Annotated in this window: 53 protein-coding genes and 4 pseudogenes (1 of these 57 only partly in view); 16 read left to right on the top strand and 41 right to left on the bottom strand. The window is 61.6% G+C overall.

Annotation, left to right across the window (positions count from 1 at the left end):
• Window positions 1-89, top strand: the final stretch of a protein-coding gene (gene phoB / locus ACW4E8_RS15765; RefSeq protein WP_456805491.1) for a phosphate regulon transcriptional regulator PhoB. The gene continues 667 nt to the left of window position 1, outside the view; only the last 89 of its 756 coding nucleotides appear in the window; its start codon lies beyond the left edge, outside the window; the stop codon is at window positions 87-89.
• Window positions 90-110: 21 nt separating this feature from the next.
• Here the strand turns inward: phoB and ACW4E8_RS15760 are convergent.
• From ACW4E8_RS15760 to ACW4E8_RS15750, 3 genes and pseudogenes are all read right to left on the bottom strand, one after another.
• A pseudogene (locus ACW4E8_RS15760) lies at window positions 111-1170 on the bottom strand (ArsO family NAD(P)H-dependent flavin-containing monooxygenase).
• Between the two features lie 21 nt (window positions 1171-1191).
• The gene (locus tag ACW4E8_RS15755) at window positions 1192-2265 is read right to left on the bottom strand and encodes a flavin-containing monooxygenase (protein WP_456805349.1); all 1074 of its coding nucleotides are present in this window, start codon (window positions 2263-2265) and stop codon (window positions 1192-1194) included.
• 33 nt (window positions 2266-2298) lie between these two features.
• Window positions 2299-2655, bottom strand: coding sequence for an ArsR/SmtB family transcription factor (locus tag ACW4E8_RS15750; RefSeq protein WP_456805348.1), 357 nt, complete (start codon window positions 2653-2655; stop codon window positions 2299-2301).
• Window positions 2656-2823: 168 nt separating this feature from the next.
• On the opposite strand from ACW4E8_RS15750, the gene ACW4E8_RS15745 reads away from it, so the two are divergent.
• The 3 genes from ACW4E8_RS15745 (at window position 2824) to ACW4E8_RS15735 (ending at window position 8549) form a co-directional block, all read left to right on the top strand.
• On the top strand, window positions 2824-3489 hold the full coding sequence (locus ACW4E8_RS15745; RefSeq protein WP_456805347.1) for a hypothetical protein: 666 nt from the start codon (window positions 2824-2826) through the stop codon (window positions 3487-3489).
• Window positions 3490-3500: 11 nt separating this feature from the next.
• Complete coding sequence (locus ACW4E8_RS15740) at window positions 3501-3809, top strand: hypothetical protein (RefSeq protein ID WP_456805346.1); 309 nt, start codon at window positions 3501-3503, stop codon at window positions 3807-3809.
• Between the two features lie 213 nt (window positions 3810-4022).
• The gene (locus ACW4E8_RS15735) at window positions 4023-8549 is read left to right on the top strand and encodes an H-NS family nucleoid-associated regulatory protein (RefSeq protein ID WP_456805345.1); all 4527 of its coding nucleotides are present in this window, start codon (window positions 4023-4025) and stop codon (window positions 8547-8549) included.
• A 248-nt stretch (window positions 8550-8797) separates the two neighbouring features.
• Here the strand turns inward: ACW4E8_RS15735 and ligD are convergent, their stop codons facing one another.
• The 4 genes from ligD to ACW4E8_RS15715 all read right to left on the bottom strand — a co-directional run bounded on the left by ligD (window position 8798) and on the right by ACW4E8_RS15715 (window position 13310).
• A complete protein-coding gene (gene ligD, locus ACW4E8_RS15730; protein WP_456805344.1) occupies window positions 8798-11278 on the bottom strand; it encodes a DNA ligase D in 2481 nt (826 codons plus the stop codon).
• Between the two features lie 17 nt (window positions 11279-11295).
• Window positions 11296-12099, bottom strand: a complete 804-nt coding sequence (locus ACW4E8_RS15725) for a tetratricopeptide repeat protein (protein WP_456805343.1) — start codon at window positions 12097-12099, stop codon at window positions 11296-11298.
• Window positions 12096-13001 (bottom strand): non-homologous end joining protein Ku, encoded by a 906-nt coding sequence (ku, locus tag ACW4E8_RS15720; protein WP_456805342.1) that lies wholly within the window; start codon window positions 12999-13001, stop codon window positions 12096-12098. The genes ACW4E8_RS15725 and ku overlap by 4 nt, the downstream gene beginning before the upstream one ends.
• 123 nt (window positions 13002-13124) lie before the next feature.
• Window positions 13125-13310 carry a DUF2188 domain-containing protein gene (locus ACW4E8_RS15715; RefSeq protein WP_456805341.1) on the bottom strand — a complete coding sequence of 62 codons (186 nt, stop codon included), beginning with the start codon at window positions 13308-13310 and terminating at the stop codon, window positions 13125-13127.
• Between the two features lie 201 nt (window positions 13311-13511).
• Between ACW4E8_RS15715 and ACW4E8_RS15710 the strand changes: the two genes are divergently transcribed.
• Together ACW4E8_RS15710 and ACW4E8_RS15705 are read left to right on the top strand one after the other, a co-directional pair.
• Complete coding sequence (locus ACW4E8_RS15710) at window positions 13512-13802, top strand: DUF2471 family protein (RefSeq protein WP_456805340.1); 291 nt, start codon at window positions 13512-13514, stop codon at window positions 13800-13802.
• Window positions 13803-13962: 160 nt separating this feature from the next.
• Window positions 13963-14547, top strand: coding sequence for a glyoxalase superfamily protein (locus tag ACW4E8_RS15705; protein WP_456805339.1), 585 nt, complete (start codon window positions 13963-13965; stop codon window positions 14545-14547).
• 14 nt (window positions 14548-14561) lie between these two features.
• Here the strand turns inward: ACW4E8_RS15705 and ACW4E8_RS15700 are convergent, their stop codons facing one another.
• Both ACW4E8_RS15700 and ACW4E8_RS15695 read right to left on the bottom strand, forming a co-directional pair.
• A complete protein-coding gene (locus ACW4E8_RS15700; protein ID WP_456805338.1) occupies window positions 14562-14897 on the bottom strand; it encodes a hypothetical protein in 336 nt (111 codons plus the stop codon).
• Between the two features lie 95 nt (window positions 14898-14992).
• A pseudogene (locus ACW4E8_RS15695) lies at window positions 14993-15136 on the bottom strand (H-NS family nucleoid-associated regulatory protein); the annotation flags it as partial.
• 186 nt (window positions 15137-15322) lie between these two features.
• Between ACW4E8_RS15695 and ACW4E8_RS15690 the strand changes: the two are divergent.
• The 3 genes from ACW4E8_RS15690 to ACW4E8_RS15680 all read left to right on the top strand — a co-directional run bounded on the left by ACW4E8_RS15690 (window position 15323) and on the right by ACW4E8_RS15680 (window position 16835).
• The gene (locus tag ACW4E8_RS15690; protein ID WP_456805337.1) at window positions 15323-15586 is read left to right on the top strand and encodes a hypothetical protein; all 264 of its coding nucleotides are present in this window, start codon (window positions 15323-15325) and stop codon (window positions 15584-15586) included.
• Window positions 15587-15630: 44 nt separating this feature from the next.
• A complete protein-coding gene (locus ACW4E8_RS15685; RefSeq protein WP_456805336.1) occupies window positions 15631-15936 on the top strand; it encodes a hypothetical protein in 306 nt (101 codons plus the stop codon).
• A 203-nt stretch (window positions 15937-16139) separates the two neighbouring features.
• The gene (locus ACW4E8_RS15680; protein WP_456805335.1) at window positions 16140-16835 is read left to right on the top strand and encodes a DUF7673 family protein; all 696 of its coding nucleotides are present in this window, start codon (window positions 16140-16142) and stop codon (window positions 16833-16835) included.
• 344 nt (window positions 16836-17179) lie between these two features.
• Here ACW4E8_RS15680 and ACW4E8_RS15675 read toward each other — a convergent pair.
• The 9 genes and pseudogenes from ACW4E8_RS15675 to ACW4E8_RS15635 all read right to left on the bottom strand — a co-directional run.
• Window positions 17180-17266 (bottom strand): annotated as a pseudogene (locus tag ACW4E8_RS15675) (HU family DNA-binding protein); the annotation flags it as partial.
• 305 nt (window positions 17267-17571) lie between these two features.
• Window positions 17572-17964, bottom strand: a complete 393-nt coding sequence (locus ACW4E8_RS15670) for a hypothetical protein (RefSeq protein ID WP_456805334.1) — start codon at window positions 17962-17964, stop codon at window positions 17572-17574.
• 241 nt (window positions 17965-18205) lie between these two features.
• Window positions 18206-18436, bottom strand: coding sequence for a hypothetical protein (locus ACW4E8_RS15665; RefSeq protein ID WP_456805333.1), 231 nt, complete (start codon window positions 18434-18436; stop codon window positions 18206-18208).
• An 11-nt stretch (window positions 18437-18447) separates the two neighbouring features.
• Window positions 18448-19107: a gamma-mobile-trio protein GmtX gene (gene gmtX / locus ACW4E8_RS15660; RefSeq protein WP_456805332.1), complete on the bottom strand. Its 660-nt coding sequence runs from the start codon at window positions 19105-19107 to the stop codon at window positions 18448-18450.
• Window positions 19104-19385, bottom strand: a complete 282-nt coding sequence (locus ACW4E8_RS15655) for a hypothetical protein (RefSeq protein ID WP_456805331.1) — start codon at window positions 19383-19385, stop codon at window positions 19104-19106. The genes gmtX and ACW4E8_RS15655 overlap by 4 nt, the downstream gene beginning before the upstream one ends.
• Complete coding sequence (gene gmtZ / locus ACW4E8_RS15650) at window positions 19331-21703, bottom strand: gamma-mobile-trio integrase GmtZ (protein WP_456805330.1); 2373 nt, start codon at window positions 21701-21703, stop codon at window positions 19331-19333. The genes ACW4E8_RS15655 and gmtZ overlap by 55 nt, the downstream gene beginning before the upstream one ends.
• A 10-nt stretch (window positions 21704-21713) precedes the next feature.
• Window positions 21714-23114, bottom strand: coding sequence for a gamma-mobile-trio recombinase GmtY (gene gmtY, locus ACW4E8_RS15645; RefSeq protein ID WP_456805329.1), 1401 nt, complete (start codon window positions 23112-23114; stop codon window positions 21714-21716).
• Window positions 23115-23122: 8 nt separating this feature from the next.
• Window positions 23123-23413: a hypothetical protein gene (locus ACW4E8_RS15640; protein WP_456805328.1), complete on the bottom strand. Its 291-nt coding sequence runs from the start codon at window positions 23411-23413 to the stop codon at window positions 23123-23125.
• Window positions 23414-23565: 152 nt separating this feature from the next.
• Window positions 23566-24015, bottom strand: a complete 450-nt coding sequence (locus tag ACW4E8_RS15635) for an HU family DNA-binding protein (protein WP_456805327.1) — start codon at window positions 24013-24015, stop codon at window positions 23566-23568.
• A 184-nt stretch (window positions 24016-24199) separates the two neighbouring features.
• Here ACW4E8_RS15635 and ACW4E8_RS15630 point away from each other — a divergent pair, with 184 nt between their 5' ends.
• Entirely contained in the window at window positions 24200-25213 is a 1014-nt protein-coding gene (locus ACW4E8_RS15630) for a tyrosine-type recombinase/integrase (RefSeq protein ID WP_456805326.1), read from the top strand.
• A gap of 554 nt (window positions 25214-25767) precedes the next feature.
• On the opposite strand, the gene ACW4E8_RS15625 is transcribed toward ACW4E8_RS15630, so the two are convergent.
• The 6 genes from ACW4E8_RS15625 to ACW4E8_RS15600 all read right to left on the bottom strand — a co-directional run bounded on the left by ACW4E8_RS15625 (window position 25768) and on the right by ACW4E8_RS15600 (window position 30615).
• Window positions 25768-26499: a hypothetical protein gene (locus ACW4E8_RS15625; RefSeq protein WP_456805325.1), complete on the bottom strand. Its 732-nt coding sequence runs from the start codon at window positions 26497-26499 to the stop codon at window positions 25768-25770.
• Entirely contained in the window at window positions 26496-27269 is a 774-nt protein-coding gene (locus ACW4E8_RS15620; protein WP_456805324.1) for a DNA/RNA non-specific endonuclease, read from the bottom strand. Before ACW4E8_RS15620 ends, ACW4E8_RS15625 begins: the two co-directional genes overlap by 4 nt.
• A 51-nt stretch (window positions 27270-27320) precedes the next feature.
• Window positions 27321-28124, bottom strand: coding sequence for an N-6 DNA methylase (locus tag ACW4E8_RS15615; protein ID WP_456805323.1), 804 nt, complete (start codon window positions 28122-28124; stop codon window positions 27321-27323).
• A 496-nt stretch (window positions 28125-28620) separates the two neighbouring features.
• Window positions 28621-29571 carry a DNA cytosine methyltransferase gene (locus tag ACW4E8_RS15610; RefSeq protein ID WP_456805322.1) on the bottom strand — a complete coding sequence of 317 codons (951 nt, stop codon included), beginning with the start codon at window positions 29569-29571 and terminating at the stop codon, window positions 28621-28623.
• A gap of 91 nt (window positions 29572-29662) precedes the next feature.
• Window positions 29663-30070, bottom strand: coding sequence for a hypothetical protein (locus ACW4E8_RS15605; protein ID WP_456805321.1), 408 nt, complete (start codon window positions 30068-30070; stop codon window positions 29663-29665).
• A gap of 41 nt (window positions 30071-30111) precedes the next feature.
• Window positions 30112-30615, bottom strand: coding sequence for an endonuclease domain-containing protein (locus tag ACW4E8_RS15600; protein WP_456805320.1), 504 nt, complete (start codon window positions 30613-30615; stop codon window positions 30112-30114).
• Window positions 30616-30761: 146 nt separating this feature from the next.
• Between ACW4E8_RS15600 and ACW4E8_RS15595 the strand changes: the two genes are divergently transcribed.
• A complete protein-coding gene (locus ACW4E8_RS15595) occupies window positions 30762-31403 on the top strand; it encodes a DUF6988 family protein (protein WP_456805319.1) in 642 nt (213 codons plus the stop codon).
• Between the two features lie 35 nt (window positions 31404-31438).
• Here ACW4E8_RS15595 and ACW4E8_RS15590 read toward each other — a convergent pair whose 3' ends face one another.
• Both ACW4E8_RS15590 and ACW4E8_RS15585 read right to left on the bottom strand, forming a co-directional pair.
• Complete coding sequence (locus tag ACW4E8_RS15590; RefSeq protein WP_456805318.1) at window positions 31439-31780, bottom strand: hypothetical protein; 342 nt, start codon at window positions 31778-31780, stop codon at window positions 31439-31441.
• Between the two features lie 128 nt (window positions 31781-31908).
• A pseudogene (locus ACW4E8_RS15585) lies at window positions 31909-32997 on the bottom strand (DUF3387 domain-containing protein); the annotation flags it as partial.
• Window positions 32998-33338: 341 nt separating this feature from the next.
• Here ACW4E8_RS15585 and ACW4E8_RS15580 point away from each other — a divergent pair.
• On the top strand, window positions 33339-33872 hold the full coding sequence (locus ACW4E8_RS15580) for a hypothetical protein (RefSeq protein ID WP_456805317.1): 534 nt from the start codon (window positions 33339-33341) through the stop codon (window positions 33870-33872).
• A gap of 422 nt (window positions 33873-34294) precedes the next feature.
• Here the strand turns inward: ACW4E8_RS15580 and ACW4E8_RS15575 are convergent, their stop codons facing one another.
• The 10 genes from ACW4E8_RS15575 to ACW4E8_RS15530 form a co-directional block, all read right to left on the bottom strand.
• Complete coding sequence (locus tag ACW4E8_RS15575) at window positions 34295-34993, bottom strand: hypothetical protein (protein ID WP_456805316.1); 699 nt, start codon at window positions 34991-34993, stop codon at window positions 34295-34297.
• Window positions 34994-34997: 4 nt separating this feature from the next.
• Window positions 34998-35786, bottom strand: coding sequence for a hypothetical protein (locus tag ACW4E8_RS15570; RefSeq protein WP_456805315.1), 789 nt, complete (start codon window positions 35784-35786; stop codon window positions 34998-35000).
• Window position 35787: 1 nt separating this feature from the next.
• Window positions 35788-36312 carry a tetratricopeptide repeat protein gene (locus ACW4E8_RS15565; protein ID WP_456805314.1) on the bottom strand — a complete coding sequence of 175 codons (525 nt, stop codon included), beginning with the start codon at window positions 36310-36312 and terminating at the stop codon, window positions 35788-35790.
• Window positions 36313-36370: 58 nt separating this feature from the next.
• Window positions 36371-37513, bottom strand: a complete 1143-nt coding sequence (locus ACW4E8_RS15560) for a hypothetical protein (protein ID WP_456805313.1) — start codon at window positions 37511-37513, stop codon at window positions 36371-36373.
• 28 nt (window positions 37514-37541) lie between these two features.
• The gene (locus ACW4E8_RS15555; RefSeq protein ID WP_456805312.1) at window positions 37542-37862 is read right to left on the bottom strand and encodes a hypothetical protein; all 321 of its coding nucleotides are present in this window, start codon (window positions 37860-37862) and stop codon (window positions 37542-37544) included.
• 43 nt (window positions 37863-37905) lie between these two features.
• Window positions 37906-38793 (bottom strand): putative quorum-sensing-regulated virulence factor, encoded by an 888-nt coding sequence (locus tag ACW4E8_RS15550; protein ID WP_456805311.1) that lies wholly within the window; start codon window positions 38791-38793, stop codon window positions 37906-37908.
• The gene (locus ACW4E8_RS15545) at window positions 38790-39968 is read right to left on the bottom strand and encodes a hypothetical protein (RefSeq protein ID WP_456805310.1); all 1179 of its coding nucleotides are present in this window, start codon (window positions 39966-39968) and stop codon (window positions 38790-38792) included. Before ACW4E8_RS15545 ends, ACW4E8_RS15550 begins: the two co-directional genes overlap by 4 nt.
• Window positions 39961-40575: a metal-dependent phosphohydrolase gene (locus tag ACW4E8_RS15540; protein WP_456805309.1), complete on the bottom strand. Its 615-nt coding sequence runs from the start codon at window positions 40573-40575 to the stop codon at window positions 39961-39963. Before ACW4E8_RS15540 ends, ACW4E8_RS15545 begins: the two co-directional genes overlap by 8 nt.
• A gap of 113 nt (window positions 40576-40688) precedes the next feature.
• The gene (locus ACW4E8_RS15535) at window positions 40689-41027 is read right to left on the bottom strand and encodes a hypothetical protein (RefSeq protein ID WP_456805308.1); all 339 of its coding nucleotides are present in this window, start codon (window positions 41025-41027) and stop codon (window positions 40689-40691) included.
• 1245 nt (window positions 41028-42272) lie between these two features.
• Window positions 42273-43268, bottom strand: a complete 996-nt coding sequence (locus tag ACW4E8_RS15530) for a hypothetical protein (protein WP_456805307.1) — start codon at window positions 43266-43268, stop codon at window positions 42273-42275.
• A gap of 891 nt (window positions 43269-44159) precedes the next feature.
• Between ACW4E8_RS15530 and imuA the strand changes: the two genes are divergently transcribed.
• The 4 genes from imuA (at window position 44160) to ACW4E8_RS15510 (ending at window position 49959) form a co-directional block, all read left to right on the top strand.
• A complete protein-coding gene (gene imuA / locus ACW4E8_RS15525) occupies window positions 44160-44864 on the top strand; it encodes a translesion DNA synthesis-associated protein ImuA (RefSeq protein WP_456805306.1) in 705 nt (234 codons plus the stop codon).
• Entirely contained in the window at window positions 44791-46254 is a 1464-nt protein-coding gene (locus ACW4E8_RS15520) for a Y-family DNA polymerase (RefSeq protein ID WP_456805305.1), read from the top strand. Before imuA ends, ACW4E8_RS15520 begins: the two co-directional genes overlap by 74 nt.
• A 9-nt stretch (window positions 46255-46263) precedes the next feature.
• Window positions 46264-49419, top strand: a complete 3156-nt coding sequence (locus tag ACW4E8_RS15515) for an error-prone DNA polymerase (RefSeq protein WP_456805304.1) — start codon at window positions 46264-46266, stop codon at window positions 49417-49419.
• 216 nt (window positions 49420-49635) lie between these two features.
• Window positions 49636-49959, top strand: coding sequence for a hypothetical protein (locus ACW4E8_RS15510; RefSeq protein ID WP_456805303.1), 324 nt, complete (start codon window positions 49636-49638; stop codon window positions 49957-49959).
• Window positions 49960-49995: 36 nt separating this feature from the next.
• Here the strand turns inward: ACW4E8_RS15510 and ACW4E8_RS15505 are convergent, their stop codons facing one another.
• From ACW4E8_RS15505 to ACW4E8_RS15485, 5 genes are all read right to left on the bottom strand, one after another.
• The gene (locus ACW4E8_RS15505; protein ID WP_456805490.1) at window positions 49996-50595 is read right to left on the bottom strand and encodes an IS5 family transposase; all 600 of its coding nucleotides are present in this window, start codon (window positions 50593-50595) and stop codon (window positions 49996-49998) included.
• 126 nt (window positions 50596-50721) lie between these two features.
• On the bottom strand, window positions 50722-51072 hold the full coding sequence (locus ACW4E8_RS15500) for a hypothetical protein (RefSeq protein WP_231881534.1): 351 nt from the start codon (window positions 51070-51072) through the stop codon (window positions 50722-50724).
• An 8-nt stretch (window positions 51073-51080) separates the two neighbouring features.
• Window positions 51081-52961, bottom strand: a complete 1881-nt coding sequence (locus ACW4E8_RS15495) for an integrase (RefSeq protein ID WP_456805302.1) — start codon at window positions 52959-52961, stop codon at window positions 51081-51083.
• Window positions 52958-54838, bottom strand: a complete 1881-nt coding sequence (locus tag ACW4E8_RS15490) for an integrase (RefSeq protein WP_456805301.1) — start codon at window positions 54836-54838, stop codon at window positions 52958-52960. Before ACW4E8_RS15490 ends, ACW4E8_RS15495 begins: the two co-directional genes overlap by 4 nt.
• Window positions 54835-56283 carry a site-specific integrase gene (locus ACW4E8_RS15485; protein ID WP_456805300.1) on the bottom strand — a complete coding sequence of 483 codons (1449 nt, stop codon included), beginning with the start codon at window positions 56281-56283 and terminating at the stop codon, window positions 54835-54837. Before ACW4E8_RS15485 ends, ACW4E8_RS15490 begins: the two co-directional genes overlap by 4 nt.
• Window positions 56284-56385: the final 102 nt, after the last annotated feature.

Raw genomic sequence — 56385 nt, 5'->3', positions numbered from 1 at the left:
TGCGCGGCGCGGGATATCGGCTAACCGCCGAGGGTCTGCAGGACCATAGCGCGCCGCGCAAAACGTCCGGGACTGAGGCCAGGGTGTAGTCACCTGTTCCCGAAACGTCGCTATGCTGACAGTTCGTTGGCGAGCGATTGCGCCGTCGCCTTTGCCGAGCGCATCACGCCGATCAGCGTGGCAGAGGCAAAGCCCGTCCATTCGCCGTAGCCGACTAGCCACAGGCGTGGCTCCGCCAGCGACCGTGTTTCATTGACTTCGACGCGGCCATCCGGGCCGATGACCCCAAGGCTTTCAAGATGACCGAGCGCAGGCCGAAAGCCGGTACACCACACGATGCCTTCGAACGTCTCGACGCGCCCGTCCCCCCAGACAGCGCCGGTCTCGGTGAAGCGTTGCGGCATGCGCACGGATGTCAGCACGCCGCGTTCGCGGGCGTCCTTGACGGAGGGGATCATCACCACATCGCCCAGGCCGCCCGGAAGGTTCTCGACCTCGCGGCCATCCACCTTGGCCTTCCAGCGCTCGGTGGCGCGCTCGAACAAGACCCGGCCGTCGACGTCGTCAGGTAGGAACAGGGGCGGAGACTCATAGTTGCCCAGGTCGTCTCGGCCACCAGGGAAACTTCCGCCAGAATCTGGGCCCCCGAGTTGCCACCGCCAACGACAAGCACCCGCTTGCCGGCGAAGTCCGCCGGGCCCCGGTACTGAGCCGAGTGCAACTGTGCTCCACGGAATGTGTCCGCGCCGGGATAATGAGGCCAGAATGGGTGCCGCCACGTTCCTGTAGCACTGACAACCGCACTGGCAGAAAGCGCTCCGGAATCAGTTTGGACCAGTAGGGGCGGTCGGCTACCCGCTCTACGGCGTGGACAATTACCGGGCGCCTGACGGGAAGGGCATACCGTTGCTCGTAGGCGGCAAGGTAGTCGACGACATGAGCCTTTGACGGATACAGACCATCCTCGGCGCGGGGCATCGGCCATCCGGGTAGGGAACTCCATTGTGCCGGCGAGAAAAGGCGCAATGAATCCCAGGCGTGCTGCCAGGCGCCGCCGGGGTGGGGTCCACTGTCGAGCACCAGGAAAGAGAGACCCGTCCGGCGAAGAAAGTAGCTTACGGCGAGGCCGGACTGACCGGCACCAATGACGACAACATCAAGCATTTCCATACGAGGAAGGCATCTAGCGGATCAGTTGCCGACCATATCAGTTCCTCTTCCCAGATGGCGAATCACATCCGGAAGGAGATGCTCCGCATCCGGCCCGACTCCCCGCAGGGTCGCCGAGGCAAAGTTGCGCTGCCTTGGCAAGCCGACAAAGAACAGGCCAGGAACGTGTCGGGCAATGCCGCTGCGCTGCGCAACCAGGCCGTCGTTGCCCAATACTGGCAAGTCTCGCAGAAAAGAGAGGTTGGGACGAAAGCCCGTCGCGAATAGCAGGCTGTCGACCTTCTCATGTCGTCCATCGGGCCAGATCACCCCCTCGGACGTGACCCCCCTGAACATCGGTTTCTGCGTCACGAGCCCTTGCTTGATCGCATTCCGGTAGGTGCCATCGTCAAGCACGGGCGTGCTCTGGTCGTTCAGCCAACGTGTCTTCTCTAAGCCCGTCCACTTCAGCCAAGCGTGGAAGTCCACGCCAAGGATGCGCTGTGGGGCGAATCTGATGGGCTCACGCGTTGCCATGGTTACACGGCTGGCACAGGCAAGCTCGTAGGCGATCTGCACTGCCGAGTTGGCCGCGCCCACCACCACGACGTGCTGCCCGCTGATTCCAGCCGGGGCCCGGTACTCGGCGCTGTGCAGCACCCTTCCACGGAAGTCCTCCAGGCCCTGGATGTCTGGGATGTATGGCCGACTGAAAGCTCCGGATGCAACAAGCAGGGCCCTTGAGTGGAAACGCTGCCCGTTCGCCGCCCGGAGTTGGAACCCCTCTTCAAGTTTTCGCACCCGCTCGATCCGGGTATTCGGGCGAACCGGCAGCCGGAAGTGCGCGGCATAGTCCTCCAGGTAGCGTGACACCTCATCGCGTCGCGGGTAATGGTTCGCCGCCGCGGAAAATGGGAGACCCGGCAATGACGAGTAGGCCGCGGGAGAAAACAGACGGAGGCTGTCATAGTAGTTGCGCCAGTTTCCCCCAGCCTGCTGCTGTTCATCCACGATCAGGAACCGCAGGCCATGCTGCTTCAGGTGCCAGCCACTGGCGAGCCCCGCTTGGCCGGCGCCAACAACGATGACATCGAGGGGTTGGCTACTTTTATTCATGTTTGTACACATATGCACATAATGGATAAAAAATCATGCCGCCTGCTTGGGGCAGCACAACGGAGCAATCGTCTTGATCTGGTGAAGGATGTGCTCTAGGCGCGCGATGACGGCCTGGCCATTCACCTGGTAGAACACCTGCCTGCCAGTCTTCGTGGCACTGACGATGTCCGCGTGTAGCAACACCTGGAGGTGGCGGGACACCACTGAGCGTTCCTGAGGCAGGCCAGCCGCGATCTCATTGACGTCAGCACGTCCTAGTTGCAAGACTCGCTTGAGAACCGCAACGCGCGAGGGCTCGCAGAGCGCCTTGAAGAAGGCCTCATTCAGCGAATCGATGGCAGCGTCAATCGCTCGAGTGTGCGATGTAGTTGTCGGTGATGTGTTCATAGAGCAAAGTATATGTGCGCATATGCACACACGTAAAGCCTTTCGTCACCATATCAGAAGTCTTGTCGCTACCAGAAATTCTCAGTCACCTACCGTTCCTCTTACAGTAGCGACAAGTGTTGTCCGGAAATAGCAATTCCGTTTGAAAATCATTGGGTTGGCGGAGATGTGGCGGATTATTTTCGAATCCCGGCCGACCCTCTTGTTGCCGCGCTCGACCCGGAACCGGGCCGGTGGGCGGTGGCCAATGACGCTGCCCGTGACGGAAACGGCAGGCCTGACCGCTTCTTTGTCTTGGACTATGACCAGGCCGAAGATCTAGCCCGGCAGCAGTTGGGCTTGCCGCGCGGTGCGCGCAACCCGATCGTCGACACGGTTGTTGCTCATTGTGCCGACGGGCTGCAGATCCTGGATCCACAACGCACGTTCCTGGATGAAGGCGATCTGTACCGCCGTTACGTGTGGGCATACCGCGATCACGTCCTGCACTCGACTCCCGTTGAGCAGGTGCGGCGCGAGATCGGCCGGGATTGCAGAGCCCTCGACGCAGACATCCGCGAGTGGGAGCTACTGTGGGAGCGAGAAGGCCAATGGGTCGCCGACCTGGCCGGCAACTGTTTTGTTAATGGCAGCGACCGAGGTGGACTGGAAAACAATGGCGAGGTCTCCTTTGTCGCCCGGTTCCTGTTCGAGAAGCTGGGGCCGCGGGTCGTGGCCGTGCCGCCACGCATCTTCGTGAAAGCGTGGTCGTTCTACCCCAGCGACGTCATGGGGCCCGACCGGAAGCCCCGCGAGTATGAGGTCGAACTGGACCTCGCCGATATCAGCGTATGAAAGGAGCAAAGATGCGTGACGATCTCACCAACAAGGAAATGGACCACGCGGTTGAAGCGACAGAGGCTCGCACCCAGGTGGTCGTGCAGTTGAAGGCGACGCAGCCCCGGGAATACGAAGCGATGGTGTTCAACAACCACCACCCGGTGGGGTCGAAGTTTGTGACAAGACTGCCGGACGGCAGTGTGCCCACGATCCAGGTAATGGAGCCAGCGCGGGTAGTGAACGGACGGGTGGTGTTCCGCGCCAAGATCGCACCCGGCGAGTTCCTCTGGCTCGTGTGCATCAACATCGACGAGCGTTTCGAGCCCCTGGACTAAGTCTTGCCATGCCGAGGCTCGAAGTTGGGTACATCCGCACCGGGAGCCCGTCTGTCGCACTAACGGTCAGCGGCCGCCGGTGCTCGCCGCCGGGTGATTCCTGATGATGCCCAACGACAAAGCCGCCTGAGGGCGGCTTTGTCCTTCCTGCGGTGTCTTGTGCACGTAAAATCTGGCCCTTGAACACGATCGGCCCAGCGCACCACGACTGCCATGAACGCGTACCTAGATCTAGAACGGCGATTCGGCCTGATTACCCATTACTCCCCGGACGCGTTGGTCGCGGTGGAAGCCGCCGGCAAGCGCCTGACCTGGACTCAGGTTCTGAGCGGGCGCTTTTCGATCATCGTCGCTCGAGCCAACTTCGGTAAGACGACCGAACTTCAGGCCCAGGCTCAACTCCTGCGAGCACAAGGCAAACACGCGGTATTCGTCGCCTTACACAACGTACTGGCACAGGAACCATTTGCCGAGGCGCTTTTTGCGGAGGACGACAAGGCTTTCGAGAAGTGGCAACGTACCCCGCAGGAAGAACTCATTTTGTTCGTCGACTCGTTGGATGAGGCGTCGCTGAGCCGAGAAAACGGAGTGCGGGTCGGTCTGCGGCGAGTCGCGCGAGCGTGCAGCGGGCCAGGCGTGAATCTACGTTGGGTCATTTCCTCACGCCCCGCAGTTTTGACTCCCAACGTCCTTAGTGCGATCGAAACCGAACTTGGCACCACACTATTCGTCTCCGAGGGGAGTTCAGCAGACAACGACTGGGCGGCGGTCTTTGATGATGCAGACGCGCAAGGCGACAGCGATGCCAGCAAAGCGGGGGAGTCCAGCCAAGCTGGCGAAGGCCCGGGGGCCATGGGAGGAAATCAACCGGCCGACCCAGAACAACTGAAAACCTACGCGTTGCTACCTTTGGATGTAGCAAGTGCGAAGCGATTTCTAAAGGAGCGCTGCGGCGTGGCGGATCCTGGCGCCCTGCTGGGCGGCGCCCGGTCCTATGGTCTCGGCGGCCTTCGAGATGGCCCCGGAGGACTCGACGTGCTTGCCCACGTTGACCCAGTGAACCGCCCGCCCGCGACACTCACCGAAGTCTTTAACAGGATGGTCGCGGCGGTGGAGCAACTGCAGCGTGCCGATCCTCGCGAACAGCGAATGTCTAACCCGGTGCCGGCGAAGTTCGAAGAGGCCGTACAAAAGCTGGCAGCGGCGTCGGCCCTCTGCTTGCTTCCGAATATCGAACTCTCTGAGGATCCTCTCCGATCCGACAGCAGTGTCTTGTCCGCGCGTCAGATTGTTGGCAACTTAGTTTCCGATCAGTCCTTGAAGCTTATCCTTGGCTCCCGCCTGTTCATCGACTCGGGCCCACACCAAGTCAAGCTATACCCGGACGAACTACTGCCGTTTCTAGCCGCGAAGCGCCTAGCAAGCCTTGTGCGGTCCCCCGAAGAGGGCGTGCGGCTTGTACAAAGCCTCTCATGGACGGCGCCCACGGGCGAGAAAGGGGTCTGCCGGAAATATCTGACCACCGCCGGATGGCTGGCCACGCTTTCAGCGCATTGTCGCCATGCGCTATTGCAGATCGATCCGCAGGCGGTCGCTTTTTTCGGCGATCTGCGTCATCTCGACGTGCCGCTATCCGATGCCATTGCTGCGCTCAGCGAGTCGATACGAAACCTGGCGGAGGAAGCGGATTCGCTCGGCCGCGGGCATTTCACGCTGACCCCGGAAAATTATTGGCAGGCTAGCAAGCCGGGCCTTGAATCAACCTTGCAAGCTCTCTTCCAGCGTTATGGTGATGACTGGCGTGCGCGAGATGCCCTACTTTCTATCGGATCCTACGGCCGGAATGAGGCTCTTCGCGCTGATGTGATAGCAGCCCATGGCGGAGACTATACGACACTGCTCCGTCATTCAGGCGATCTGCACTACATCGCCTCGCTGGAGCGGACTGACGATGCGGCGGGCCTGGCCACCGCGCTGTTGGCGACATCGGCGTTGCGTGAAGACGTTGTGGCGCTTTTGTTGCCCTTCCTTGCCTGGAAGACGCTCGATGCTACGCAGCTCGCGGATTTGGTGGACCGCCAGCTTCGAACAGGAAAGGGAGGATTTCGTATCGAATGGGCATTGGACAACGATGTGGTGGAGGGAGCTACACCTGAGCAACTTCTTGCGCTGGCTCGCGCCGTGGTCCGTCGGATGATCCGGCGTTCGGGTACGCCGGATCGGAAGCGGCAGCGCTGCACGGAGAGGTATGTCGAGCTCGGCTTGAAACTGGTGGCCCATGTCGTCACGCGAGGCGATGAGATTGGAGCTTCCCGCGCTACACGACTCTGCCTCGCCATGAATATGTTGGTCGAGGCCCAGTTTCACGGTAGCGTTGACGCCAATGATCTGACAAAAGCGCTGACGAATAACGGTCCAGTTCGTCTGGCGCTCCTCCGCGCGCTTATTCGGCGAGCCTGCGGCAGTCCGGACCAGATTATGCGCATGATCTTTGGCTACAGACCGCTCTGCCCGGTGGTCGACGGTGACGAGAGAGCGATCGCGGACCCGGCGTTCTCCGAGGTGTTGGCCCGACTCCGGAACAACGCCAAGCCTACAAACCAGCTGCGTCCCCCGCGTCGGCGCGGTCGCTCGGTAGTTGTGAGTCCAGAATTGAAGAGTCGTCTAGTGGCTGAGATTGATCAGATTCGCGATGGCACGGCTCTACAAGAGCTTGCTGATGTGGCGGAACTGCTAATTCAGACCGACGCCACTACGGCGTATAGCAGCTGTGACTTTGCAGCCTTTGAACACGACGTAGGGATCGAATCGGCCAACGCCGTCCGCTCGGGCTTTGGAAAGCTCTGGCGGGCCCGTCAGCCTAGTTGGGACGAAACGAAGCCGAATCACACGCGCCACATCACCATCGCGGGCCTCCAAGGCCTGCAGCTAGAGCTAGGCGATGGCGCAAGGCTCCCGCCGTTGACACCGCGGGAAGTCCGTCAAGCGCTCCGATATGGCCGATTTGAGATCGATGGATATCCGGCATGGTTCTGGCCCTTAGCTCTCGCGCACGAGGCCATCGCGATTGCCGAGTTGGTTGATGTCATTGCCAATGCCAAGGCCGGTGCAGTCTCTCTCGGCCATGCCGAGACGCTGATCCGAAGCCTAGACCATGCCTCCGTTGCCATTCAGCAGGGAGTGAGTGCTGCAGTTTGGCACTTTGTCCTTGAGCACACCGACCTGCCCGACTACGTCGTCGAAGCGGCCCTCAGGCTCGCCACAGTAAGTGTGCAGAACGATAGTGATAGCTTTGAGACGGCGGCCTGGCTGCGCATCGAAGGAGCGTTCCGCGATAGCTTACCAGTCGTTCCCGATGAATCATCGCTCGATGGATCCGAGGAGGCACGCAATGCACGTCAACAGCTCGAGGAGCAGCTTTGGTATCTCCGGCGCCGCCGAGCTACGGCGGTGGCCTGGGGCGCTTCTTGGTTGACGTGGTTTCCGGGTTCTTTTCGCCACCAGTGGTTACAGTGGCGGTCGAATGCAGCGCGGCCTGCAGACGATTTCCTCTATGATCTTGCGGCAATGCTTGGCCAGGGGCGGGTGCAGTTGGGAGCCATTGCCGACCGCGGTAGCGAGGGCCTGGAGACGCTCAGGGTTCTCTATGAGCAGTTGCAGGTCCTCGTATGCCATGAGCAAGACGCCGATCATTCGGATGGTGAGGTCTATCGCGTATCGGAACGAGATCACGCCCAACGCTTACGAGACGCGATTCCCCCGGTACTCGCTGAGGCGCAGGAGCAGGAGGCCTATGACATCCTGGAAGCACTGAGGCGAGCGACCAAAGGCAACCGTGCGAAGTATTTAAGGAACCTACAGTGGCAAATGCAGGAGAACCGCTTCTCTTTGGCGCCGCTGCCACAGCACGAATACGGTCGATTCGAGACCGATTTCGCGCCGGCAGTATCCACCTATACTTCATTCGCCATGGCCGTATACACCGACCTGCTGACGGTCAAGTATCAGATCGAGCAAGGCGAGTTCAGCCTGCGGCGATTTTTTAGTTCGGTTAGCTATGAGAGCATCAAGACCGATGCGGATCGGCTCGCGTTGGAGGAAGACTTCCAAGCGCTGCTCGGCAGCGAGCTGAATCATGTGGCGCGACACCGATACGCGGTCACGTTGGAGTCTCAATTGCCGGAGGCAACTAGGCGAGACCTTCTCTGCCGTGCCGGCAGCTTTTACGCGTCGGTGGAGCTAAAGCTTTCCAAGCGATGGACACTGAGTGACTATCTAGAGTCCCTCGAGGGCCAGCTTGTCGGGCAGTACATGCGGGCAAGAAATTCTCGCATCGGCTTCTTTGTCCTCGTGTTGCAGGAGCAGCGGACCTGGGCTGGCTTGAATCCAGGCGAGCAACTGGACTTTCACGGGCTAATAGCCCAGCTTAGCGAACGTGCGCAGCAACTAGAGGCTGGGGATCGAACGCTTTATCTGCGAGTAGTGGGCATTGATGCGACGCCCCCAGATAATTTCCGCCAAGAGCGGACACGGACCGGCGCGGCGCGCCGTAAGCCGCCGAAATACGGTGACGGCTCTGGTAAGACGTGGTCCGGCTATGGAAAGAGACCGCGATGGCTGAACGAAGCGCTTGCTTCGGGCAAGACCCTTGAGGACCTCCGACTTCCTGAGCCGACCGAAAGCACCATCGTCTCGCGAACGGTCGTGCAGACTGAACAAAGAAAGGATCAGGAATCATAGAGCACAAAGGATCGGCGGAAGGTGACCGGACCACGAAGGGAAACACAGTTGCTGACGGCAATAGCGTCTTCGTACCTGCGGGGGATGCGCTCTATGACTTGGATTCCCCTCCGCCCCCTTGACCGTAGCCGTTGACGGTGCGATCAATGGCGCTAAGCGGAGATCGCTGCGCACCTGCTGGCGGTGTCGGCCAGAGACGCCCGTGATGACGATCTCGTCCATAACCGCTGATGGCTTTGTGATAAATCCTAGAACAGCTTCCTGATGGCGGACGACAACGTCTGGCGTGTTGTCCAGTAATCGGCCCAAGGATCACCGCGTTGGAAGCTGAGGTACTCGCGAGCATCCCTAATGGTCCACTGTGAACCGCTCCTCAGTTCGGAGAGGGCATCCCAGGCTATCGGCATCGAAACACCCATTCCCGGTCGCGCTCGCGCGGAGAACGCTGCGGCCGTAGTCTGCGAATGGCCGTTTCGAAGGTAGTCCACGAATATCTTGCCTTTTCTGTTGACGGGCCCTGATTTCGCGGTGAAGCGTTGAGGCAGGGTGGCGGCCAGGTGCTGCACAGCAGATCGGGAAAAGTCCTTTACGACGTCATAGCCGTGTCGCCCGGTCAGCGGGACAACGACGTGCAGGCCTTTGCCGCCACTGGTTTTTAGCCAAGACTGTAGGCCGAGCTCATCCAGTAGGGTCTTTACCAGTATTGCTGCCTCCTGCATAGTTGACCACGCTATGCCCTCGCCCGGATCAAGGTCCAGTATGAAGCGATCCGGGATGTCGATCCGACGCGCAACCGAATTCCAAGTGTGGAACTCTATGACATTCATTTGCGCGGCTGAGACGATCGCATCCGCCGAGTTTGCTACAAGTAGGGAGGCGTGTCCTGGCCAACGATCAGTCGGTAGTTCGGTTAGTCCTGGTATCGTTGTCTCGGCATGCTTCTGAAAAAACATGATTCCGCCAATGCCATCCGGTGCACGCACGAGCGACAATGGCCGGTCCTTCAGATGCGGCAACATCAAGCTAGCGACGCTCTCGTAGTAGCGCACAAGTTCGAGCTTGGTGATCCCCGCTGACTCGTCGATGATCCGGCCCGGATTAGTCACCTTCACGCTCGAGACGCCTGCAGGCGCGACGGACGTCTGAATGGCCTCCTTTCGCACCGATTTTGGTGAACGATCAGCTCTGAGTCCCTTGAAAGAAGCATGTCGCACGTGACCTTCAGGCGTCCATTCTGAGAACTCCACTTCAGCAACGATCGACGGCTTTACCCACCGGACTGGTCCCCCGCTACCTCGGCCCCAACGTTTTGCCTTCGTGTACATGCCGAACGGCATCGACTCGACCTGTAGTGGTACCAGTTGCCGTCGGAGCTCAGCCGCGGTCGCGCTATCCCAACCAGTCCCCACACCGCCAACATAGCGCAGCACATCGCCTTCGTAGACGCCAAGGTATAGCTTGCCAACCTCATTCCCGGAGGCCCCCCGATCGGAGAAGCCACCGATGACGAATTCCTGTCGGAGCTTGCATTTGGCCTTCAGCCAGGTCGGCGTCCGCGCTGAGACGTAGGGGGAGTCTGCCCGCTTAAACATTAGCCCTTCGAGTCCGAGCTCACACGAGGCCTTGAACAGCTGTACCGCAGGGGCGTCAAAAGCTTCACTGAATCGGAGACGGTCGGACCCCGCCTCAAGAAGCCGCGCCAGAAGATCTCTGCGTTGGGACAGCGCCAAGGATCTCAGGTCCCGCCCGTTCCAGTAGGGGACATCAAAGAGAAAGTAGATGATCTCGTCGTTCCAGCGCGCCGAAATGGCATTCTGCAGCGCGTTGAAATCGGGCAAGCCGTTGCGGAGAACGACGATCTCTCCGTCAAGCCAGGCCTTATCCACGCCAAGCGTTTCAATCTCTCGCTCAAGAGAGCGAAACTTGGAAGTCCAATCGTGTCCGTTCCTAGTGAAGAGCCGTACGCTGCCGTCATCGATGCGGGCTAGCAGGCGGTAGCCATCGAATTTCGTCTCGATGACCCACCCTTCTCCCGTTGGTACCGTGGGTGAAAGTGAAGCCAGCTGGGGGGCGAGCTTCGCGGGCAACGAGGCTTTTGGCGCGTTTTCGATTGTCCTACTCGCGCCGAGGAATGTCTCTTCGTTGGAGTCGATACTGTCGTCGCTCACAGTCCTCGATGTGACGCTGTCAGGCATCGCCGACAATACGTCGAATTCGGCCAACGGACGGGCCCAAGCGTCTCGCTTCTTGAACAGGATCCATTGCTCCGACTTGTCCCCTGGCTTGGTTATGCGGACAAGCTCCCAGCGGCCGAGAAGCTTCTCGCCATGCAGGTCAAAGAGCATCTTTCCATCGACCAAGCCCTTACGCGGGTCACCTACCGGTTCCCACGAGCCGCGGTCCCACACAATGACAGAGCCCGCGCCATATTGCCCACGCGGGATGTCACCCTCGAAGGTTGCGTAGTCGAGCGGGTGGTCTTCGACGTGAACGGCAATTCTCTTCTCGGATGGGTCGTAGCTGGGCCCCTTTGGCACCGCCCAACTCTTGAGCACGCCGTCCAGTTCGAGTCGAAAATCATAGTGCAGGCGCCGCGCCCAATGTTTCTGAATAACGAACGACAGCTTGCCAGCAGGCTTCCGCGCTCGATTGGAACGCCCACCAGGTTCTGGTGTGACGGAGAAATCGCGCTTCCGCTCATATTGATCGAGGTTAGCGTTCCTCTTCATGCTGCGATGGCCTTGAGTCAGCTGGTCAGCACCCGATACCGGTTGTAGTGCCGCAGCGCTTTCTGCGTGTGTCCCGCGATGTCGTAGAGGCGTCCGATATTGAAATGCGCATCCGCGTTTTGAGGGTCAAGAGTCAGACAGTCCTGGTAGGCCCTCATTGCTCCTTCACAATCGCCGGTGTCTTCGAGCGCGAGGGCAAGGTTGAACAGCAAGGCGGTGCTGGACGGAAATTGAGTGCGCGCCTCCGCAAGAACGCTTAACGCTTCAGTGCAATTTCCCTGATCGCATAGCAGTGCGCTGAGGTCCAGCCATGCCGCATGCATGGACGGATCAAGTCTTATCGCATTTCGGTAAGCACTTTCCGCTTCGGCTACGCGATGATGGGCCTCATGCTCCCTGCCTATCTCATAGGAGTCATAGGCATCATTGGAGCCAACTTCCGGATGCGATACAACGACGGCATCTCCGGCACGCTGAGCAAGGTCAAATCGCAACTGTCCGGAGTCGGCAACCCATTCAGCCCCATGTGAGCTAGCTATAACGTCGTTTCCTTCCGCACGCAGAGACATGGCCGACGTTGGGCGGCCGTGCGAGAGGGATTTTGTTCGGAGCAGGGACCTCCTTATGCGACCGGAGGAGATATTGGATTGGCGCAGTGCCTGCGCGGTGCGAAGGACAACCAGGTCTCGAAAACTGAACCGATACTCGCCGCGGTCGCCTCGGGCAGGTGCGACCACCCCAGCCACGACCAGCGACATGACCGCGGAGCGCGGTATGCCAACGATCTCGATGACGTCGCGCATCGTATACGAACGCATCATGCTTGCTTTTTGCTGGACCGCTTTGCCGGCGTGGCCGGCGTGCTCTCCGCTTCTGCGCGCTTGGCAGTGCGCCGGGCTGGCGCCTTGCTTTCCTTGGCGGTCTTGGCGACCGCCGCACCCGCTTTTGGAGTACCAATGCTTTTCCGAAGCGCTTCCATTAGGTCGATCACCTCCGCGCCAGTGACGGCGTCATGAGTCTCGGCAACGGTGATGTCCTTGCCCTCGATCTTTCGGTCTATCTGGGCAAGGACGCGTTGCTTCTCTTCATCTGTGTACTCGGCGGGATCGTAGCCTTCAACCGAATTCTGCTCGATGAGTTGCTCGGCCAGCGATAGTTCAGCGTTCGAGACATCGACAGTCTCGACATGTAGTTCAGCCATGGATCGGACCTCGTCGGCGTACAGAAGCTGCTGCAATATCAGCCCGTCATCACTCACGCGTATCTGGACCATGTACTGCTTGCCCTTCCAAGACCATTTCGCAAGTGCGCATTTCTCCGTGGCGCGCATGGCTTCCGAAAGCAAGCTGTAAGGCTTGGCGCCCCTTTTGTCAGGCCCGAGGTAATACGCCTTGTCGTAGTAAATCGGGTCGATCGCCTTGAGCGGCATGAAAGCGACAATGTCGATCGTATGCTGGGCAGCTTCCTCCAACGCCTTGAGCTCATCCGAGGTGAACAATACGTATTTGTCCTTCTCGAATTCGTAACCCTTGACCATGTCGGCGCGATCGACGACGACGCCTTCCTTCTGGCAGATGTACTGCTGCCGAAGCCTTGACCCGCACCCTGCGTGTAGCAAGTTGAAACTGAGAGCGGCCTTGCTCTCTGTGGCGGAAAAGACCTTTACGGGAATGGAGACCAAGCCGAAACTGATCGAGAGCGAGGCGATGGAGCGCGCGGCCATTTGGAACTCCTAGCGGCGAGACACTATCAGCGTAGTTAACAGAGCGGCTGGACGCCGTAGGCCGGCGCCGCATTACTGGATCAGCGCCCGCCGACGGGCAGCGGCCGCTACGCGAAATGTGCGCTAAGTGCCAGTTTCGAGGGTGCCTGCTCTAGCCCTTGATGTCCCGGGGGTCGTGGCCGTAGGTGTGTTGCGTTCCCTGAGTTTTCCGTCGCGGCCGCGAATGAAGAGCTCGGCCTTGTCCCGCTTTGCCCTTTCGGTGCCGGCCTTGATTGCATCCTCTTGGTTTGCGAAATCTTGGCCCTCCATCTTACCGCCAACCTCAACCCGCCAGGCTCCTTCGCTTGTTCGACATGATCGTCTCCAGAAATGCTGGCGTGAGTCACAGTGGCGGTATCGGTCGTCGTCCTAGGTATCCGGTCGGGTGGTGGGGATCTCTACCAGGTGGCTCTTGCCGAGGTTACGGATCTCCTGATACTGTATGAATGTACAGTATCAGGAGATCAAGCCATGGAGCTTTTGCAGGTGGCCGAGCAGGCGGTCATTGAGGCGCTGCCTCCAATTATTCGACGTCACCGCGAAAGCGGGCATTTAACTTGGCACTTGCTGCATCAGATCGAGGCAGAGGTGCTTGCAGATGTGGCAGCAAGCGGCAAGCACAATCCGCAGGTGTTGCGCATGATGCGAGCACCCGCGGTTCTGCAGTATCCGAAAGACGAGCGGCCCGCTTCCTTTGTCGGGCATGACGTTGTTCCCATTGTGTTTGCTGCGATCGCTGCCGCGTGGCAGCGAGTGGATTGACGGCCTGGTCCCCTGGACAGCTTGTGCCATAATCCCAGCCATCGGCGCATGCCTGCGCCGGCCGCCCACGAGGCAAACTCGTTTCGACGGGATGGCGCTTCCCTTACGATCTTCGCGCAGGAACGACTAGTGGGCTGTCGATTCCAGCGTGGAGACCGAAATGCCGAAAGCTCCGACCGCGACGCTCGTCGCGAATCTAAAGCGTAGGGCAAAGGAACTCGCCCGTTCGGGCAGCATTTCCCATTCCGAAGCACTGGAGCGCATGGCAGCCGAGGCCGGCTACCGAGACTGGCACGCCCTTCTTCAAGCGCACTCAGCCGCGGCGTCGCCGCCGGCAACCGAGCCGATATCGGTGTTGCCTGTAGATCCCAAGCTCCGTCCCGGATTTGATAGCACGCCCAATGACGAGCGCGATGAGGAGGAGATCCTTGCGTGGTGGGATCGTCCCTATGCGCTTACGCTGCCGGATGGCTCTCTCGAAGTCCGTTGCCTTGACGGCGGCGCGTGGGATCGATCGACCTGGTACGGTGCCGCGCCTGATATGGCCAGCGCTATGAAATTGGCGGATGAGAAGCTCGCGCGCTGGCGGGAGGCCCGCGAGCGTCCGTCAACGATGCTGGATGGGGACTTGATCTGTATCGTGCGAATGCCGTCGCGGCCTCGCGAGGGCATCCAGGTCTTGGCCGAGGTGGCAGACTTTTCTGCAGCGCAAGAATGGCTGCGGGAGCATGGCTACACTGGCTGACTAGCCGCGGGACGTCAGATGCTGATCTCGCACTTGCCAGCCAGGGGTACCGGTGAGGCCAGAGTGGAGATAAGCGTATAGCCCGGATACTTGCGTTGTGCTGACTCGGTAAGCTGCGAGATCGCCTCGGCTTGCGAATCCGCCTCGACGATAGCGTGGACGGGCTTGATGACGTCCATGGTCCCGTCCTTGCGTAGAACTCCAGCCACCATGAATCTCGTGGGCTGCGTCACCTGCCAGATCGTCTGACTAGCATAGCCGTCCGCGTGAAAGGCGGTGGCCGCAAGAGCAAGCACCACTCCTGGCAGGGTTGGCCAGCACCTCAGTTGCATCTTGATCTTCGTATTCATGACAAGAGATGTTGTTCAGGTACTAGACATCTAAACACGGTGGATGGGTAACCGAGCAAGCCCGGTGATACGGTTAGGCGGTCAGAAACCGTTCGCGGTTCGTCCCCAAGCCATGCCGGCGCGCGGCCGCGATCGGACCAGGTCTTGCCGGTCTTGGGATCCTAATACATCGGGGGAAGGCCGCCGCCAAGCTTGGCTTTGGTTTTGCCAGCGCCGGCCGGGCGGCCCTCGGCGCTTCGTGCCCGGGTGGTTCGCTTCTTGTGCCCGGTCGAACTCCCCGATCGAGGTAAGTCGTCGAGGCGCAGGTGTTCTCGGCGCCTCTTGGTTGAACTGGGTTTCGGTTGCTACGCTCACGCCGATCATTGCTAATATCGGCATGTGTGTGGGGTTTGGTAGGCCCGAGGGCGCCAGGGAGGGCGCGAACAATGAAGCGACGATTCTTCCTGCTGCTGTGGTGGGCCGCGACCCTGTGGCTGGCCGTGGTGGCATTCGGCTGGTGGTCTTGGTTTTCGAAGCACGGGAGTTGGCCGGAGCGCTCGACGCTTCTTCCGTACGACTATGTGTACGAAGGATTCATGCGCACGCGGGTTTATCCGCTCGTGGCCATCGCGATCGCGTATGCCGCGTGCTTCATCGGGTATGGGAAGCCGTACCGGCCACCGCGCATGAGCGATTTCCTGAAACAATAGTAGTTCGACAGAAAACGCCCCCGCGTGATGGGAGGAAAGCTAACGTGGACGAACCGCAAAACGAGCGCAAGCAGGATTCGGGCTGGCGGGCCAGCGCGAAACGGCTGGAGAATCAGCCGCCTCCCAGCAGATTCGAGTTGTTGCAACAGCAGATTTCAATGTTCAGAATTGGGCCGATCCCAGTGGGAGGTCTCTTTCTGCTGGTCGTGCTATTCGTCTTTCCCTTGGTGCTGGTGTGGCATGCGCTGGATCTCCTGGAGTACTGGCAGCTGAAAGCGCTGCTAATCATTGTCGTCGTCGTATTCTGGTCCTACCACCGCAATCAGCAGCAAGAGAAAAGCGAAGAATAGAGACGAAACGCCGCCTCCGGGCGGTTTTTTGTCATCCGCGTCCTTGCCGATAACTGGCCTTATCGGCATGGCGTTTTGCCTTACAATCTGTCCGCCGCCTTCCTGTTACTGTTCGAAACCAAAGGAGTCAGATTTTCCGAAATGCGGCGAAGCGGGCGGTGGCTTTCAGCGTGCCCGTTGCACGAGAAGCGAGGACTAGCATCATGACCATCCCCCCCCGTCCCAAGGCCCGGCCAATCACGCACCACGTGCCAGAGCACCTGGTGGATGCCTTCCTGCAGGCCGCAGACGAGTTCTTCGCACAGGCGCGCGGCGGCCAGACCAGCGGGCAACGGGCGGCCGAGGTGCGCGCGCAGGACCACGATGCCGGCCTGGACTCGCTGACCTACCTGGTGACCGTGGCAGAGGGCGATACGAACCAGGCCGGCACTGTGGCGCGCTTCCTGGCTGGCCTCTACAACGGCACCGATTTTCCCTTCGATCTAACCGAGCTTCGCGGACTCGACGCCGACCTGTTCGAGCACTGTCTGGCGGTGTTGCGCTTGGACAACCAGCCGAAGGTGGAGATCCACCGGTATTTGCCGGATGGCAACGAACGGTTCCAGCGCCTGATCGCGGACTGGAACTTGTCTCCCATCGAGCCGCCGCCGCCGGAGGGCGCGCGCCTGCAGGCGCGCTATGCCAGCTATGGCAATGCCCCCGGCTATCGGGATATGTCGCTGTACTTTCGACTCGAAGGGGATTCGGAATGCCAGGCGCCGATCGAGTTGTGCCTGTCGGCCCGGGATACGGCAGCGGTGGCACGCGATATCCTCGAGCTTCACCGTCACGCATGGAGCAACCCGGAGCGCGGCCCGCTTGACCGCGAGCCAGGCGAAGAGCGCCCGCGCTGGCTGTGAGGCAAGTCCTGGCATAAGAACGCGGACCATCGACGGCGTCACGACCTACCCAAGGTCCCAAAACACTGCATGCGCGACCGCCCAAGCAGGCTGCTCTGATCATCCCTTGCCCCAATCTGGTTAGGCGATGCGAAAGCGCTCGCTCTTGCCACGCCGGCGCGCGGCCGCGGCCCGACCATCTTGCCCGTCTTGGGGGCCTAGTACACCCCCGGAGGAGTCTGCGCGCGTGCCCGTCTTCGGACCTGTTCGCTCAACGCTTGCGGCAGGCCGGTGCCGCGGAAAAGCGGGCCGGACCAAACGAAAAAGGGAGCACTAGCCCCCTTACTTTTGCATGCCCGGCGAACTTAGGCCGCGGCGTCCTTCAGCTTCTTCAGCGGTCGGACCTTAACCTTCACCGAGGCGGGTTTCGCTGCAAACCACTGGTCCTGGCCGACTTATACCTTAACCATGCATAGTTAAGCGGATGGTCTGCTGGCCGCCTTGCCGGCAAAGGGACTTAGGTACACTGGCGATGTATGTATCGATACATCGCAATACATACAAACTCAGCAGGCCGGTGGAAACACCGGCCTCTTCATTTCAGCGCGCTCTATTCACCGAAACGGGTAAGGGAACGACCGCAGCCGACCCATACCGGCCGGGCAATCTCCTCCGAAGCGGCCATTCACCGCCTAGGTTCAGAGGCGGCCGAGCGGAAACCAGGCCGCCCGCTGGAACCGCTCGTTGGGCAGCGTGTCTATTTTTTCTTTTCCTTGGTGGCGCTCTTCACTTCGATATTCATAACATGGCATTCAGCCGTACCCAGGTTTTCTACGCTATGACTCTCAGAATCACGCCAGCTCGCCTCGCCAGATTTGAATTCCACCTCCTGACTCTTGCCGCCAGGAGTGGAAAACCGCACCTTGCAAGGAGTTAGGGCAACGGCCACGTAGCCGGGATGAGAGTGCATTGGCGACTTGCCTCCGGGCTTCAAGTGGATGTCTAACACGCGTACATACTGGTTGTCCGACGTTACTTTATAAATCTCTGGCGCCACCTTGGTTGGATCCTGTGCTAGAGCCGCGCCTCCTGACAAAGCCAATAAGGCGGCGAGAAATGAACCGTGGACTATGAGATTGAGCTTTGGCATGGGCTTCCTCCTCTTAACCTTTCGGCGGTGAAGTACTGTCTCTCTAATGCTCGCAGCGTCTTGCCTCACTTCCTGACCAAAGAAATGCATTTTCCAGCAATTGCAACGGAGCAGATGCCCATGCAGAATAGCTGATGGCTGAAGGCGTTCAAGCGAAATGTAACGGCCGACGGCAGCTTTTGGCCGAACTGAGACCGACGATCTGACATCGTCTGTCCGACCAAGTCCAACTTTCTACATCTTATGCCTCGGGCGATGCCCCCCACTCCTCTCCATCATCAAGGATCGGATGGGTATCACTCACCACAACCAGCGGCTTGCCACGATGGGCCAGCGCAAATCGCGATATCGCGCCGGCTTGCCCTTCCGGCATAGCTTGGCGGTTCGGACCTAGTGCCCCTACCCACACATACTGCCCGGATTCAAGGCAGGCAAGGTAATAAGCCACACTCATGTTGTCCTCTCCTTTCATTTTTGCTTCGCCTACGCAAGAACTTTTCGAATCGCCCGCGCGAACCCGACCTCAAACACTGTCCGGCCCCGCGCGTTGACGATTTCGCCGTGACTGCCTTCCCGCAGTCCTCGTTCCTCGAGGTAGCGTGCCGACACGGCCTTCTGCAAGGCTTCGCGCTCGGAAGGCGTGAGCTGCGCAGCCATGGCAAGCACGGTTACCGGCTGCGCTCCAGGCGCGGCTGTGATAGCCGCGCCCAGCGGGCGCCGGTCCACGGTCACTAGGGTGTTGGCCTTCAACACGTTGAGTTGCGCCTTGAGCTTGTCGCGCTCCGAAATGATCGCCTGCATGATGGAGCGGATGGCCGGATCCTCGATGCGCATCAGGTAGTCGTGGCTGGCCAGCATCTTTGGCGGCTTGGGGGCAGGCGGACCGGCGTAGGCCGCCCACGCCTCGATGAGCGTGCGGTAGTGGGCGGACGGGGCGTTGTAGAGGGCGCGGCCCTTCATGATGCCTTCGGCTTCGGCTAGGCGGCCGATGGCGGACAGCGAGAAATCACGCGAGCCCGCTTCATGCTGCCTGCGGCAAAGCTCGTGCATCTTTGCCAGGCTTGCGCGCCGGTTCGAGCGCCCGCCCTTGGCGAGCAGCGACTCTAGGATCGCGTCCAGGTGGATCTCCGTTTTGCCGTTCATGCTTTATCTCCCGTGACGACCCAGTGCCCGGTGGGGAACGCTCGGACGAGGTTCGCGGTCGGCAGCGGCAAGGCGAGGTCCATGTCGAAGTGCTCGCTGAGGCTTGCGCCTGCGTCCATCAGGCGAATAACCTGGCGCTGGCCGAGCGCGGGATTCTCCGGGTTCATCTGCTGGGCAAGGCGGCGCATGAAGGCGTTGCCGGCGAGCAGTTGCTCCTGTTCGCTCAGCAGCATGAACACGGGCGGCAGGTCGTCGCGGTAGAGCACCGCGTCGAGCAACTGGCTGCGGCGGAACACCGCTTTGCCCGGTTCGAGGTCGGGATAGACCTCGACGTTTTCGCACACGCCGGCGAGTTGGAGCAGTTCCGACTCCGTTTCAAGCCGATCTGCGCGTCGCTCACCGTGCCGGCAGCCACCAAATACGTGCCGGCGCCTTGCGGGGCTTCGAGCGCCGCCTTGCAGCGTTCGATGAGGCGCCAGCAGGCCACCAGGTCTTCGGCGAGGTCGCTGAAGCGCTTCATGGCGCTTTCCCACACCCGCTGGGCCTGCCGGTAGGTGTCCAGGCGGGCGAACGGCTGGCCCGCGTCTTCCGCATCGGCTTTCTGCTTCTTCAGGTTCTGCAGTTCGTTCTCGTGAGTGAGGCAGGCGTTTCGCGCCTCGTCGAAGTGATAGGCGAGCGTGTTGAAGTGAGCTGCCAGCGCGGGCAGGTGGTGCGGCTCGGTCACGAACCAGCGGCAGCGCACGCAGTTGCGGCTGCCGCTGGGAACCGGCCCATATTTGGGTGAGGAGGGGGATCCGAGGTTCGGCCCACCGTTGTAGCAGCCGCCCACGGCCCCGTTGTCTTCGACCTCGCTAGTGTTGCCGCCGACCAGGCACAGGCCGTGATGCATCGGCATCCAGCCCGCCGGGTTGCGCGCGGCCGGATGCTGCGGGATGGCGGCGGCGAGGCTGGGCACGCTGTTGCAGATGGCCTTTTGCAGCAGGTCGCCGTGCTCGGTGTCGAGCAGGAAGTTCTGGATGCTCGCTTCCTTGTTCATCTCCAGCCGCTCCGCCGCGCCGAGCAGCACGTCGCGGATGTGGGTCGCACCGGGCTTCGTGTAGTAGAGGGTCATGAGCAGACGGCTGTGGCCGACCAGCTTTTGCAGCACGGGAAACGGCACCTGGCCTTCAAGCGCCAGCGCAGTGACGAGGGAAACGCGCAGGCTGTGGAGGGGAAAAAGGGTTGTCGCATAGCCTACCCGCTCTTCGACCGGAGGCAAAAACCTAATTGGAGTGCCATTGCGATGCGATTCGCCTCGGTCGACGAGTCGCTCTTCCAGCGCTTCCAGCAACGAGAACCAGCAGCCGTTCAACCCCGAATCCACGATGGGCCGATGACGCTCGCCTTCTCGTGCCTCCGGCATCCTGAAAAGGAAGCACGCGTCGCAATAGCCCGCCAGTTGCACGTCGCTCTTCGCGCCGAGGTGGCGGCCATCCAATTCCGTCCACGCTGTGCGCCGCGCGACCTGGTTGTACTTTTCCTGCCAGTTGCGTAGCTTCTCCAGCCAGTAGAAGACATCCTGATGCACCGGCCCCCCAGAGGCCCACGGCAGCACGTAGCCTTTCTCGGGACCGGATCTAGCGATGTCGGCGGTCTTATTGGTATTTATGTAGAGCACGGTTGAGATGGCCTCGCCATCGGCGAGCGGGTCACTGCGGCGAAACACTCCTTGTTGCAGCGGCCGGCGTTCGCTGCCCTGTGCGAGCTGGCTTGAATTCAACGTCCAGTTCCCGGCCGCGTAACGCCAGGTGTCGGCCTCGCCCGAGTCCAGCATGCGGACTTGGAAGGTGCGCAGCGGCAGGATGAGCTTCACGAGCAGGGCCACCCAACGGACCGGGCTCCACATCTCTAGCACTTGCCCGCCCCGATATCCCGACCGTAGCTTGCGCACGCGCCACACGCAGTCCGGGTCGTTCTGGTCAATCTGGGATTCGGTCACTTCGAACCAATCGGGAGCGACGCGCCCGGGCTGACCGATTTCTGCCCCCAACGCGTTCTGCGCCCACTGCCAGTCACTGAAGTGAGAGCCCGCCGCGAGCATCTGCCGCAGTTCATCGATGTAGCCGTAGGGCAGCGGCGCATGTACGCTCTCGTCGCGCTTCGGCAGGCCGTTGGTGGACCTCCAGGGCACGGGGTTGCGGAAGCCTGGCAAGATCACCTGTTGGCCGTCGTCGTCGGCCTCGCTGAACTCGCGCCGCAGCACGAATTGCAGGAAGGCGTGGATAGCGTTGTTGTACCTGATACCCCCGTCTGAATCCGGGCAAGCCGTCTGGTAGAAGTCAGGCAGGACCGTGGTGCGTGCTAGGAATACCGCTGGGTCGAGCGGTAGACCTTGCGGAACGAGGTAGCGCTCAAAAAAGGTCACCAATGCCTGGAGCCTGGCAGCAACACCTTGCGTTTCACCCTTCAGCCACTCTACCGCCATGACACGCCAGGTGGCGAGCTGCGGGTAATCCCGCTCGACCCAGCCGAGGGTCGTATCCGTGACCCGCCGCACACCCTTCTCGTTTTTGGGGGAAGTGACAAGAGTTTTCGCAATCGTCCGTCTCTTGGCCATGGGGAGTGCCTCAGTGGTTGAGTTCAATGCCAGGTAGCAGCAATCGCGACCCAAGTTGTGGCCCTTCGTACCTGCCTCGCAGTCGCTGTGCGGCTGCTTCGAGCTCGGCTAGAGTCTCGCGGGTGTTCGCCTGTGTGTAGACCTCCTGACTCTGCAGCGAGGCGTGATGCATGAAACGGCGGATGAACGGCTTGTCGACGCTGGCATTCTGAAGTCGCCGGCCGTAGGCATGACGGTGACCGTGCGGCGTCGTGCCCAGCGCCTTGCTGACCGTGAGCCCGATGCGCTCGCACGCGGCGGCATGGGCCTTGTTGTACTGGGTGAGCGTGTACATGGCACCGAGCGGTTCGCGGTTCAGGTTGATGAAGGCGAAGGGGTGGCCACGGTCGACGCGTGCGACCTGTTCGAGGTAGCGGTGCCAGAGGTGCAGGAACCATTCGCCATACTCCGGCAGGAACCAGTACGCCCGCTTGTAGTAGGCGGCATCGTGGGTGCCGCCCTTCCATCCGGCGTGACGGCGGTCCATCAGGTCGGTGCGCGGTACCAGGCCGAACTGGTGGGCGAGGTATTCCGCGCGGTTGCCTTGACGGGGTCGTCCTCGCTCGTCGCGCCAGTCGGCGGGGGCGGCACCGTGGCTCGGGTGGTGGATGAATACCTGGGCCTGGTGCGGGTTGGCGGGGTCCGGGAACACGTCGGGGATGTAGAGGTGGAAAGGCTCCGATTCGCGGAAGCCCGCGCCGTGCAGCAGCAAGGTAATGAGCATGCCGCGGTAGTCGTAGCGCCCGGCCGCGTAGAATCCCTTGGTCAGCAGTTCCTCGAAACGCGCCTCCGGGAAGGCCGGTGGTTCACCCTGTTCGACCTTGGGCAGGCGTCGACCTCGTACACGGTGTCCGGTTTCGGCGGGGGATGCGTTTGCGGCCCAGGTGTGTCCGAGAAAGGCATTGCTGCGTCGGTACTGGTAAGCGGCCTCGTCGGTCTGTCGGTCGAAGGCGCCACCCGCATAGCGGGGATTCACCTGGGCAGCCACGGGCCGCATCTCACCAAGCCAGTCGAAGAAGTCGGAGAGATGCGTGATGATGTGGGAGGCATCCTGCGGCGAGCGTGGCGCCCAGCACAAGCCGCTGGGGTCGAGCCCAGTCTGCCGGTCGAAGGTCCCGGTGTAGAGCCGCTGGGCGAAGTTCTGGAACAGGCGATAGGTATCGCGCTCGGCCGGATTGCTGTGCAGGTATTCGAGGAACATCCGCACCGAGCGGGCGACCTTCGACATCCACGTCAGGCTCCGGTCGTGGCTGCGATGGAGGCAGTAGTCGAGCAACGGCTCCAGCACGCCGGCTGGCGTCATCAGTGCTGGGAGCTCCGTGCAGACACCCGTGGCGTCGGTGTAGACGCGGGCCTTGATGGTCACGAACATGCTGCGACCTACACACCCAGGCTGCGCAGCAGCGCAGTGGCGCCCTTGAAGTCGAGGTTGTGCAGATGCATCGCCAAATCCACCGCACCACCTCCGCCGCGGGCAAGCCGGATGTCATAGAACTTGGGACCTTGAAGGAGCAACTCAAAGTCGCGTCCATTAATGCTGACGTGGTAGCGCTTCGTATCGTGGGCACTGACCGGCTCGTAAGTACTATCGACTTTCGCATAGCCGCCCAGCTTCTCCAGTACCTGAAGTGCATCTAGCGCCCGCCAGTGCTCCAGAGCCAAGTTATCCACAGCGCGACGCCTCATTTGTCCCTCCCCCTGACCCCCACCAGCTACTCGGCTTTCAAAGAAAGCCGGCTACTCGAAACAATCAATGCTGCAGTCTAACGCGTTCACATTTTGCATAATATGCATAGCTATGGAATAGCTTCTTGGAAGTTAAGTCAAAAAAATACCCCTTTTGACAGGGGTGTTGGGGGTAGAAGCCGCCTATTAAGACATAACTGTGTATGAACAGTTGGGGGGAATATTTGGCCGGTGAATGGGTTCTTACCGAAGCGCTTCTTGGTGGCGGGTACCTGAACCGCCGTCACCTTCAGCAGGCCCGGCAGCGTGAATTCGCCGGCGCCCTTCTTATGCAGCGCGCTCACGATCGTGTTTTCCAGCTGGGCCAGCACAGTCTTCACGGTCTTGGCTTCGAGCTGGGTTTGCGTGACCAGGTGAGCAAGCAGGCTGGACTTGTTAAAAGTATCCTTCAGCGGCTTGGCCACCGGTGCCGCGGCGGCGGTCTTCGGTGCAGCCTTCGCAGCCGGCTTCACAGCAGCCTTCTTGGCCGGGGCCTTAGCGGCCGGCTTTGCAGCGGCCTTGGCAGTCGTATTAGCTTTGGTTGCCATATCGGTTCGTAGTCTCGGTGGTTGATGTGCCGGCGGGTCCCGATGGGCTGCCCCGCAACACTGCACGCGATATTGCCACGACGAAGCCTAGTTTCAAGGGCTTTTCGCGTTTTTCTGTGCGTTGCTCGGGTATGCTCAACGCAATCGCAACACTCAAGTGAGCTCGATATACGGAGAATCCCCTATGAAAGCTAGCAGTCGGACCCGCAACACGCAGCAAGCCCTCTTCGGCAGCACGTTCGCCGAATGGAGAAAGGATGCTGATCGCGCGTTCGATCACTGGCTGGCCAGGTGCGGCGTGAGTGAGAGTAGCGCGAAGATCTACGGCTTCATGTGGCGCAAGTGGCTGCGCTGGACCGCCGAACGCAAGCTCACCATCACCGCTTGGGAGGCGCACCATATTGGCGAATTCCTCGACGACTCCGACCTGCACAAGCACCACCGGTACCGCTACGCTCGGCTCATTGAGCGCGTGTTCCAGCACCTGGCCACGTTGCGGCCGGGGATGCATAACCCGGCAAGTGTCGCTGTGCAGCAGAAACTGGCCGACGGCGAGAACGCGCCAACCACGTTCCTGACGGAGAGCGAGCGCAAGGCCATCGAAGACTACCTGGCGCAGGTGCCTCCGCTGCCGCGGGCGATCACCGTCAACGGCGACCAATGGCGCGGATATCGCGACTTGGCTCTGCTCGCCCTCTTCTACGGTGCTGGCGTTAAGGTCTCCCAGGCCAAAGTGCTCAGGCGGAAGGCCGTTGAAGCTTCTGCAAGGACCATAGCTGTCCCGCAGAAGATGGGGCAACGGGTCTATCAAACCCGGGTGGAGCTGCTCGAGGTGGCGCGCCCGGCGATGCGGACTTGGCTTCAGCTGCTTACCTGTACCGGCCTACCTGGCGAGTGGCTTTTCCAGACCGCCGGTGATGGGAGGGCGATGCACGCCGCATCGATGTTCAGGCGCGTGACGGCACAGCTGGAGGCATTGGGGATTGCGGACGGTCGGACAAGCCGCCTGTCCCCACAGACGCTTCGCAATACTTACGCCGCGATTCGGTTCGAGCGCGGGGATACGCCCGAGGAGGTTGGCAGCGCGTTGGGATTCGTGGACGAGGCCTCGCCCTTCCGGCTGCACCGCTGCTACGTCGAATGGAAGGATGGCCAGGCATCCCTCGTGGACCGGAGCGAGGCGCGCGAACTTGACTAGCCGCTCGCCCGCGCCAGTTCGCTGGCGAGCGGCTCAGATCACGGTGACGGTGGCACTGCGACACCTGGCCGCTAGCGCCAGCGCCGAGCGAGTGGAGTCACCCGCCACCAAACCCCATCCAGGCTGGTTGCGACGGCCAGCTCCGTCCGGCAGGCGCCACGCTTCACCATCTGACTGCCGTCACGGGTGAAGCGAAGGCCGATTAGGGCCTCAGTGGTGTAACGCTTCGTCAGCGTTGCGTAGATTTTGGGCGATGGCATAGAGGATGCAACAATCGTTGCGCCGTCACAGCGTTCAGAGAGTGAGAGTGCCATCGGGAAAGGACTCGGCACCCCGCAGCCGATTCACCTACCCTACGCATGGTCGAGCTTCTTTTGTGGGTATACAGCATTGTTTTCGTTGGCCCCAGAAGCTAATCCTGCGCATGGCACCCTCGCATGAAGGCTCTCTCAAGAGAGCTCTCATGCCAGCTGCCGTGCCCCTGGTATGCATGCTTAGCTTTCGGGTTTGACTGGTCTCTCGGCGGTTAGTTGCATCTATTGGAATCCCGACGACTACGGAACCAGCCTCACCTGCCCACGCCTTTCAAGCTCGGCGCGGAAGGCTTCCTCCGTGGGCGGTGCTGATGCCCCGGGCCTCTTCTCCCCTTCGAGCTGGGCAAGCCGCCCTTGCAGGTCAGCTTTCTCCCCCAATACCGCCAGGAGTTGCAGCTTGAGCGCAGCAACCTCTTCAGTGGCCGCCTCCGCAGCACGAGTTGCCTCCCCTCCCCGCTTGATCCCAAGCGCCTCGACGCTCGCCGCGTACTCGCTCTGCAACTGGGCCAGCCGCAGTCGTGTCCCTCCAAAGAGAGCCCGGGCGTTGAGCTTCCCCCGCTCGTCGAGCGGCACCAGGATTGAAAGGATGACGGGAGCCGGCCCGCCGGCGTCCAGGGTGGCCAAGGCCAGCCGATCGCCATACTTGTGCCGCAGCCAACTAATACTCGCTTCGGTCCACGCCTGCAGGCGGTCGCCGCTCCACTCGCCGCCCGATGCAGGCTGGCCCGCCGGTTGCGGCGCACGCGCCACCGACATCAGCACTTGGACGGCAAGCACGGCGTTTGTGCGGACCGTTTGTGTTCCGATTAGGGAACGGACAGCAGCGAGCAAACCGGGGCCGCCAGCGCCGAGAAGCAACTGCGCGCCGTCGCATTTGCCGGCGGCGGTCACCGCGTCCCACGTCTTTAGCTTCGTGATGCGCAGAACGGTATAGGCAGGTGCCAACGGCGTGGCCACGGCGACGGGTTTCAATCCCATCGCGGTCGGGGCAGCTTCATCGGGCGGATGGCCGCTGTATCAGGGAAGAAGCGAATTCTGGCGAGCTGCTCAATTTCCTGGATTGGTACCTCACGCGGCCGCTTGTAGTCCTGGTTCTCGAGGAGGTATGCACCGCCGGCGTTGTTCGCCGGGTCGTAGACAATCTTGTAAAGGTGGGACGGAACAGCGACACGACGGTTGAGCCACCGGATGGCCTTGCCCTCTTCCGGAATGAAGAGGGGGCCGGTGATCACGAAGACCTGGCGGTGTCGGGCAAGGGATCGCACGGCCTTCTCGATCGCTGCCCAAGCATTCCGGTTGCCGTCAGCACTCTGCGGCACAATATTGGTCAGCGCGAACGTCTCATAGTCCGAATGCGGATTGCTGGCGTCGGCCGACGGCGTCAGATGGCCACGGTCCAGGCCGCTTCCTCGGTAGTCATCCAGCGTGGAGCGCCAGCCAAACGGGATCCGCTTGTCCTCATAAAAGACGTCATACCGCGGGAAGTTGCGCGGTAGCGAGAACCGGCCAGGGCTCAGGTTCTCGGCGGACCACAGCGGGGTTCGGGTCAGGTTGGAATAGACGACGCCGTACTGGGACGAGCAGAGCTCGACCGTGCCCTTGGCCAGCTTATCGTGCCAAACCTCGGGCGCAAAGCCGGCGGCATAACTCTCAGGGCAGTTCGTCGGAGCACTCCAGGCCGCAAACGGAGCCATGAGCATGGCCGCTACAATGAGGCCGGCCTTCATGCTGTCGTTGATCATCCTGTGCATTGTCTATTTGTTTTGTATTCGCATTATACTGCGAATTATCTTTTAGGCGGCTAATGCGTTGCTTTCAGGGACCGGTCTGGTGCGCAGCGCTACCTCTCGCATTGGTTCATCAGGCGAAACCGGGAAACGAGAAGCCCAGCCGCCGAGGATATAGGCGGGTGTGTACCAGACAGAGGAGTGTTCCAAGGTCAGGCTGTTGCCGCAGATCAGCACTGCGGGGATGTGTAGGAGCGTCAGCTGCACGTAGGCCATATGCACGGCGGTGAGGCTCAGATCCACACCCACAGCGACCATATGACGCTGGTAGTTCAGACCCGCTTCGGCCATGACCGCAGCGGCCTGGATTAGCATCGCCCCGCCACCCATTGCCGGCTCGTGGACGGAAATGAAGCCGTCGCGCGCAATATGCGCCTCCATGGACTCCTGGTCCATTGTCATCGCCGCCACCAGCTTGCTGACCTCGCCTGGCGTGAAGAATTGACCCATGGCGTTGTTCCCAAGCTCGAGAGCCATGTAGATCTCGCCCAGGATGTCGGCGAAGTGGATTGGCACGCCACCCGGTCCCACATTCGCCTCGAACGCCAACGGAAGACGGACAAAGGCACCGACCAGCGCGTCGAACTCCTCCTTTGTGTACCGCTTCACAATCCGCAAGTACTCGGCTTCACGTTCGTCGCGGCCGCGCCTATCGATCTGCGCGAATGTAATGGCGCCGAGCGCGACAAAGTCGCTCCAGACCTCAGAGATTCGGCGCCGGTAGGACGCCTCGCGGAGCAGTTGGACAATTTCGAGTTGTGCCGAGCCGGCACTGCCCCGCTTTACCGCGCGTAGCTGGCGCTGCTTCATGCTGCCCTCCAGGTGGTACGGGTCGGCGCATCTACGCCTCGCATGAACGCAGCCCAGTCGGTGAATGTGCGCACCGGCGCCCCAGGGATCCCGATCTCATGAATGAACAGAGCGCCCTGCGTGGCCTCCTCGACCTCCCAGGAATCCAGCCAAGGCTCGCGTAGCTGCTGTGGCAGGCTGCACGCCCCGCACGGCCCCGCGGACGTGCACGCATAGTAGGCAGTGGGTACCCCGTAGTGACCCATGCCACGAAGCGTGTCCAGGGCGGCCTGGCGGTACTTCGGGCGCAGCAGGCACCGGTCAATGGGGGGCCGGCGGGCGAGCGATCAAGGGACGGGCTCACGCGATAGCATGGCCCGATTGCTGTCGATGGCGGATTCGCTGTCACACCCGTCATGTGGGTCTCCTTGCAGTTCAGGTCTTGTTGAACCCAAACTACAGATCGAGGAGGGGACCGCGCAAATCGGGATGCGAGTTACCGGTAGGCCTCGACGCATTACACCTGCGCGCGGGCGGCCTGCAGCATGTCGGTCGCGACCACCGGGCTTACCATGTTTCCAAGCATCCGCATGGCGTCACGCTTGGTTGTCGGGAGTTGGTAGTCCTGTCGTAGCCCCATGATTGCCTTCGCCTCCGGGATCTGCAGCATGCGCATCCGCTCCCCGTCGATGACGGCCCAGCGATCCACGGTCGTGAGTGTCCCGATGGGACGATCGAGGCTGCGGCCTGTCTCCCCGCTGCCGCTGCCGTAGTAAGGCGCCACGAAGCGCCGGCCATATCGGGCCCGGCCGGCGGCGATCCGCCGCAGTGTCGCCGGGCTGCGCCGCGGCGTCTGGATTGGCGTCCACGGGTGCTCATCCCACTGAATGACCGAGCCGACGCCCACGTGATCGCGCCTCGGCAGCTTCAGCTGAATTGGGCTCCTTGAGCGGGTGCAGACGAGGAAGAGCCGTACGCGATGTTGCGGTACGCCGTGGTCCGCGGAATCAACGACGTGGGGAGAAACGCTATAGCCAAGCCGGCGCATAGCATCCTCCCAAGCGGGATATAGCGTCCAGTCCAGAAACTCTAAGACGTTCTCGGCAACGACGAGCTCTTCCCGGTGATACTCAGCGCAGCTAACCACCGCCCACGCAGTGCTGCGCTGGCTGTCGTGATGCGGGCGATCCCTGCCGCGGGCCCGCGAGTGCCCTTGGCAGCAAGGCGATGCTAGCAAGACGTCGTGGCGAGGAACCTCGGTCCAGTTCGCCTGGTGCAGGTCCTGGCAGACGTGGATGGAATTCGGGTGATTCCGCGCGTGGAACTGGACGGCCTGGGGATTATGGTTGCCGCACCAGATCACATTGATGTCCGCGTTGCGTGCGCCTTCGGTGAAGCCGCCGGCACCTGCGAAGAGATCAACGGCCGTGAGTTGTCCTGCCGTGCTCGGCATCGTTGCTGCGATCATGGGAGATTCTCGGGAAGCTGGGTTTGGGGCTACTCCGCCCCTCACCCGGGATAAAGGTCGCCTTGCGGCTCGTGCGTCTTGATCGGCTGGGTCAATGAAGCGTAGCGCCGGCGCGGCCGCCAACAGCCGCGAAGTAGTGGTTGGTTGAGCCGATATCGACCTCCACGCTCAACATCGTGGTTTCCCCTTCCGCAGACAGATCGCCGAACCGCTGCAATGCCTGCGTCAGAACGGCACTTGCCTGGAAGCTCAGGACCTGGACTTCCCGCTCGGTGAAGTCTCCTGCCAGCGCCATGGCGTTGAGCGCCGCCTCCGATTTGGCGTGCGCGAGCAGCGCGTCCACCGGGCTATTTGCGCGCGTCACGCCCTGCATAGCCTTTATCCAGATCATCGACAGCGCGCGCCCGTTCTCGCTCCAGATCCTCTTGCCTTTCAGCATGCTCTCGATGAGCTGGGTTACCTGTTCGTTGAAAGAGGGGTTCTCTTGGCTGGTGGTCATATGCGAATATGTTGGTTGCACTTAAGCTCACGTTTGATCGGTCAGGGTTTGGGATCGTCCTGCAGCTTGCGCAGTGCGGTCCGCAGCATTTGCTCGGTCTGGGAGACTGCCTCGCCGGAGTTCACCAAGGTGCCGGGGTACCGCAGCACGGTCCAGCCCATCTCGGCTGCCAGGTTGTACTTGCGAGCGTCCTCAATGAAACCGCGCGCCTGGGTGTGCCGGCCGCCGTTCCAGATCCCGCCCTCGAGCTCCACCGCGATCAGGAGGTTTGGCCAGGCGAAGTCGAATCGGTACAGGCGCGGCAGCGCGAAGCGGTACTCAGTGCACCACCGAAACGCTGGGTGCGGCTCCCGACCAAACGTCGCCCGAAGCTGTTGTTCGAATGCAGCCTCCAGGTAGCTTCCCTCGCCTCCCACGCTGTGGCCGCGCTCGGCTGAGGCCTTCACCCGGCCCTCACGGTCTCCAGCCCGCTTCTCGATATCTCGCTCGACGCGATCAGCCGTCTGAGGGGAAAGCCGCCTCAGCTCTTTAAGTGTCAGTCGCATGCTCTTGCTGTTTTGCTATCGCTATCCGCTGCAGGCGCGGCGCGTATTTCGATTTGGACAGGCTACAGAGCACCATGGGGTACGACGCAAGCATTTCGGTATGATTCACGCCAACGGCCCTGCAGGGCGCCACAGGGAGAGGACCGATGGACCTTTTAGGGTTGCTTGAGCGATCCGACGAGCTGCACGAGGCCTTGGCCACGGCAATTGATGGGGCAGAGGCATACGATTTCAGGTGGACAGTGGCGCAGCTGGCGTGCACAGTGGCATGGCAGCACGCTTCTGGCCTGCGCCTGGCCATCGGCCAGCAGCTGCTCGCGCCAGCCGTTGGGCTGCTACGGCTCCAGTACGAGGCCTTTGCACGCGCTGCATGGGTGGGCTACGCGGCTTCCGATGAAGAGCTTAGAAGCATTACGCCTCCCTTCACCCCTGAGTCGGAAAAGGCTGCCAAGGACCTCCCCACCTTGACCAAAATGGTGGAGCAGCTCGGCAAGTGCCAGGCGCCTGGCGCCCGGCCGGCGTATCAGATGCTCTCCGCGTTCAAGGGGCCAAACTGGGGCCCCTTGAATTCCTACGTCCATACCGGGATCCACCCCTTGGTGGCCGCCGCTGGTGACTTCCCTGAGAGGTTCGCTACCCAGATCTTGCGGTTTTCAAACGCCTTGGCAATAGGGAATATGATGATCGCCGCAGTCTCGACCGGTGATCAGAAGCGGACGACTTCCATTGAAGGCCTTCAGCACAGCTTCCTGGACTGCTGTCCGGATGTCATCAGGCCTGAGGAATAGCGGCGCGGGAGAGAAGTGCGGGCGGCGGTGGCCCGCTATCCGGCTAACGCAGGGATAGTGGCGATCACGGTGTTCACCATGGTACCGGACGCCTTGAACGCGCCTTCGCGGAGGGGCTCGATCTGGCCACGGCGGGCATTGATCAGGTCGCGGAAAGACTCCGCGAGCCGATTCGAGCGGAAGCGCACCCCCGCTGCCATCACGGCTGCCAAGCGGCCGCCCGGGGCCAGAAAGTTACTGTTGGAAGAGTTGCAGGGCGTGAAGGTCAGCGAGAAGGAATTGGCTCGGCACCTTCCTGCGGCAGCCATGGAGGCCTTAAGGATCGTCCAAGGCAGGCAACCCGAGTTCCTCGCTTCGGATGCGCGGGACCAGTACATCGAGGCTCGCTTAAGTCCGAGAAGGCAAGGGATGACGCCAAGCGGGCCTTCGGGTAACTATCATTGGCAGGGTCCGAGATTGGGTGACGTGAGGCATTGAGAGGGTAGTCTGATCAAGGGCCACCAACTCAGACCCACTCGGCGCTCAGCTTCTCGGCCTGCTGAAGCACCGTCTGTACCGCCTCTTCTTGCTGATCGGGCGGGTACTTGTACTTCCGCAGGATCCGCTTCACCATCAGCCGCAGCTTCGCCCGCACGTTTTCCCGCACCGCCCAGTCGACGCTGACGTTCGCTCGCAAGTTCTCGGTCAGCTCGTGGGCAATCCTCTTCAGCGTCTCGTCGCCGAGCAATCGGACAGATGCTTCATTGTTTGCCAGCGCATCGTAGAAACGAAGTTCGTCCTCACTCAGGCCAAGCTGTTCACCTCGATTCGCCGCCTCCCGGAACTTCTTGGCCATCTCGATCAGCTCTTCGATGACCTGGGCCGTCTCGATGGATCGGTTCTGATACCGGGTGATGACGTTGGACAGGAGTTCCGAGAACTTCTTTTCCTGAACGACATTGCCACCGAAGCGGCTCTTGATTTCACCTTCGAGCAGACGTTCCAACAGTTCTACCGCCAGGTTTCGCTCGGGCAGGTTCTGGACCTCCGCGAGGAAGTCATCGTCGAGGATGCCGATGTTCGGCTTGTCGAGCCCAACCGACTCGAAGATGTCGACCACATCCTCGGACACAACTGCTGAGCCGATGATCTGCCGGATCGCCAGCTCTCTCTCTTCGTCAGTGCGCTTCTTTTGTACGATGTCCCGCTTCGTCAGCAGCACCTTGACTGCCTGGAAGAAGGCAACCTCCTCCCGGACGGCCTTCGCTTCATCCAGCGTGCAGCACAGGGTGAACGCCTTGCTCATCGCCAGTGCCACGTCGGCGAAGCGCTTCTTTCCATCCTCCAAGCCGAGCACGAAGTTCGCAGCACCGGCCAACAGCTTGTGTCCGCCGGTCAGGAAGTTGCAGTAGTCGAAGCCGTGCAGCATTGAGCGCAGCACGTCGAGCTTCTCTTCCAGCACGGCATAGGCCTCGTGCGCATCTACAGTTGGCCGACCACGCCCACTGCTGGCGGTGTACTCCTTCAGCGCCTGCTTCAGGTCGCTGGCGATGCCGATGTAGTCCACCACCAGCCCGCCCTGCTTGTCCTTGAAGACCCGGTTGACGCGAGCGATAACCCCACGAACGCCCACCATGATGGCGGTCCTGCTTACCGTCAGGCCCGCTATGCCTATGGCTATACAGGCGCCGACCACAACGGCCCCATAAGCGCGGTCTGGCTTGACGCCCATTTCCTGCGCTTCCTTGAGCAAGCTGTGCAATGCCCCCCCAACTTATGGTCATGCGACCGCCCGCTAGGGCGCTGACTCATGGCAAAGCGCAAGATGGTACTGACCTAGGGCATGTCTAAGAAGTGGCCGAAAGTCGCCCATGACATGCACGCTGTCGATGTAGTTCTCTAGTCAACCATCTGGCGTATGGCTTGCACGACGGCGACTTCCTAGTCTGTAAGAGTATGTTCGACGTCTATGTGCTGACCGAGGTGGCCGCCGCCCTGGCGGAGTATGGGACCTTGGAACGCGGCGGAATTGGCGGACCACGGGAAAAACCTTCAGCGGGTTCAGTCGATTGCATGCGGGGATATTTCGGACCTGGAGCTATCAGGGGGCTACAAATCATGACCGACCATAAGAAAAACCTAGTGATTAATGACGAGGGGCCGCCCTGGTTTGTATTCGATATAGAGGCCCAGGCCAACATAGCGGGGCTTTTCCCTACACGCTATCAGGCGGAGGACGAACGCCTCCGCCTGATAGCGGAGCGGCGCCGCGCGGACAAGGACAAGGACAATGGCCCCGGCATGCCATGGCAATGGCGCCTCGCGCTGGCCCGTCTGCTCCTGGCCCTAATCCTAGGCGCCGCCGCATTCCTCTATGCGGTGTATCGCACCGTGATTGGGGACGAGTGGGTCGGCATCGGCGTCATGCTTTGTACCTTGTGGGTCGCCCGCGCCTTGGCTGGCCCCTTGATTTACATAGATCGTAAGTAGCTGCCCGTCCATGGTCCTAACGTTGGAAGGGCCCAGCTCCGATAGGGTAAACCAAACTCTCGACTGGCAAACAGCACACCTAGATTCGTTGAGTGTTCTGGCAGTGGTGAGTGTCCGCATGGCGGGCGCATCGAGGGGAGGCCCAACAGGTGGCCCCAATTGCGGCAAGGCATGCATCTTCTGCTATTAAATAGGTCATCCCGACTAGCCCACGAATTTCATGTGTACGCACGTAGATCGCAGAGGTGGATCAGTCTGGAATCAAATTTCAGAACTCAGGATCGACGATGAACCCACCCTTTCGTCCGGCCACGGCGACCGGTCTCTTACGAAGTGCCAGGACTGCCGTGCGCCAACTGATCTCACTGGCTAGCAGAAGGGTCAAGACATTCCACCAATAGCGGACAAGCGTCTTCTGACCCTCAAGTGGTTGAGCAAGGGATATAGGTGGGCCCCACACCGGCCGGCGCGTCCTGCCAGTTGGTGAAGGTGCCGTCCTCATACTGGAATTGCTCTTGCACCACCGGTCCGTTGTTCCACACGCCAGTGGGCGAATTGCCGTAGCGGTCCTGACAAGTCACCCTACGGATAATCCTGGGAAGGCTGGTGGCCGCGTCGATGTAGACCACCGAAGCCCCACTCGGTATACCCGCGGGGAGCGATACCGGCGCAACCGCTCCGCTCGACGTGATGATGAGCTGCTGGCCCTGCGCGACACCGACCGTTCCGCGAGCGCTCATCGCCGTCTGCAGCTCAGCGCGCACGCCGGGTATCAGGCGGGAGTTCACCCCGCTCGGGGTGTAGAAGAGGAAGATCTCGCCGTTACGTAGGTAGCCCTGTACGTCCGATCGGCGGCTAAACCAGGAGGACTGAGCGGCCGCGTCCGGCATGAACTGCTGTACGGGCCCGGTGAAGGCCCTGAAGTTGGCGTAGTTCATCAGGTTCCCGCCGGTTTGGGCGAGCGCATAGTTCACGATGACCGCGCGATAGTTCTGCATGTTGGTGACCACGCTGCCCACATCGAGCTCCGCGGCCTGGGTGTCCTGATCCTCAGCGTTAGAAGAGGCGAAATAGCCGAACCAAATGAACATCGCAAGTGCGATGGCAAGCCCGACGGGCATGGTTTCAGTCCTTGAAAGTGGTTTGATTGCGCCGCTGCAGCTCGGCAGCCGTCTGATAAATGGCCAGCATCGTCCCGGGCATGCCCCTGCCGTGCTGGGCACCCGCCTGAAGCTGGTCGAGCGCGGCGCGTAGTTCCCGCGCATTGCTGTGGGGATCCCCTGGCTTAGCCCCGCTCACTTTGGCGTTGAACTCCAGGATCCTGGCTGCACCGCGCCAGTTTCCGTTGGCGGCGAAGTATGTCAGCGCGACGAGGTCGGCCAGTCGCTCTGACGCTCGCACGTCCCGGAAAGTGGCGCCTGCCCGGCCCGCCGCGCGCCGAGTCTGGTGCCATTCCATACAGTGGCCAAACTCATGGGCGGCCAAGTAGTGGAGTGCCTCCACGTACTCGAATGCGCCGGAACGCACGTAACCGTCCAGCAGGTCACTACGGCTGGAGTCATAGAAGATCACGCACGTCGGCAGCTCGCTGCTCTCACTGAATCCGCCAACTGCACGTGCGACCTTCATGTTGTCATAGGCCTGCATAGCAAGAAGTTCATCGGCGCTATGACTGGTGGTCGCCTGCAGGAAGCCTCGCACTGCTGCATCCCCGGTGTCGAAGGTCAGAACCTGCAGCGGTGTGTCGGCCTCCCGGCTGTAGCTGGCGAGCATCTGCCCAAGCACGTGACCGAGATCGCTCAAGAAGGTCTGCGACGGCGACGGCGCGGCCTGCCCCGCGATCGGGGCGATCGCGGCGCCGACGGCAAGCCATGGGAGGAGCGCGCGCTTCGCACGCGAGATGAAGGAAGCCACGCTAGTTGCTCGGTGACTGGTTCTGGAACTGCTGCAGTGCCTGCAGGAAGGACGCCGGCGGCGCGTATCCAGCCTGGACCGCCTGGTCATACCAGTATTTGGCCTGCTGTAAATTGTTGTTTCGCGTATAGAGCAGCCCCAGGTTGCACATTGCCTGGGCGCTGCCCGCATTCGCCGCCTTGGTGTACCACTGGGCAGCGGTGTCCAGGTTCGGGCCCAACCCGCCGCCAACGTCATACAGCGTGCCGAGATTCAGCATCGCATCGACGATCCCCTTCGCCGCCGCCTTCTCATACCAGTAGCCTGCCTCAGCCGGGTCGAGGTTCACCCCCACCCCGCGCTGGTACATGAGGGCGAGGTTGAACTGGGCCTCCGGGTGACCATTGATGGCGAGCCGCAGGTATTGGCGATATGCCGTGTTGTAGTCGCCCTGCTTCACGGCGGTGTTCGCCGCCGTGAAGATGCTGCCCGCTGACTCGTTGACGTTCTGGGCCGCCGCGCCACCGTACGCGAGGCCGAGGACCATGCAAGCGAGCATTGACGCCAGCGGCCTGACTCGCCCCCCAACCACAGCAAATGCCGAGTCAACCACCCTCACGCTCCCTGTATTGCGGGTTGGTAGCGCCCTCGCCGTAGCCGTTCTGTCGAAGCTCCTTTGTCGCCCTGTCGAGCGCACGCTTGTCGTATTCATGCGTTGCTCGTTGGCTGTTCTGATAAAGCCGGCCCGCGGAGTCCACCATACGGGAAACCTGGTCCACGCGCCGCGTGCCTGACGCTGAACCGACCGACTGCCCTTGCTGGTACATCGAGACGCCATCGCGAGCCAGGCCGCTCAAATCCCTGCCGGTGGAATTCATGTCCCGATTGCCAGTGGCGCCGGCCACTGACTGGGCGAGGCCGATAGCCGAGCGGGCAATGTCCACGAAGTCCGAACCGACCTTGCGGGCCTGCACGTTTCGCGGCGTGGTAGCACTGAGTTGTGCCCTGAGGAGTTGGTGGACTGAGCGCGCGTATGCCCATCCGTAGCTCAGCGCGTCCGCGGCGTCGAAAGCGGCCTGCGGGCCTTGCATGCGCATCTGGATTACAGAGGCCTTCCAGTTGTCCGGGGACTTCATATACGCGGCAAGTCCCATAAGCGGCGAGGAATCATTCTTCCACGCATCAGCAACAATCTCTCGGACCGCACTGTCGATCTGTTTGAGCGAGCGCACCGGGGAATTGACGGCATTGACCGATTGGGCAAACCCAGCAAGCACCTCCGTCGGTGAGAGGCCCTCGAGCGCAGAGTCGGAGCGAATAAGTACCGAGTACGGCTCGGGGTTCACCCGGGCAAGTTTCGCTGCCTCGCGCATCATTTCCATGGTGCCTGGCATGCGCTCCTGCAACCTCTCGCTTCGGAGTTCGATTGGGTTCGCTCCCGAAACGCCCGGCTTCTCCCCATGTGCGGAACCGTAGGTCAGCGCGTACATTCCTGCGGCCGCCAACATCGCGCCTGAGATGGCCAGCACTGGTACCGCTCGCTTCAGCCAGCCAACGAAGCGATCCTTCTTTGGGCCGCTCGGTCCGTGCACCGTAATGCTGCTCGGTCGAGCCAATCCGCCCAGGCCGAGTTTCGCGCCTTTGGTACTGGAGAATCGAGCGATGAACTCCTGCGCTCTGGGGCTAAGCTTCGCAAGATTTGGCGGGACATCTGTTCCCGTCGGATCAACTTGATCTGCTTTGGTCATAGTTTGCTCCGATCTGTGCGGAATCTGATCAGGCGACAGACGAAGCCGCCGGCACCCCCTGGAGCACGAAGTCCCCGATGAGCTCGTTCGTGGCGGTATCGCCCAGCATCACCAGCAGGCCCTCTGCACTGGCGACTGCTTCGATCACATCCTTCGAAACCGGGGCGGCGGGCGTGCCCAAGCGCTCAACGGTGCCGTCCGCGCACTTCCAGGTGATTGTGTCCGTGGAGATTCCAACGACCGTCGGCTCACCGCGCCCGTCGCGGGCGGGGATCATGACGGCGACCTGGTCATCGCGTCGCAGTTCGGCATACACCAGGGTCGTAATGTGTTCACTAGTCGTTTGCATGGTCTTTCCTTCTGGAGTTGGGTTTGTGCTGCTGGCGAGCTTCTCAGGCGCGCGGCCGCGGTGAAAAACTGAATCGGGGGGCGGTGTTGGACTGAGCCGGCTGCGGCGCCGTCACCGGTTCGGGTTTCGGAGCCGATACCGATGCCTGCGGCGCTGGGTGGCCAGCGTCTGGGCGAGGCCATGGCCACGGTTGCCCGCCCTCCCGGTAGGCCCGCACCACGTACGGATCGACGTCGGCTTGCTCGAAGTACCAGCCCCAGTAGTCGCGCGGAACGTCGGCGATCGGGCGGCCCTTATGCTTGCCGAACGGCATGAACTCGGGAATCCGGGCAATTTCACTGATCTCCCACAGATCGGCGAATGACCACTCGCCGTCAGGCCGGAGCGCGCCGCGCCATTGCAACTCGTGGACGATCAGATTGAGCAGCCGAAGGTTGATGCCAACGTCGACGGCAGCATCGTGCGCGTGCATGGCGAGTGCCGGTGCGACCTCTGGCATCAGAAAATAGAGCAGCGCTGACTGTGTATGGCTGTCGCACTCGGGCCAGAGTCGTTGGGCCAAGACCAAGGTATCGATGCCCCTGATCTCGCCGTACCCCTCCGACGGCGCCGCCGCGTGGATGACACCGATGTCGTAATCGATCTTGTGGCCGATCAGGTGCGTGATGCCGGCCGGCAGGCGGAACGTCGACGCCGGCGGGCAGTGCTCAACCGCGTGGTTCGTGATGTGGTGCGTGGCCATGGCCCCAAACTCGATCGGCTTGCCGGGATTGAAGCGCTGAACCATGGTGTCGCGGGCACACGCATCGCCAACGAGTTCGCCGGCGAGCTGCTTGATTTTGCCCGGAGACGGAATCGGGATCCATGCGGCCTCAACGAGGCCTGGGTCCCTCTTCCCGGTTGTTTCGGTGTCAAAAACCAGTGCGTTCATGGTCGATTTGGGCTCGGAATCACCCGCTGCGGGCGGGGTCGGGAGGTTTGCGGGGTCTCGATCGCGTATGACTTCTGGATCTGGCCGTTGGTCTGGCTGCCGATCACGGCGTTGTTGACCCAGATGCGGCGACCGTCTTCCAGGCGCCGGATATGACCGCGGCGCATGTGCATGCGGGGGCTGGCCCTGCCGCTGCCACCGGTGCCGCCGCCGGCGCCTGTGCTGGAGCGTCCAGGCACGTCGATTGTCAGTACCTTCGTCTCAAACATCGGGAGCTTCCCGTCTGCCGCGCGGCGTTTGGCCAGCGGGCTTCCCGGTTCGATCCCCTTGGTAAGGGTGGACGCCTGAATATTGCTGCAAGAGCACGCTTCGATGAACTCGAGCACCGCGCCGGCTTCGAGCGAGATATCCCGCTGCAGATCGGCGATCACCTGGTCTTCCTGGCCGGGCCGCCCATCCATTGCAATTCGGAACATGTCGAGCATCGCTGGGACCATGCCACCCACAAGCATTGGCCGACGGCCAGCCACGAAGGGGGCAGCGGAATCGGTCGGCCGTTGGTGCCTTTCGCGGCGCAACTCCTCGGAGTACGAAGCGGAGTCGGGGTAGCGCTCTGGCAGCAGCCAGAACCCCGGCTCCGGCGCCCAGATCGGCTCCAGATTTGGACCTGGCTGGACATAAGCGGAGCCCCAGACAAGGATTCCACGCTCACCGGCGCCGAGCTGAGGATTCTCCCGGGCCCAGTTGAGCAGCGAGCTGGCAATCATGTCGTGGTGTACCGGTGTCAGCCAATCCGGCAAGCTATCCTGGGTCACCTCGCACGCGTAGATCAGCCGTTTTGGGGCATGAAGCCGGTCGCCAATCTGCTCGGGGTTGAAGGGGACGAAGTATTCGATCGTGATTTCCGGAAACGGCAGTCGGAGCGGCCCGTCCTCCAAACCCCGAAATCCGGTTTCGAGGATGGCAGCGTTGTCAGGGACCGCGAAGTGCACCGCCTCGCCCAGGCGGTGCACGAGGTGTTTCAGGACGAACGCGTCGTGCCGCAACCCCCTCTTCTCAACCAACTGCACGTAATTGCGCAGCGACCGTTGGGCTTGGGCGGCATAGTTGCGCGCCGTGACAGGCGAATCGCCAACCATCGGCGCGGAGGTCAGATTGGTCAGGTTCTCAGGCACAGCGTAGGCGCTCCCTGTAGGGTTCTGGCTCGTTATCGAAATACAGCTCGTGGGGAACGAACGGTGCCATCTCCGGATGGAGAACGTACGAATCACTGTATTGGGCAAACATGTAGAGGAAGCCGGCAAACGAGGCCTGGTAGCTCCAAGGAACGATAGCCTCCGGAATCGGCTCGATCCCGTCGAGGGCATGCCACGGATCCTCCGTGAGGGGAACCGGGTTTGCTGCCGGCGGCAGCAGATCTTGACGCTCGGCAGCGGCCACGCGCTGGTCGACGGCCTTGATGTGGTCATGGATACGCCGCTCGGGGTCTGGAGAGAGCCCAAAGCGTGCCCGGATGGCCTGCTCGATCCGTGCCTCCACGGCCTTGTAATCTGGAAGCAACGCCTTCAGCGGGGACGGAAGGTCCCGGATGTATGCCTCAGACGCGTCGTGTAGCAGCCCGTCTAGGGCCAGCTCGGGGTCGATGTGCCGCGCAACGATCACGCTGTGCTGCGCGACCGAATAGTGGAAGTCCAGTTGGTTCGCGTATCGACATTCCCTCGCCAAACCCAAGGCGATGTCACGGATGTCGAATTGTTCCGGTTCGGGGCGGGCGAGATTCACCCTCAGTCCGCTTCGGGTAGGAATCCAGCTATTTATATTTACGTGTGTCATTATGCGACGCAATTTAATAGGCAACGATTACCCGCCAAAGCTGACGGACTGGGAGTTGGATTTCAGCCGTGCTGGCTGCGGGGCAGATTCATCGACTGTCGGGCATCCTCGACAAAGAAGCGAATCACCTTGGTGAAATCGGTCACCAAGCTTTGGGACAGCGTGCGCTGCCTGGCCGGCAAGTTGTTCTGCTCCATCATCTCAAGGACCACCAGACCGTAGCTATTCGTGATCTGCGCCAGCTTGTTCACGGACTTACGCTCTGCATCGTCCAGCTTCGATGCAGCAATCGTGGTCAGCCCCCTCAGCAGGTCGCAAAGTTGGGTCCAAAGATCCCTCAAGTCGGTTTCCGCTGCCGCGGCGCGCAACGAGGCCGATATGTCGATGTTCTTCACGACCATGGTCAGCCCCGCGGACGATCATGAGTCGGGGCATCCTGTCCCTCTTCGGTGACTGTCCCAACGCCCCAACGGCGCTTCCAAGCAGAGAAGTACTCCGATGCAACTTCCATCGGCATCGAGAGTAGTGCCGGCCCGCTGGTCTCCCGCAAATCATGACTGGCAGCCTCGCTCTCGATGGCTCGAAGCGATGCCCGAACAGCAAACGTCATGCCGCCGGTTCCAAGCGGTGGCGGCGTGTCATGGTCCGGATGCCAGTCCTTCACGGCTTCGGGTGTAAGGCCATTCCGCGCCAGGGCGGCTGACAGGAGCTGGCTCGAGCGTTGTATCACCGGGAGGGAGGTCGACATAGAGTGTCCGTGAAGAGGGATCACACCGGATTCTAAACCATCCTTCTCATTATCATGTCACTTCAAAACATGTTGTCAGCCTAGTTGAGGTTTTTTCTCACTAGGCCCGCCCGCCGCCCGCCTGCCGGTCTACGAGCGTGCGCAGTTCCACGTCGTGCTTGGCGAACGCCTCGCGGGCGCGGGCGCCCAATTCCACGGCGGCCGATCCCCGACGTCAGCCGGATTCGACAAGCGTTCCGATAAGCCGTAACAACTCGGCATGCTCTGGTCCGTACGCATCGCACACGAGGAAATCGCCGACGGCTATTTCGGATGTCTGGCCACCCGATGGGATGTTGGACTCATGCCGGATGAACACTCGTCCTGAATCCAGGTCGCGAACCAGCGACCATCGGTCGCCATTGGAACTCCGATAAAGATTCCGTTCTCGCTGCGTCATGGACCACCCCCTCAATTTTGGCTGGCGACATCGCCAAGCATGCATCTATCCGATGCCGTACTCAATAAGGAGACTGTCGTGACCGTCTCGTTCAGGTCCGACTGCGGCCCGTCGCCGGTGCCCTTGTCCTTTAGAACCTCGCTGCCCCTGCGTCGGCGGACTTGTTGCCAACCGCCATGTCAGCGCAACGCTACCCGCCGCTGAGTCCCCGCAGTCTCATCAATTCGGTATTTCCAGTCTCACAGGAATCGGCGAAGTCTCACTAATTCCGTTTCCCTGCACTGCGCCCGGTGAGGTGAAGTGGTCGAGCAAAATCTTTTTGGGTGAAGTGGTCGCGCGCCCCGCAATTTCATCCTAGAGCTTTGCCAGCCACGTCAGCGACGGATAAACGCCATGCCGATAAGGATCAGTTATCGGCATGGAGGCCGGTGCAAAAACACCGCCCGGAGGCGGCATTCATCAGACGGTGCCGGCCTGGCTTTTCGTCGCCGGTTGAGCCGAGGGGACAGCTGCTACGGGCGCCGGAGCCGCAACAGCTATTGCTTGCAGCGGCTCGATCTGGATGGCCTGAAATGGATCGTTCATAAAGACCTGCACTGCCTGCGTGGTACAAAGACGGCTGAAGTAGCGATAGCCATAGCTGGCTTTATAGACCAAGGGCGTCGCCGGGCAGCACCAACCCATGATGTCAAGAATTTTGCTGTGAAAGTTCTTGATGCTCTGAACCGAACGGCTCCAATGATTTTCTGAACCGGTCAGCCGGTGCGGCTTCCAGATGGGCTCATAGTGCGCGATGTGATTCCGGAGCGCCTGGATAAGCTTCAGTTCTCCTATGAGCACTTGCACGTTTGAGCTTTGCCCCCAGTGCTTCGGGTTGCTGTGTGGATGACCTGGGAATACGTCTGTCAAGATCCGCGGCTGTTGGCGTGCATTCAGGCCCTCGAGGAAGTTCGGCCAGAACCCGAAGGAAAGAGACGCCACGACTTGATCCGGTACAGGCTGAACAGCCTTACGAATGGGCGGACTGCCCGGTGGAGTGTCATAAAGCAGCGCAGTCACTTTTTCGCGGGATTTGCCTTTCGTGGGCAGAGCGTCCTGCCTAGTATGGTCGTACCAAGGATGCGAATCAAACTGCTTCCGAGAGGAAAAAAGTGACGCTTCCCGGTGCACGGCGTTCCGAAGAACGATCTCATATGATGAGACAAGCGACGTAAGCGACGCAGCGATCGCTTGACCCCACAGATAAGCCCCCAGCACTTCAGCATCCGTATTGCATCTGAAGTAGAGGCGATAAGGGTCGAGACGCGGCTTACCTATTGTGTTCAGACACGCCGTTACGTCCGCCGCCGTCACGGGGCTTTGATTTGCGGCCGTGATTGCGACGGCCTGTTGCTGCGTCGTTTGCGCTGAACTCATCTCGTAGATGCCGTGTTGCGTTTCTTGCTTGATTAGCAAAACTATTAGCGGTAAGATTCTGCGCGTAGGCAACTGCGATCCCACTCCCGCTCCTGTCAGTGCGCTGAAAGGAACCTAAGCCGGTGACGCCGCAGTCTGCGATAGAGTCAAAAGCCACCCTCGCGGTGGCTTTTGGCTTTGTTGCGCCTGATGCGGCAGTGTGCGCCGCTTGCCCCTTCCTCGGCCAACTCCGCCGAGCCTGCTGCGCATCATAAACCATTCCGAACGCACTTCCGGGTTAGAGGCGAGGAGCTGGGATGAAGTATGGGCCCATCCGACGCGGGTTATGCGTACCCGCGAGCAGTAACCGCTACTACAGCGTGTAGCCTTCCAAAAATCCCCCTGGCCCAGCAATAAAGTCGATCATAATCCGCTTTTTGGCTTCAGAAACGCTCATTCGGCGCCGATTTTCTGCCCAGCATCTATCGCAGAAGTCGATCTTGTCGATGATGCAATCCTTGGCTCCACCTTCTCGACGACGACCTTGAGCAGCCTGTCATCAGGCACACGCCTTCCACTTCGGTGATGATTCGGTCTCTTCGTCAGCAAATTGATCGGGAGGGTTGTGCTCCACAATGGGGCGCCACCAGCGGCTTGCGCACAAAGTGCCGCACAATGCACAAAGCGGGCTGTGCCGGTGCCGTTTCGAGAGTCGGCCTTTGCTTGGGGCTGCAGCGCTTCTACGCGAGCTATTTGCCGTTCGGGCTCCCCGCCCTGGAAGCCAACCAGCCACTGGGTTTCCGTGATCAAAGGGGTAGCCGGCATCCGGCGATGCTGGCGTATCACAATGGCCGACAGCCCCTCACGTGCACTAATGTCATCATCCGCGCACAAGTTTACTTAACTGTATATCCATACAGTACACTGTAAGGACGTACAGCCCATGCAACCATGTCCGCCCCAAACCCGGAAACCATCCACCCTGCACTCTGGCGCGCCTCCCAACTGGCGCGGCCAGCCGGTCGCACGCTGCCAACCGGCTATCCGGAACTGTCCAGCGAGCTGCCTGGCGGCGGCTGGCCCGTGGGCACGTTGGTTGAGTTGCTCACGCGGCAGCCCGGCGTGGGCGAATTGCGCCTGCTGCGCCCGGCCCTGCTAGCCGCGGCTTCGCGCCCGGTGGCGCTGATTCAGCCGCCTCACACGCCGCAGGCGCTCGCTCTGACAAACTGGGGCTTGCCGGCCCAGCAGATCCTGTGGATTCGGGGGCAGCGAACTGCCGACACGCTGTGGGCTACCGAGCAGCTGCTGCGCGCCGGTACTTGCGGCGCCGTACTGCTCTGGCAGCAGCACATCCGCTCAGACGCGCTGCGCCGCCTCCACCTGGCCGCTCAGTCGGGCGAAGCCCTGTTTTGCCTCGTGCGCCCTATCGCCTGCGCGCGCGACGCTTCCCCCGCTCCATTACGCCTCGCCATCAGCCCGGCCGCCGGCGGCATCGAGGTGACCTTTCTCAAGCGGCGCGGCCCCCAGCAGGATGCGCCGCTGCTTATTTGGCTCGAGCCATCGCCGAGCCTTCTCCACCGCCATGTTGCGCCTGTGGATCTGCCTACACCTGCCATCGCTACCCCTCGAAGTGTTCCGGCCGAGCTGGTCCACTGAGCTGCCAACGGCAGTGCTGGAAAGCGAGAAGGTGTGTGCCATGACCTCGATGGCAGCACGCGCCGGCGTTCGCCTTGGCATGCGCCGCGGCGGTGTACTGACCATGGCACCGCAGACCCTCATCTTCGACCGGGCGCACCAGAGGGAAGCCGAGGGCCTGCGGCGCGCCGCGACCGCCTTGCTCCAGTTCTCTCCCAATGTTGTCGAAGCAGAGGAGGCCTGCGTCCTGGTCGACGTATCGGCGAGCCTGCGACTCTTCGGCGGCATCCGGAAGCTGGTGCGCCACGTACGCGCGACTGCACGCGCGCTTGGCGTGACGCCCGTGACCGGTTGCGCCCCTACGGCTCAGGGGGCTTGGCTGTTGGCACGCGCCGGCGGCGGCCGCGCGCTGTCCCATCGCTCCCTCGAGCGCCAGGTCACCGGGATGTCGGCGGCGGTGCTGCCAGCAGCCCGTCCCTACCTCGAATGGCTGGATGGCTTGGGCTGCAGAACGCTTGGTGACCTGCGCCGGCTGCCGCGCGCCGGCCTTCAGCGCCGGTGCGGCCAGGAACTCAACGAGACGTTGGACCGGGCACTCGGCTTGGCGCCCGAGATCTTCGAGTGGCTCGAAGCGCCGCCAAGCTTTACTGCACGCGTGGAACTGCCCGACCGCATCGAGCACGCCGAGGCGACCTTGCTCTATGCGCGGGGCCTGATTGTCCAGATGCTGGGCTGGCTGGCCGCCCATCAACTGGCCGTGACGAGGATTGCCGTCGAGCTGCAGCACGAGCGCGGGCGCTCCGCGGTTCCGCCCACGGTGATCGAGATCGCCCTGGCAGAGCCCAGCTGGAGCGAGGACCACCTGATGCGCCTGCTGCGCGAGCGGCTCGCCCGCATGCAGGTGGAGGCCCCGATGATCGCCGTTCGGCTGTCGGTCACGGACGTACAGCCGAAGGATCCGCCCAGCGAGGATCTGTTTCCCGAGCCCGGCGGCACGCCGGAAGACCACGCACGGGTGATGGAGTTGCTCACCGCGCGGCTTGGCGCCGAGAACATCCTTCGCCCGGCCTTACAGGCAGACTACCGGCCGGAGGTGGCCAATGGCTGGGAACCGGCCGTCGGCAAACCCCGCTCGGCCCAGCGCGCGCCCAACCTCCCCCGCCCAGCATGGCTGCTCGACAAACCCATCGCTTTGCTGGAGCGGGACCACCGGCCGTTCTATGGCTCGCCCCTGTACCTGGTATCGCCACCCGAGCGCATCGAGGCGGGGTGGTGGGCGGGCGACCTGGTGACCCGCGACTACTACGTCGCCGAGGGTAAGGACCATTCGTTCTACTGGATCTTTTGCGAGCGGATGGCCAGCCCCGAGGGCGACACAGCTCGGTGGTACCTGCACGGGCTGTTCGGTTGAGAGGCGCAAATGGACACAGATCTGACCGGCGCCGGCCTGCCCGGCTACGCCGAGCTTCACTGCCTCTCGAACTTCTCGTTCCTTGAAGGCGCTTCGCGCGCGGAGGAGTTGGTGGAGCGCGCCGTGCAATTGGGATACAGCGCCCTGGCTATCACAGATGAGTGCTCCCTTGCGGGCATCGTGCGGGCACACACGGAGGCAAAGCGCCACGGCCTGAAGCTGCTGGTTGGGGCATGGTTCCGCCTGGTGAACGAGGATGGCAGCCCGTCGCTCTCCTTCGTCGCAATCGCGCGCAACCGCGAGGGGTATGGGAACCTGTGCGAGCTCATCACCATGGCGCGCACTCGCGGCGCGGAAAAGGGAACCTACCGGCTCACTCAGCGCGACCTGGACCGGCCCGGGCCCGGGTTTGAGCATCTACGTGGATTGCCCGACTGCACGATCATCTTTACGCCGGACTTCTGCACCCCGGAGGCGACCCTCGATGCCCAGGCACGCTGGATCACCGCCACCTTCGCCGGCCGCGCGTGGATCAGCCTCACCCTGCTGTACCGGGCCATGGATGACATCCACCGGGCAGGAGTACTGCGCGCATCGATCACCAACCACCTTCGCCTGGTGGCCACCGGGCACGTGCTCATGCACGTGCGTTCGCGCAAACCCATGCATGACGTGCTCAGTGCCATCCGTCTGCGCAAACCGGTACCAGCGTGCGGGTACGAGTTGACTGCGAATGCGGAGCAGCACCTGCGCTCCCGCCTGCGTCTGGCCAACATCTATCCGCACCGCGCGCTTACCGAGTCCGTGCAAATCGCCAATCTCTCGACCTTTTCGCTCGATGAGCTGCGCTATGAGTATCCGGACCAGTTGACGCCGCCCGGCGTCTCGCCGGAAGACTACCTACGGCAGGAGACGTTCGCCGGCGCGTATCGACGCTTTCCCCAAGGGATCCCGCTATCGGTCCAGTCCCAGATAGAGCACGAGCTCGCGCTGATCAAGGACCTTCGGTACGAGCACTATTTCCTGACCGTGTATGACATCGTCCGGTTCGCGCGCAACAACGGCATTCTGTGCCAGGGGCGCGGCTCTGCAGCCAACTCAAGTGTGTGCTACTGCCTGGGGATCACCGAGGTTGATCCGGCGCGCGGCAACCTGCTCTTCGAGCGCTTCATCTCGAAGGAGCGCAACGAGCCACCCGACATCGACGTCGACTTCGAGCACCAGCGGCGCGAAGAGGTAATCCAGTACCTCTATCGTCGATACGGCCGGGACCGCGCCGCCCTCACCGCGGCGGTGGCCACTTATCGCCCCCGCGGCGCGCTGCGCGAGTCAGGAAAGGCCTTGGGCGTGGATCCGGCCATCGTCGACCAGGTCGCCAAGGCTCACCACTGGTTTGATTCCCGATCCGACCTGATCAAGCGGTTTGCCGAATGCGGCCTGGACACCGAGAGCGAGCTCACCCAGCGATGGGCAAGCATGGCAACGCAGCTGCTCGGTTTCCCCCGTCATATCTCTCAGCACCCTGGCGGCTTCGTCCTTTCGGCGGGCAAGCTGTCACGTCTGGTGCCCATCGAGAATGCGGCCATGGCCGGGCGAAGCATCATCCAGTGGGACAAGGATGACCTCGACGCGCTCGGCCTCCTCAAGGTCGATATCCTCGCCCTGGGCATACTATCCGCCATCCGTCGCACGCTGGACTTGGTGAGCGAGCAGCGCGGCGAGCTCTTCGAAATGCAGGACATCCCAGTAGAGGATCCCGAGACTTACGACATGCTGTGCAAGGCGGACACCATCGGCGTGTTCCAGATCGAGTCGCGCGCGCAGATGTCAATGCTGCCGCGGCTGCGTCCCCGCACCTTCTACGACCTGGTGATTGAGGTCGCCATCGTGCGGCCTGGTCCCGTGCAGGGCGGCATGGTCCATCCATTCCTGCGCAGGCGGCAAGGCCTCGAGCCGGTGACCTACCCAAGCGAGGCGATGAAGATCGCCCTTTCCCGTACGCTGGGGGTCCCAATCTTCCAGGAGCAGGTCATGCAGGTGGCCATGCTCGCGGCCGGATTCTCCGCCGGCGAGGCCGACCAGCTTCGGCGCGCGATGGCGGCCTGGAAGCGTAAAGGAGGGCTGGAGAAGTACCAAGATCGCATCGTCACCGGCATGCTCGAGCGGGGCTACGATCTGGAGTTCGCGGAAGGCATCGTCCGACAGATTCAAGGGTTTGGCGAATATGGATTCCCAGAGAGCCACGCGGCCAGCTTCGCCCTACTGGTCTACGCGAGCGCCTGGCTCAAGCGCCACGAGCCGGCGGCCTTCCTCTGCGCGTTACTCAATAGCCAGCCGATGGGCTTCTACAGCCCTTCCCAGCTCGTGCAGGACGGCAAGCGCCACGGCGTCGAGGTGCGTCCTGCCGATGTCACCATCAGCCTGTGGGATTCAACCCTTGAGCGGCGAGAAGGTGGGCAGCCTGCGTTGCGGCTGGGTCTATCGCGCCTACGCGGGATGCGCGAGGAGGCGGCGCAGCGCATCGAGATCGCCCGGGCGGCTCGCCACTTCGACTCCATCAAGGATCTCGCGCGCCGCGCAGGCCTGGACCGCCACGACCTCCAGGTCCTCGCCGCGGGCAACGCCTTGCGCACGCTATCTGGCGATCGGCGCCAGGCGCTCTGGCAGGCGGCCGCTGCCGTACCCGACAAAGACTTGCTACGGCCTGCCGACCTGATCGAAGACCGCCCTGCCCTGCGCCCTCAGACGGAGGGCGAAGAGATCGTTGCGGACTATCGAGCCATGGGGCTCACGCTCAACCGCCATCCCCTGGCACTGCTGCGGCCGCAGCTCGCGGCGCGCCGCTTCGAGCCAGCCTCGGTGCTGAGCACTTACCAGAATCGGCAGCTCGCCCGCGGCTGCGGGATCGTAACGGTGCGGCAGCGGCCGAGCACTGCGAATGGGGTCTTGTTCATGACGATCGAAGACGAGACGGGCGTGGTCAACGTCATCGTTTGGCCGGGGGTCCTGGAGCGGTTCCGCAAAGAAATCCTCAATGCATCCCTCATTGGAATCTATGGTCAGTGGCAGGCAGAGGGCGACGTACGACACCTAATTGCACAACACGTCGTTGATCTAAGCAATCTTCTGGGGACCCTCGAAACAAACAGCCGAGACTTTTGCTAACGCAGGGGGGGGCGCTCTCAGCGAGCTTGGAGTTCACAGCAGATATGCCGGCGATCGCGTATGGTGCATGCCGAGCAAAAATCCATCCATGCCATCGTTGGAAAAGCCATCCTGGATGGATAACAATTAAATCTATGCCACCAAAAGGTGGTCAAGTTTGTACAACTACGTAGCGGGTAGTAGAGTTAGGGCTGTCTTTGAAACAGCAAAAGAATCATGGACCCATTGATCCGAAAGCTTGAAGAACTCTTCTCCGAAGAGCCAATCCACGGCCTGCTCACTGGTCGCTACGATGCCATCCACATTGGTTATCGCACGGGCGCGCTTGGAATTGACGCTCGCGAATCGGAATCGAAGTATCTGAGGACCTTATCCGGATTCGACGCAGCGAAACTCGCCGAACAGGTCCATGCCCTGACCGGGATCGAGGGGGAGTTCGACGTCTCGGTGAACGACATCAAGTTCATGATTACCGAGAGCAAGTACCACGCCGGCCAGGAGTATGTTGTGACCAGGCACGAGGCGTTGTTGCACAAATAGAATTTAAAGGCGGAGCTACCCCCTGAGAGGCGAAATTCAGGCAATACGGACGGACTGCGGGCGGGCAAGCTCATTCATGCGGTTGAGCACGTCCGCGCGGATTGCCACCTCGGTCGCCTGGGAGCCTACCTTGCGCGCCCACAGAGAATGACCGGTGAGTGTCTTGAGTCGATACATCAGATTCTCGACCAACGAGCGACGGTGGTACCCGCTGTCTTTTTTCCATTCGCGTCTGCTGCTCGTTGCAATGGCGTCGATGGCCGCATTGCGCCATGCCCCACCGGGCGTGGTTTCAGGCCACGGCATCGCGCCCTCGCGCGGCGGAATCAACGGTTGCGCGCCTGTGGCGGCAATCACCGCATGGCACGACTTGGTGTCGTACGCGCCATCACCGCCAACGACGTCCACGGGCGTGTCGGACGGCAACTGGTCGAGCAAATCAGGCAACACGTCGGCATCGCCGACGTCCTGATGGGTCATCAGCGCCGCGCATATCTGGCCGCTCTTGGCGTCCATCGCCAGATGGACTTTGCGCCACGTGCGACGCTTGGAATAACCATGCTTGCGCACCTTCCATTCGCCTTCGCCGATACGCGCAAGAGAGAAAAAATGGACATCAGCCAGAGCCCTGCAAATACTAGAATCAGCAGACTACCGGGTGTCCATAGATCAGCAGAAAAAAATGGACACAACGACCGTCAGAATGTCCATTTCCAGTCGCAAGTTTCGCAGCTGATTTCGAGTGAAGATGCCCGCCGCAATCTAGCGTAGCTGCAAGGGCAGGACGCTACCGCCACGCAGCGCGGCCAGTTCCTTGCGCAGGCGAAACACCTGATGGAGCAGGGCAAGTTCACGAGCCAGCGATTCGTCAAGCTGTGCCTGCAGATCCTTCGCGTCGCCCTTTGCGCGGTTCAGACGCTCGGTGAGTTCGAGCTTCGGGCGCCCGGCCACTGCATTGGCCGCGTCGATCGCTGCGATCAGTTCGGTGAACTGTGGGCGCGACTTCTTGATGCTGCCCTTCTTGCGGCCCGCCTCGATCGCCACGGTGTCGTTGTTGATACGCGCACCCTTGCGGTTCTTCAGCCGCTCAAGAGCGGCATAGTAGTCGGTCATGGCGCCGCTCATGCTGCCTCCGATTTGATCAGTTTCTCCTGCGCTTCAAGCAGTCGTTGCAGCGCCTGCGCCTCGATACGGTATTCGACGCTCGTCTCATCGACCGCGCGCAGCTTCGCGACCGTAACCTGCTGCGCGTTGATCACGCGACGAAGCTTCGATGGCACGACCACGAGGTTACGGCAGTCCGATTCAAGACAATCCAGACGCATCCAGTCGAGTGGCGTCGACTTGCACTGCTCGACACTGGCGCAGCCGCCCAGCACCGTCTCGCGGTACGCCAGCTCGCCCTTCACGAACATCCTCATCGTCTGCTCGCGTGAGTAGACCGACACAGGCGAGGCCTGCACGGCACGGCTCTGCGTCCACGCTGCGTGGCCGCCGAACAGCCGCACGTCAGAGAACAGCACCTGCTCGGCGTATGCAAGGTACTCGGACAGGCCCTGTGCCCCGGCCCATTCGTTCGCGAAGTGGGTCCTATCAGTGTCGATGAAGCCCTTCGCGAATGCCGAGCCACGAGCGTAGTACATGCTCATCTCCTGCGTGATGTGCTGCAGCTGACGTTTGAGCGTCGGCAGCGTCACCAGTCCGCTGCGGTGCGCGTATAACGCGAGCGTCCTCCGAAGCTGGTGCCGCGTGAACGGCCACTGCCGCCCGACCGCGTACTTCGGCTCGTCTTCCCACGCGCGGTGCATGTCGACACGCTTTAGTTCAGCGATGTCCTCGACCGTGATCGTCGGGAAAACGCGCTCACGAAAGGCTTCGATATCGTTATGAACGGTACTCGCCGCCCGGTTTGCTACGTATCCCATATGCAGTCCCATCCGGCAGAACAGCAGGTGCGAACCGTCCGTCGATTCGGCGTAGCCCTGCGCGCCGTGTGCACGGTGTGCCTCTCCCGATAGCCGTTGTGCGAGCCCGACAGCACGGGCGGCGAGCGGGCTGGTCACCCAGCGTGCGCGCCTGGGACGCCCGCCCGACAGCTTGGTCGTGATGCCCTCGATGGTGTAGTGGGTTACGCCATCCAGACGGGTCTCGCTCAGGCAGTCGTATGGGAGGCTCTCTGCTTCTGTCGCACGCATGCCGGTGAACGACAGGATGACAAGCTGGCATAGCGCCCTGATCGACGCCACAAGCGACGACGCGACGTAAGGGACTGCCTTGTACCCGAAGTGTGCAGCTACCCTTACCAGTTCTGAAGGGACGGACGGACTCTCGCCGGCATACAGTCGTGCGAGGTAGTCTGACAGCACGTCGACGATCCCTTCAGCGACGCCGAGGTCATGTTCACAGGCCAACAGGAAGTGCTGGTAGATCCGCGTCGGGACGACAGGGTGTTGTGAGTTTCCAGCACGTTGCGCGAAGCGTTCGAGCAGAGGCTTGTGCAGTTGTGCCAGTGGTACGCGCAGCCCTGTGGTCCCGACGCCCAGACGGTGAAGCTTCACCAGAACTGAATGAAGGCGCTGGGCCTTCCTCTCCATCCCGGGTTGCGCCACATAGTCGAAGACAATAGCGACGCTGGACAGCCCCTCGTAGAGAGTAAGCTCACGTTCGGCGGCAAAGAACGCGAATCCCTTCAGGCAGGCTGAGCCAGAGTTAAGCGTACTGGACGCCGGTACCGTGTCGGTCGCTTCGTGCATCAGAAAGTAGATCACCTGCTTCCACTGTCGCGTAGTCGCTTCTGAAAGGGCTCGACTTGCGCCGTCAGGCAGGTGGCCCCTGAAGTAGATATGGGTGCGCGGCCCAATCGTATATGCCCGGATGTCCCAGGCAGCGTCACTAAACAGCGAAACAGCGTTCGCAGCCTTGTCGCGCGTAGCCACTGTATCGTCCTCGACACGATACCAGTCGGGGCGCTCAGCGATCGGCGCGATCAGCGTGTTGTTCATGCCACCCCCAATTCGTAAAGCTGGTCGAGCTTGGCCGACCAGAAAGCGTCCAGATTCCCATCGACATCAACGTCCTGCTCGATCTGATCGACCAGCGCGGCGTCGCGCTTACGCAGTTCATCCAGCAGGAAGTCAATGCGGCGCAGCACCGCGCCGAACGAACTGTCGTATTGCTCGATCGAGTCGGCACGTCCGCTCACGAGCCTGACGCAATGACGGCAGCCCAGCAGCTTGTGGATGTCGGCGGCGTCAGCGTGCACGCGATACTGGTCGCAGAAGAGACATCCTTCGGTCGAGCGGCAGTCCGGCTTCACGGTGACTGAAGCGGCGATCGGCACTGGCTTGCGGAATTCGATGCAGACGCCCACCGCGCTCCTGATGCTGCCAGCCGGGTCGTCGCCGGTCTTCAGCACAGTCTTCTCGACCGAAGCGAGGAACACGCCCATCTCGGCCTTGTGCGCGGCGTCCGTGCCGTTCGAGTACGAACGCAACGCTGTTTCCACCGAGTGCCCCATCAGCCTGGCTGCGATGACAGGGCCGTGGTTACTTACCGCCCAATCCTGCTTTGCCGCACGCCACTGACGTGCGCTAATGCGCGGCAGCACGATCCCGAGCGTGTCGAGTCGATCATAAAGAAGGGTCAGAAATTGGGTTGGGAGAGGCATGGGCCGTCGTCGCTGCGGGCTATGTCCGACTACGATGAACAACGCGTCGCAGCCTGCGTCCTGTACCAGATACTCGCGCAATGCGAGATACGCCTTGAGCTTCGGCATGAAGCCCAGCGAGACGGTGAACGTAATCTCTTTAGCCCCTGCACGATACTTGACCTCGCGAAACTTCTGACGCACAACCGACGCATCCTGCAGGCTCGCGGCAAGCTCCAGACTCCACTTCATGGCCAGCAGCTGTGCGAGGTTGACGCCCGTTTCGGCCAGAAACAGCGCGGCAAAGCAAAAGACGGCCATCGAAGCGTGTGAGCGCCGGATCTCTGACTGCGCGTCCTCGTTCGCCGCCGCAAGATGTTTAGCCGCACTTCTGGCGATGTCCCCCGAACGCTTAGAAGGGTTCTTGGCTTCAGCCTCAGCCATGCGCATCGTGAGTTCTTCCCGGGTGCGCGGCTCTCCCGTTTCCAGATTCCAGCCAGCCAGGCCGTGAGAGCCGTCGCCTCCGCGACGATGGTGTCTGCGCGGAACAAGGCAAAGACTCTCACCGCGCGCTGTGGTCACGTGTACCGGGTACGGCTTGAAGTCGAGCACCAGCGTGCTGATACCGCTGAAGAGCGCGTCAGCCCACGCGAGCAGGGTGGCCTGGGCTTCGGCGTCAGGCACCGCCGTCGGCACCGAAGCATCCCGTTGGCGGCCCAGCACCCTCGCGTCGGCGCAGAAGTCGTCGTTTCGGAATAACTCACGTAGCATCGACAACAGACGGCGCTGACTGATGTCGACGGAATTGCGCTTCAGGTTGCCCAGCGAGACCTGTTCGCGCCTCTCACGGAAGTAGCGATGAACCGCTTCCGCCGTAGTCTTCTCGTGACAGAGCACCTGATGCAAGCCCTGCCTGTCGGCCCAGTTGACGAACTCAAGCACGACGCGCAAAGCACCGTCGACCGTCCTTGGACGCATCGCGCCAAGGGTCATGCGCCCGGAAAGCTGCGTCACCAGCAGGCGTACGACCCTGGCGCGTTCACTGCTGAAGCTTGTGGGGTCGAAAGTGCGTCGCGTACACCGCAGGCTCGACGCGTCACGCTTCAAGTAGCAAATCTGCCCGATATCGGAACGTCCGCTCATGCCTTCCCACCTGAGCAGCGCGCGCTCGGGATGTAGCAGTGTTGTACCCTCCGCGAGCGGCATGCGCACTTCTTCGTACTGGCGGCTCATGCAGCCACCGCCGTGTCAAGGGTGCGCGCGACCAGCGTCGACAGGTGCACGCCCCAGCCATCCTGGACAGCGTCGAACAGCTTGCAATTCTCGCGGTAAGCGAGGTAGCGCTCGGTCGTAGACGGTTGCACGTGCCACATCAACTGCCGCAACTGATCGAGCGCCCGCGTGTACTTCGTCTCATTCGCTGTCATCGTGTCGACCATGTTCAGCCCGTAGGTCGCGCGCAGATCGTGGAAACTGAACTCGTACCTGGGGTTGCCAAGCTGCACGCGCATCATGGGTAACAGTTCGTCCCTGATGAACTGGCGCACGGCCTGCCCTGTCTTGACGTGGCGGCGTACCTGCGGGCCAGTGCTGACCGGGCCGCGCGACGCGCGATCCTCGTAGAGCGGCGCACCGCGATAGCTGAGAAAGAGCGGCTGGACGGGATGATCGCCGCCGTCTGCCAGCTGGCGACGCTTGCGCGCGCGATCGCTGTGCACATAGGTGTAGAGCCGTTCATAGAAACTGCGCGGCAGGTGCAGCACGCCCTTGACCCCGCCCTTCGTGTCGATGCCCGTACCCGGCCCGCAGGCGAGACGAATGTCGTCGCCGTGAAACTCGCCCGGTTTGCGCATCACGTGTCTCGCGCGCACGGTCAGTACCGTCTGAATGCGGGCGCCCGTCAACAGCGCGAACAGATGAACGAGCGTCATCTCGGTATTGCCGAGAGTGGCCAACGATTCAAGCAGCACCGACTGCTCGGCAGAGGGCAGCGGGCGCAAGCGACCACCGTCCTGGATGTGATCGTCCCACGGGTCATCTGCGCGCCGGCCACTGATCGACAGGTCGGTGGTCTTGACCTCGATCGCGCGGCTGAAGCCCTTATGGTCTCTGAACTCGATGAAGCGGCCAGATTCGGCCCACGGCGCGTTCGCGGGCCTGAAGCCTGCCTCGGTCATGAGCCAGCGATAAAAGCGCACTACGGCGCCCATACGACGCCTGGCGACGCCCGGAGACAGTTCGCCTGCCTGCACGGCCAGCCTGATCGAGGCACTGTAGCGGTAGGTTGGACGTTGCCGCTTGTTCGCGGGGAATGCCAGCCAGTCAACGCCCTCGTTATCCAGATAACGACGGAACGCCACCAGGTCGTCAGCAATGCTGGCGAACGTCAGCATGTTGGGCGACGGCTTCGACTCAATCATGTCGATGAGCCACAGGTTCGCCTCAGCCCACGGTGCGCCGTCAGCGAGCCGGACAACAGGAAAGAGAGGAAAGGTGCCTGTGATCCACTGCGGGCGGTCGTCGCGCCGCTTGCCGGTGTCAGGGTCTGCGAGTGGGACAGTGTGATAGATCGTGCCGCCCTCGGGCGTGGTAATGCTGACCGGCGTCGCGCCGGATGTGTTGCGGTCAACGACCTCGGTCAACGGCAGATGCCGGATGGTCGTTCGTCTTGCTGTCATCGCCCAGATCCTCATGCTGTGTTTGAGTGGTCGTCCTCATTAACACAACGTGCGAGTATCAAGAAATCGTTCCTGGCTTGCGCATACGCCAAATACCTTCAG

It is taken from the genome of Cupriavidus sp. CP313, from assembly GCF_054072015.1.
Note: the sequence above shows the minus strand (reverse complement) of the source record. Positions and strands in the feature narration are given on the sequence as shown.

Coding starts and splice junctions, on each gene's coding strand:
- ACW4E8_RS15705 (WP_456805339.1), top strand. CDS start 13,963: ATGCCGAAAGCTCCGACCGCGACGCTCGTCGCGAATCTAAAGCGTAGG.
- ACW4E8_RS15620 (WP_456805324.1), bottom strand. CDS start 27,269: ATGATCAACGACAGCATGAAGGCCGGCCTCATTGTAGCGGCCATGCTC.
- ACW4E8_RS15700 (WP_456805338.1), bottom strand. CDS start 14,897: ATGAATACGAAGATCAAGATGCAACTGAGGTGCTGGCCAACCCTGCCA.
- gmtX (WP_456805332.1), bottom strand. CDS start 19,107: ATGAACGGCAAAACGGAGATCCACCTGGACGCGATCCTAGAGTCGCTG.
- ACW4E8_RS15485 (WP_456805300.1), bottom strand. CDS start 56,283: ATGACAGCAAGACGAACGACCATCCGGCATCTGCCGTTGACCGAGGTC.
- ACW4E8_RS15510 (WP_456805303.1), top strand. CDS start 49,636: ATGGACCCATTGATCCGAAAGCTTGAAGAACTCTTCTCCGAAGAGCCA.
- imuA (WP_456805306.1), top strand. CDS start 44,160: ATGTCCGCCCCAAACCCGGAAACCATCCACCCTGCACTCTGGCGCGCC.
- ACW4E8_RS15755 (WP_456805349.1), bottom strand. CDS start 2,265: ATGAATAAAAGTAGCCAACCCCTCGATGTCATCGTTGTTGGCGCCGGC.
- gmtY (WP_456805329.1), bottom strand. CDS start 23,114: ATGTTCGTGACCATCAAGGCCCGCGTCTACACCGACGCCACGGGTGTC.
- ACW4E8_RS15740 (WP_456805346.1), top strand. CDS start 3,501: ATGCGTGACGATCTCACCAACAAGGAAATGGACCACGCGGTTGAAGCG.
- ligD (WP_456805344.1), bottom strand. CDS start 11,278: ATGAAGAGGAACGCTAACCTCGATCAATATGAGCGGAAGCGCGATTTC.
- ACW4E8_RS15560 (WP_456805313.1), bottom strand. CDS start 37,513: ATGACCAAAGCAGATCAAGTTGATCCGACGGGAACAGATGTCCCGCCA.
- ACW4E8_RS15600 (WP_456805320.1), bottom strand. CDS start 30,615: ATGCGACTGACACTTAAAGAGCTGAGGCGGCTTTCCCCTCAGACGGCT.
- ACW4E8_RS15595 (WP_456805319.1), top strand. CDS start 30,762: ATGGACCTTTTAGGGTTGCTTGAGCGATCCGACGAGCTGCACGAGGCC.
- ACW4E8_RS15735 (WP_456805345.1), top strand. CDS start 4,023: ATGAACGCGTACCTAGATCTAGAACGGCGATTCGGCCTGATTACCCAT.
- ACW4E8_RS15550 (WP_456805311.1), bottom strand. CDS start 38,793: ATGAACGCACTGGTTTTTGACACCGAAACAACCGGGAAGAGGGACCCA.
- ACW4E8_RS15665 (WP_456805333.1), bottom strand. CDS start 18,436: ATGAAAGGAGAGGACAACATGAGTGTGGCTTATTACCTTGCCTGCCTT.
- ACW4E8_RS15725 (WP_456805343.1), bottom strand. CDS start 12,099: ATGATGCGTTCGTATACGATGCGCGACGTCATCGAGATCGTTGGCATA.
- ACW4E8_RS15520 (WP_456805305.1), top strand. CDS start 44,791: ATGTTGCGCCTGTGGATCTGCCTACACCTGCCATCGCTACCCCTCGAA.
- ACW4E8_RS15490 (WP_456805301.1), bottom strand. CDS start 54,838: ATGAGCCGCCAGTACGAAGAAGTGCGCATGCCGCTCGCGGAGGGTACA.
- ACW4E8_RS15750 (WP_456805348.1), bottom strand. CDS start 2,655: ATGAACACATCACCGACAACTACATCGCACACTCGAGCGATTGACGCT.
- ACW4E8_RS15680 (WP_456805335.1), top strand. CDS start 16,140: ATGACCATCCCCCCCCGTCCCAAGGCCCGGCCAATCACGCACCACGTG.
- ACW4E8_RS15635 (WP_456805327.1), bottom strand. CDS start 24,015: ATGGCAACCAAAGCTAATACGACTGCCAAGGCCGCTGCAAAGCCGGCC.
- ACW4E8_RS15630 (WP_456805326.1), top strand. CDS start 24,200: ATGAAAGCTAGCAGTCGGACCCGCAACACGCAGCAAGCCCTCTTCGGC.
- ACW4E8_RS15575 (WP_456805316.1), bottom strand. CDS start 34,993: ATGCCCGTCGGGCTTGCCATCGCACTTGCGATGTTCATTTGGTTCGGC.
- ACW4E8_RS15515 (WP_456805304.1), top strand. CDS start 46,264: ATGGACACAGATCTGACCGGCGCCGGCCTGCCCGGCTACGCCGAGCTT.
- gmtZ (WP_456805330.1), bottom strand. CDS start 21,703: ATGGCCAAGAGACGGACGATTGCGAAAACTCTTGTCACTTCCCCCAAA.
- ACW4E8_RS15555 (WP_456805312.1), bottom strand. CDS start 37,862: ATGCAAACGACTAGTGAACACATTACGACCCTGGTGTATGCCGAACTG.
- ACW4E8_RS15535 (WP_456805308.1), bottom strand. CDS start 41,027: ATGGTCGTGAAGAACATCGACATATCGGCCTCGTTGCGCGCCGCGGCA.
- ACW4E8_RS15495 (WP_456805302.1), bottom strand. CDS start 52,961: ATGAACAACACGCTGATCGCGCCGATCGCTGAGCGCCCCGACTGGTAT.
- ACW4E8_RS15500 (WP_231881534.1), bottom strand. CDS start 51,072: ATGACCGACTACTATGCCGCTCTTGAGCGGCTGAAGAACCGCAAGGGT.
- ACW4E8_RS15590 (WP_456805318.1), bottom strand. CDS start 31,780: ATGTACTGGTCCCGCGCATCCGAAGCGAGGAACTCGGGTTGCCTGCCT.
- ACW4E8_RS15690 (WP_456805337.1), top strand. CDS start 15,323: ATGAAGCGACGATTCTTCCTGCTGCTGTGGTGGGCCGCGACCCTGTGG.
- ACW4E8_RS15615 (WP_456805323.1), bottom strand. CDS start 28,124: ATGAAGCAGCGCCAGCTACGCGCGGTAAAGCGGGGCAGTGCCGGCTCG.
- ACW4E8_RS15565 (WP_456805314.1), bottom strand. CDS start 36,312: ATGGTCCTCGGCCTCGCGTACGGTGGCGCGGCGGCCCAGAACGTCAAC.
- ACW4E8_RS15580 (WP_456805317.1), top strand. CDS start 33,339: ATGTTCGACGTCTATGTGCTGACCGAGGTGGCCGCCGCCCTGGCGGAG.
- ku (WP_456805342.1), bottom strand. CDS start 13,001: ATGGCCGCGCGCTCCATCGCCTCGCTCTCGATCAGTTTCGGCTTGGTC.
- ACW4E8_RS15715 (WP_456805341.1), bottom strand. CDS start 13,310: ATGGAGGGCCAAGATTTCGCAAACCAAGAGGATGCAATCAAGGCCGGC.
- ACW4E8_RS15610 (WP_456805322.1), bottom strand. CDS start 29,571: ATGATCGCAGCAACGATGCCGAGCACGGCAGGACAACTCACGGCCGTT.
- ACW4E8_RS15605 (WP_456805321.1), bottom strand. CDS start 30,070: ATGACCACCAGCCAAGAGAACCCCTCTTTCAACGAACAGGTAACCCAG.
- ACW4E8_RS15710 (WP_456805340.1), top strand. CDS start 13,512: ATGGAGCTTTTGCAGGTGGCCGAGCAGGCGGTCATTGAGGCGCTGCCT.
- ACW4E8_RS15670 (WP_456805334.1), bottom strand. CDS start 17,964: ATGCCAAAGCTCAATCTCATAGTCCACGGTTCATTTCTCGCCGCCTTA.